55 protein-coding genes (2 of these 55 running past the window's edge) are annotated in these 57,671 nt (G+C 42.4%); 26 read left to right on the forward strand and 29 right to left on the reverse strand.

What is annotated here, in order from left to right; all coding sequences use genetic code 11:
• Positions 1–797 carry the 5' portion of a TRAP transporter substrate-binding protein DctP gene (dctP, locus tag GDK41_RS02385; RefSeq protein ID WP_172971534.1) on the reverse strand. Its footprint begins 265 nt before the window's first position, so only the first 797 of its 1,062 coding nucleotides appear in the window; the start codon lies at positions 795–797; its stop codon lies beyond the left edge, outside the window.
• 246 nt (positions 798–1,043) lie between these two features.
• Between dctP and GDK41_RS02390 the strand changes: the two genes are divergently transcribed.
• Positions 1,044–2,435 carry a sensor histidine kinase gene (locus GDK41_RS02390; protein ID WP_172971535.1) on the forward strand — a complete coding sequence of 464 codons (1,392 nt, stop codon included), beginning with the start codon at positions 1,044–1,046 and terminating at the stop codon, positions 2,433–2,435.
• A gap of 243 nt (positions 2,436–2,678) precedes the next feature.
• Here the strand turns inward: GDK41_RS02390 and GDK41_RS02395 are convergent, their stop codons facing one another.
• The 7 genes from GDK41_RS02395 to GDK41_RS02425 form a co-directional block, all read right to left on the reverse strand.
• Entirely contained in the window at positions 2,679–4,508 is a 1,830-nt protein-coding gene (locus GDK41_RS02395) for a DUF885 domain-containing protein (protein ID WP_152084913.1), read from the reverse strand.
• A 79-nt stretch (positions 4,509–4,587) separates the two neighbouring features.
• The gene (hemW, locus tag GDK41_RS02400) at positions 4,588–5,724 is read right to left on the reverse strand and encodes a radical SAM family heme chaperone HemW (protein WP_152084914.1); all 1,137 of its coding nucleotides are present in this window, start codon (positions 5,722–5,724) and stop codon (positions 4,588–4,590) included.
• Complete coding sequence (locus GDK41_RS02405) at positions 5,721–6,314, reverse strand: XTP/dITP diphosphatase (protein WP_152084915.1); 594 nt, start codon at positions 6,312–6,314, stop codon at positions 5,721–5,723. Before GDK41_RS02405 ends, hemW begins: the two co-directional genes overlap by 4 nt.
• Before the next feature lie 6 nt (positions 6,315–6,320).
• Positions 6,321–6,758, reverse strand: a complete 438-nt coding sequence (locus tag GDK41_RS02410; RefSeq protein ID WP_152084916.1) for a DUF4426 domain-containing protein — start codon at positions 6,756–6,758, stop codon at positions 6,321–6,323.
• An 11-nt stretch (positions 6,759–6,769) separates the two neighbouring features.
• On the reverse strand, positions 6,770–7,303 hold the full coding sequence (locus tag GDK41_RS02415; RefSeq protein WP_152084917.1) for a YggT family protein: 534 nt from the start codon (positions 7,301–7,303) through the stop codon (positions 6,770–6,772).
• A 10-nt stretch (positions 7,304–7,313) separates the two neighbouring features.
• Positions 7,314–8,135: a pyrroline-5-carboxylate reductase gene (proC, locus tag GDK41_RS02420; RefSeq protein ID WP_152084918.1), complete on the reverse strand. Its 822-nt coding sequence runs from the start codon at positions 8,133–8,135 to the stop codon at positions 7,314–7,316.
• A 14-nt stretch (positions 8,136–8,149) separates the two neighbouring features.
• On the reverse strand, positions 8,150–8,845 hold the full coding sequence (locus tag GDK41_RS02425) for a YggS family pyridoxal phosphate-dependent enzyme (RefSeq protein ID WP_152084919.1): 696 nt from the start codon (positions 8,843–8,845) through the stop codon (positions 8,150–8,152).
• Between the two features lie 30 nt (positions 8,846–8,875).
• Between GDK41_RS02425 and GDK41_RS02430 the strand changes: the two genes are divergently transcribed.
• From GDK41_RS02430 to GDK41_RS02440, 3 genes are all read left to right on the forward strand, one after another.
• Positions 8,876–9,919 carry a type IV pilus twitching motility protein PilT gene (locus GDK41_RS02430; RefSeq protein ID WP_152084920.1) on the forward strand — a complete coding sequence of 348 codons (1,044 nt, stop codon included), beginning with the start codon at positions 8,876–8,878 and terminating at the stop codon, positions 9,917–9,919.
• A gap of 12 nt (positions 9,920–9,931) precedes the next feature.
• Complete coding sequence (locus GDK41_RS02435; RefSeq protein WP_152084921.1) at positions 9,932–11,047, forward strand: PilT/PilU family type 4a pilus ATPase; 1,116 nt, start codon at positions 9,932–9,934, stop codon at positions 11,045–11,047.
• A gap of 73 nt (positions 11,048–11,120) precedes the next feature.
• Entirely contained in the window at positions 11,121–11,906 is a 786-nt protein-coding gene (locus GDK41_RS02440) for a hypothetical protein (RefSeq protein ID WP_152084922.1), read from the forward strand.
• Position 11,907: 1 nt separating this feature from the next.
• Here GDK41_RS02440 and ruvX read toward each other — a convergent pair whose 3' ends face one another.
• The 6 genes from ruvX to GDK41_RS02470 form a co-directional block, all read right to left on the reverse strand.
• Positions 11,908–12,354 (reverse strand): Holliday junction resolvase RuvX, encoded by a 447-nt coding sequence (gene ruvX, locus GDK41_RS02445; protein ID WP_152084923.1) that lies wholly within the window; start codon positions 12,352–12,354, stop codon positions 11,908–11,910.
• Positions 12,355–12,362: 8 nt separating this feature from the next.
• A complete protein-coding gene (locus GDK41_RS02450) occupies positions 12,363–12,920 on the reverse strand; it encodes a YqgE/AlgH family protein (RefSeq protein WP_152084924.1) in 558 nt (185 codons plus the stop codon).
• Between the two features lie 22 nt (positions 12,921–12,942).
• The gene (gshB, locus tag GDK41_RS02455; RefSeq protein WP_152084925.1) at positions 12,943–13,899 is read right to left on the reverse strand and encodes a glutathione synthase; all 957 of its coding nucleotides are present in this window, start codon (positions 13,897–13,899) and stop codon (positions 12,943–12,945) included.
• Between the two features lie 50 nt (positions 13,900–13,949).
• Positions 13,950–14,684 (reverse strand): 16S rRNA (uracil(1498)-N(3))-methyltransferase, encoded by a 735-nt coding sequence (gene rsmE, locus GDK41_RS02460; RefSeq protein WP_152087489.1) that lies wholly within the window; start codon positions 14,682–14,684, stop codon positions 13,950–13,952.
• Between the two features lie 105 nt (positions 14,685–14,789).
• Entirely contained in the window at positions 14,790–15,263 is a 474-nt protein-coding gene (locus GDK41_RS02465; protein WP_152084926.1) for a hypothetical protein, read from the reverse strand.
• A gap of 31 nt (positions 15,264–15,294) precedes the next feature.
• On the reverse strand, positions 15,295–16,188 hold the full coding sequence (locus GDK41_RS02470) for a DUF350 domain-containing protein (RefSeq protein WP_152084927.1): 894 nt from the start codon (positions 16,186–16,188) through the stop codon (positions 15,295–15,297).
• A gap of 81 nt (positions 16,189–16,269) precedes the next feature.
• On the opposite strand from GDK41_RS02470, the gene glnE reads away from it, so the two are divergent.
• Positions 16,270–19,071, forward strand: coding sequence for a bifunctional [glutamate--ammonia ligase]-adenylyl-L-tyrosine phosphorylase/[glutamate--ammonia-ligase] adenylyltransferase (gene glnE / locus GDK41_RS02475; RefSeq protein WP_152084928.1), 2,802 nt, complete (start codon positions 16,270–16,272; stop codon positions 19,069–19,071).
• 55 nt (positions 19,072–19,126) lie between these two features.
• Here glnE and GDK41_RS02480 read toward each other — a convergent pair whose 3' ends face one another.
• The 3 genes from GDK41_RS02480 to tolC form a co-directional block, all read right to left on the reverse strand.
• The gene (locus GDK41_RS02480; protein ID WP_152084929.1) at positions 19,127–19,786 is read right to left on the reverse strand and encodes a TcpQ domain-containing protein; all 660 of its coding nucleotides are present in this window, start codon (positions 19,784–19,786) and stop codon (positions 19,127–19,129) included.
• Between the two features lie 15 nt (positions 19,787–19,801).
• Positions 19,802–20,728, reverse strand: coding sequence for an LpxL/LpxP family Kdo(2)-lipid IV(A) lauroyl/palmitoleoyl acyltransferase (gene lpxL / locus GDK41_RS02485; protein WP_152084930.1), 927 nt, complete (start codon positions 20,726–20,728; stop codon positions 19,802–19,804).
• A 105-nt stretch (positions 20,729–20,833) separates the two neighbouring features.
• Positions 20,834–22,180 (reverse strand): outer membrane channel protein TolC, encoded by a 1,347-nt coding sequence (gene tolC / locus GDK41_RS02490; protein ID WP_152084931.1) that lies wholly within the window; start codon positions 22,178–22,180, stop codon positions 20,834–20,836.
• Between the two features lie 220 nt (positions 22,181–22,400).
• On the opposite strand from tolC, the gene GDK41_RS02495 reads away from it, so the two are divergent.
• The 7 genes from GDK41_RS02495 to parC are packed head-to-tail and all read left to right on the forward strand — an operon-like array spanning position 22,401 to position 30,155.
• Positions 22,401–23,021 (forward strand): NUDIX domain-containing protein, encoded by a 621-nt coding sequence (locus tag GDK41_RS02495; RefSeq protein WP_152084932.1) that lies wholly within the window; start codon positions 22,401–22,403, stop codon positions 23,019–23,021.
• Between the two features lie 19 nt (positions 23,022–23,040).
• Positions 23,041–23,496, forward strand: a complete 456-nt coding sequence (locus GDK41_RS02500) for a DUF1249 domain-containing protein (RefSeq protein ID WP_152084933.1) — start codon at positions 23,041–23,043, stop codon at positions 23,494–23,496.
• Entirely contained in the window at positions 23,483–24,256 is a 774-nt protein-coding gene (locus GDK41_RS02505; protein ID WP_152084934.1) for a metallophosphoesterase, read from the forward strand. The genes GDK41_RS02500 and GDK41_RS02505 overlap by 14 nt, the downstream gene beginning before the upstream one ends.
• Entirely contained in the window at positions 24,241–24,807 is a 567-nt protein-coding gene (locus tag GDK41_RS02510) for a YqiA/YcfP family alpha/beta fold hydrolase (protein ID WP_152084935.1), read from the forward strand. The genes GDK41_RS02505 and GDK41_RS02510 overlap by 16 nt, the downstream gene beginning before the upstream one ends.
• A 32-nt stretch (positions 24,808–24,839) precedes the next feature.
• On the forward strand, positions 24,840–26,735 hold the full coding sequence (parE, locus tag GDK41_RS02515) for a DNA topoisomerase IV subunit B (RefSeq protein WP_152084936.1): 1,896 nt from the start codon (positions 24,840–24,842) through the stop codon (positions 26,733–26,735).
• Positions 26,736–26,739: 4 nt separating this feature from the next.
• Entirely contained in the window at positions 26,740–27,843 is a 1,104-nt protein-coding gene (locus GDK41_RS02520) for a PQQ-dependent sugar dehydrogenase (protein WP_152084937.1), read from the forward strand.
• Positions 27,844–27,851: 8 nt separating this feature from the next.
• The gene (gene parC, locus GDK41_RS02525) at positions 27,852–30,155 is read left to right on the forward strand and encodes a DNA topoisomerase IV subunit A (RefSeq protein WP_152084938.1); all 2,304 of its coding nucleotides are present in this window, start codon (positions 27,852–27,854) and stop codon (positions 30,153–30,155) included.
• Positions 30,156–30,252: 97 nt separating this feature from the next.
• Here the strand turns inward: parC and GDK41_RS02530 are convergent, their stop codons facing one another.
• The 5 genes from GDK41_RS02530 to GDK41_RS02555 form a co-directional block, all read right to left on the reverse strand.
• The gene (locus GDK41_RS02530) at positions 30,253–30,513 is read right to left on the reverse strand and encodes a helix-turn-helix transcriptional regulator (RefSeq protein ID WP_152084939.1); all 261 of its coding nucleotides are present in this window, start codon (positions 30,511–30,513) and stop codon (positions 30,253–30,255) included.
• 425 nt (positions 30,514–30,938) lie between these two features.
• A complete protein-coding gene (locus tag GDK41_RS02535; protein ID WP_232056509.1) occupies positions 30,939–31,754 on the reverse strand; it encodes a helix-turn-helix domain-containing protein in 816 nt (271 codons plus the stop codon).
• A 74-nt stretch (positions 31,755–31,828) separates the two neighbouring features.
• Entirely contained in the window at positions 31,829–32,419 is a 591-nt protein-coding gene (locus GDK41_RS02545) for a hypothetical protein (protein ID WP_152084940.1), read from the reverse strand.
• A 3-nt stretch (positions 32,420–32,422) separates the two neighbouring features.
• On the reverse strand, positions 32,423–32,722 hold the full coding sequence (locus GDK41_RS02550; protein WP_152084941.1) for a hypothetical protein: 300 nt from the start codon (positions 32,720–32,722) through the stop codon (positions 32,423–32,425).
• A complete protein-coding gene (locus GDK41_RS02555) occupies positions 32,719–32,976 on the reverse strand; it encodes a helix-turn-helix domain-containing protein (protein WP_152084942.1) in 258 nt (85 codons plus the stop codon). The genes GDK41_RS02550 and GDK41_RS02555 overlap by 4 nt, the downstream gene beginning before the upstream one ends.
• Before the next feature lie 458 nt (positions 32,977–33,434).
• Here GDK41_RS02555 and GDK41_RS02560 point away from each other — a divergent pair, with 458 nt between their 5' ends.
• On the forward strand, positions 33,435–34,013 hold the full coding sequence (locus tag GDK41_RS02560) for a hypothetical protein (RefSeq protein ID WP_152084943.1): 579 nt from the start codon (positions 33,435–33,437) through the stop codon (positions 34,011–34,013).
• Positions 34,014–34,079: 66 nt separating this feature from the next.
• Here the strand turns inward: GDK41_RS02560 and dcm are convergent, their stop codons facing one another.
• Complete coding sequence (dcm, locus tag GDK41_RS02565) at positions 34,080–35,123, reverse strand: DNA (cytosine-5-)-methyltransferase (protein WP_152084944.1); 1,044 nt, start codon at positions 35,121–35,123, stop codon at positions 34,080–34,082.
• Positions 35,124–35,419: 296 nt separating this feature from the next.
• Positions 35,420–36,280 carry a YicC/YloC family endoribonuclease gene (locus GDK41_RS02570; protein WP_152084945.1) on the reverse strand — a complete coding sequence of 287 codons (861 nt, stop codon included), beginning with the start codon at positions 36,278–36,280 and terminating at the stop codon, positions 35,420–35,422.
• A gap of 183 nt (positions 36,281–36,463) precedes the next feature.
• On the opposite strand from GDK41_RS02570, the gene rph reads away from it, so the two are divergent.
• The 7 genes from rph (at position 36,464) to trmB (ending at position 42,458) form a co-directional block, all read left to right on the forward strand.
• Positions 36,464–37,177, forward strand: a complete 714-nt coding sequence (gene rph / locus GDK41_RS02575; protein WP_152084946.1) for a ribonuclease PH — start codon at positions 36,464–36,466, stop codon at positions 37,175–37,177.
• A 31-nt stretch (positions 37,178–37,208) separates the two neighbouring features.
• The gene (gene pyrE, locus GDK41_RS02580) at positions 37,209–37,853 is read left to right on the forward strand and encodes an orotate phosphoribosyltransferase (RefSeq protein WP_152084947.1); all 645 of its coding nucleotides are present in this window, start codon (positions 37,209–37,211) and stop codon (positions 37,851–37,853) included.
• Between the two features lie 222 nt (positions 37,854–38,075).
• Positions 38,076–39,446, forward strand: coding sequence for a UDP-N-acetylmuramate:L-alanyl-gamma-D-glutamyl-meso-diaminopimelate ligase (gene mpl, locus GDK41_RS02585; protein ID WP_152084948.1), 1,371 nt, complete (start codon positions 38,076–38,078; stop codon positions 39,444–39,446).
• Positions 39,447–39,474: 28 nt separating this feature from the next.
• Positions 39,475–40,098, forward strand: a complete 624-nt coding sequence (locus GDK41_RS02590; protein WP_152084949.1) for a flavin prenyltransferase UbiX — start codon at positions 39,475–39,477, stop codon at positions 40,096–40,098.
• Between the two features lies 1 nt (position 40,099).
• Positions 40,100–41,020 carry an ABC transporter ATP-binding protein gene (locus GDK41_RS02595; RefSeq protein ID WP_152084950.1) on the forward strand — a complete coding sequence of 307 codons (921 nt, stop codon included), beginning with the start codon at positions 40,100–40,102 and terminating at the stop codon, positions 41,018–41,020.
• Entirely contained in the window at positions 41,017–41,790 is a 774-nt protein-coding gene (locus GDK41_RS02600) for an ABC transporter permease (RefSeq protein WP_152084951.1), read from the forward strand. The genes GDK41_RS02595 and GDK41_RS02600 overlap by 4 nt, the downstream gene beginning before the upstream one ends.
• Positions 41,790–42,458 carry a tRNA (guanine(46)-N(7))-methyltransferase TrmB gene (gene trmB, locus GDK41_RS02605; protein WP_152084952.1) on the forward strand — a complete coding sequence of 223 codons (669 nt, stop codon included), beginning with the start codon at positions 41,790–41,792 and terminating at the stop codon, positions 42,456–42,458. Before GDK41_RS02600 ends, trmB begins: the two co-directional genes overlap by 1 nt.
• Here trmB and GDK41_RS02610 read toward each other — a convergent pair.
• Positions 42,426–44,282, reverse strand: a complete 1,857-nt coding sequence (locus tag GDK41_RS02610; protein ID WP_232056510.1) for a GGDEF domain-containing protein — start codon at positions 44,280–44,282, stop codon at positions 42,426–42,428. The genes trmB and GDK41_RS02610 overlap by 33 nt on opposite strands.
• Before the next feature lie 424 nt (positions 44,283–44,706).
• Here GDK41_RS02610 and panP point away from each other — a divergent pair, with 424 nt between their 5' ends.
• Positions 44,707–46,335, forward strand: coding sequence for a pyridoxal-dependent aspartate 1-decarboxylase PanP (gene panP / locus GDK41_RS02615; protein WP_152084954.1), 1,629 nt, complete (start codon positions 44,707–44,709; stop codon positions 46,333–46,335).
• 129 nt (positions 46,336–46,464) lie between these two features.
• Complete coding sequence (locus tag GDK41_RS02620; protein ID WP_152084955.1) at positions 46,465–47,505, forward strand: sensor domain-containing diguanylate cyclase; 1,041 nt, start codon at positions 46,465–46,467, stop codon at positions 47,503–47,505.
• 117 nt (positions 47,506–47,622) lie between these two features.
• Here the strand turns inward: GDK41_RS02620 and GDK41_RS02625 are convergent, their stop codons facing one another.
• Positions 47,623–48,423 carry an alpha/beta hydrolase gene (locus GDK41_RS02625; protein ID WP_232056511.1) on the reverse strand — a complete coding sequence of 267 codons (801 nt, stop codon included), beginning with the start codon at positions 48,421–48,423 and terminating at the stop codon, positions 47,623–47,625.
• Positions 48,424–48,667: 244 nt separating this feature from the next.
• Here GDK41_RS02625 and GDK41_RS02630 point away from each other — a divergent pair, with 244 nt between their 5' ends.
• Positions 48,668–49,543, forward strand: coding sequence for a discoidin domain-containing protein (locus GDK41_RS02630; protein ID WP_152084956.1), 876 nt, complete (start codon positions 48,668–48,670; stop codon positions 49,541–49,543).
• Positions 49,544–49,687: 144 nt separating this feature from the next.
• Here the strand turns inward: GDK41_RS02630 and GDK41_RS02635 are convergent, their stop codons facing one another.
• Together GDK41_RS02635 and GDK41_RS02640 are read right to left on the reverse strand one after the other, a co-directional pair.
• Positions 49,688–50,239: a hypothetical protein gene (locus GDK41_RS02635; protein WP_152084957.1), complete on the reverse strand. Its 552-nt coding sequence runs from the start codon at positions 50,237–50,239 to the stop codon at positions 49,688–49,690.
• 516 nt (positions 50,240–50,755) lie between these two features.
• Complete coding sequence (locus GDK41_RS02640) at positions 50,756–51,547, reverse strand: isocitrate lyase/PEP mutase family protein (RefSeq protein ID WP_152084958.1); 792 nt, start codon at positions 51,545–51,547, stop codon at positions 50,756–50,758.
• 250 nt (positions 51,548–51,797) lie between these two features.
• Between GDK41_RS02640 and GDK41_RS02645 the strand changes: the two genes are divergently transcribed.
• Positions 51,798–52,829, forward strand: a complete 1,032-nt coding sequence (locus GDK41_RS02645) for a LamG domain-containing protein (protein WP_152084959.1) — start codon at positions 51,798–51,800, stop codon at positions 52,827–52,829.
• 112 nt (positions 52,830–52,941) lie between these two features.
• On the opposite strand, the gene gorA is transcribed toward GDK41_RS02645, so the two are convergent.
• Positions 52,942–54,300: a glutathione-disulfide reductase gene (gene gorA / locus GDK41_RS02650; protein WP_152084960.1), complete on the reverse strand. Its 1,359-nt coding sequence runs from the start codon at positions 54,298–54,300 to the stop codon at positions 52,942–52,944.
• Between the two features lie 143 nt (positions 54,301–54,443).
• Between gorA and prlC the strand changes: the two genes are divergently transcribed.
• Together prlC and GDK41_RS02660 are read left to right on the forward strand one after the other, a co-directional pair.
• Entirely contained in the window at positions 54,444–56,489 is a 2,046-nt protein-coding gene (gene prlC, locus GDK41_RS02655) for an oligopeptidase A (RefSeq protein WP_152084961.1), read from the forward strand.
• 124 nt (positions 56,490–56,613) lie between these two features.
• On the forward strand, positions 56,614–57,671 hold the 5' portion of the coding sequence (locus tag GDK41_RS02660) for a response regulator (protein WP_152084962.1). 91 nt of this gene lie beyond the right edge of the window; 1,058 of the gene's 1,149 nt are visible here — the first part of the coding sequence; it begins with the start codon at positions 56,614–56,616; its stop codon lies off the right edge, out of view.

Genomic DNA, 57,671 nt, shown 5'->3' on the forward strand with positions numbered 1-57,671 from the left:
CCATTAAACCAAGATTGATTTACTACCAACAACCAACCGTCTTGAACGCTCTTAATTTGTGAAATAACGCCTAAATGTTCTTTTAAGTTACCCGGACCATTAAAAAGTCCGACAACAGAGGGGTCAAGTGCTTCAATGCGGCCTCCTTTAGCTAAAGTGGCAGCCTTTTTCCAAGGCACTCTGACCGCGGAGGTGCCGCACAAATCGTAGAACTGTTGCAGCACTTTACTCGCTGGTATCCTAAATACTACGTCATGCATATCATTAGGAGTTTTTATGGTTTTTCCATAGTGCTTGGTTGAAGTAGCGGTACGGGTGCCGGGTAAATAATGCATTAAAATTTGCAACTTCCCTTGCTGATGAATTTTGTCGATAATTTGCTCTTGCCAAATTTTAGAGGATAGTAGCTTTAGATAATTATGTCGCTCTGAGCACCAAAATGGAATATTTAGAATATCCAGTGCGCTAAGAATTGGTGTGAGGTTTGATACGGAGATAAGCGCACCATGGATAGATCCTCTAGCAACTAAAGCAGTCAACTCTGTACCGACTCCTAATGCACCCTTGTGAAAAATATCAAAATATATTTTTTCGTCACTGAATTGCTCTATATTTTTTTTAAGCTGTTGATGCATATGTGGGCATGAGCGCCATTGCTTTGTATCGTACGGTGATGCAAAGATCATCTTTGCAAAGGCCTTATTACACTTTTCAAGCTCTGAGCCGCTTTTTTTATTACAGTGCTCTTTCGCCATGATAGGCATAGGTAGAGCAAGCCCAGCACCTAGCAAGGCCATATTTTTTGTAAAGCTCCTACGCGTTTTGTTAATCCTGTTGCAATATTTATCTTTATCTAGGGTCATACTGCTTACGACACTTACTGAGTAGTTATATAAGCTTAGCAGAGAAGTTACCGACATTGGTGTTGAGTGGTTTATTTACTAAGCTTAAATGCATAACCCATTGTTGAGAGTGTATTTGTGCAAATTTCACAATCAAAGTTAATGTTTAAATTGGTACTTACGGTCGGAGGGGCGATATGTATGCTTATCATTTGGCTATTTGTATCTTCTACTCAGCAGTATCTAAATACTGAAAAAAGACTAAGTCACTTGCATCATCTTTTTCATCAAGTGCAACAAACCTATGCGGTTGCGGCGCAGCAACCGCAACGTATATCAGAGTATAAGGTCGCATTACAGTCCTTTTTAGGCACGTTAGTTGAAAATAAAAGCCTTTTGACTGGCAGCTTGGATGAGGCATCGTTGGCATGGCTAAACGATTTAAGAGTCGATGCTTCAATAAAGGATGAAGCGTTGCTGCAGCAGCATGAGAGGTTAGTGCAGGCATTTTTAGCATTGCCCAACTCTGCGAGCACTTCAGCTTGGCAAAACAATTTAAAATGGTGGTCGTTGTTAGTTATGGCAATGATCCTCTGGGGGGCGCTTTTATACTGCCTGTATCGAAAGCTGGCCTACAGCATTGTGCTAACACAGCAAGTGTTAATGGCAGCGAAAGGCGCACAGTCATATCAACTACCCGAAGCGCTATCAGGTCAACTAGCTGCAGAGCAAGAGTTAACTGAGTTGCTTAAATTTATTGATGTATTGGCGACTAGGCTAGACGAAGTTCACTCACGATTTATTGAAGAAGCGCAAGAAGCTACGCTCGGAAGTATGACACAAGGTTTTTCAAAATCTTTATTAAAAACAGTGGAGCACGCTGCAACACATCAAAAGCGCCTCACTACAATAATGAACAAGCTTGATAGTGGCCAGGTTAATGACGAGCAAATTACACAATTACATACCAAATCGCGTCAGATCTTGAATCAATTGGATGAAGAGTTGGCTAATGTTTACGAGCTTTTGGCAGATTTTGAGCAGATCTCTAATTACCATCAATTTGATATTGAAGTTGAGTTTAACCTCAAAACATTGGTAGAGGGGGTGTTTGCTCGACATCATCAAGAGCTCGCTGTTGAGCAGTTTCACGTCAGTTATGAGATCCCAGATAATTTGAAATTGAACAGTGCACCAGCGGTGTTTGAACAAATATACCATCACTGTATTAGCAACAGTGTTAAGCACGCAAAGAGCAATGATAGAGTTTTGCACATTGTTGTTTCTGCAATGGTTGTGAATGACTATGTGCATTTGTATTTTAAAGATGATGGGGTTGGGATAGATAGCGAGTTGTTACCCATTTTAGCTGAACCCACTTTGAACTCTAGGCAGCATTTCGGTAAGCATGGGCTGGGTTTAAGCGTGATCCATCACTTGGTAAGAGACAAACTTCATGGTGAGTTTAAGATCCAAAGTCCCGCTCATGGTGGAGCCTGTATTCACATTGTATTAGAGAAAACCCATTTTGAATTAGACGTTTCAGGTAGCAAGGGCAACCATCGTAAACAAAATGCTAAAAACCCACTTTAAGTAACTAATACCAATTGCATTAAATTGGTGATCAGATATTGCGACAGATAAATGGCTTAGTGACAAGGCAAATATTTCGCTATGTAGTTATTCTACATGAGAAATATTTAACGCAGTTAATGAGTTATTTAGCTCGCTAGAATGATCAATGTATTAATAAAATTGGTATAACTGTTATTTATAATGGCTGGGCATAAAAAAGGCTGCAATGAGCAGCCTTTTAAGAGTGATTAAATTACGTTATTAGGCTTTTTTGCTAGCAACCCATTGGTCAACAAAGCGCTCTAATACATTCAATGGAAGAGGACCATTTTTAAGTACCACATCATGGAATTGGCGGATATCAAACTTATCACCAAGCTCTTTCTTTGCCGCTTCTCTTAGCTCAAGGATTTTTAACATACCAATCTTATAAGCGGTAGCCTGAGACGGCATCACGATGTGACGTTCAACCATTTTTACACCATCAGACTTAGCGTTAGGTGTATTGTTTACGTAGTAATCAATACCTTCTTGGCGTGTCCACTTCATTGCGTGAATACCAGTGTCTACCACAAGACGACATGCACGCCATAGCTCCATAGCTAAGCGACCAAAGTCTGAATAAGGGTCTTTGTAAAGTCCCATTTCTTTAGGTACTAGTTCAGAGTACAAGCCCCAACCCTCTACATAAGCGGTTACGCGACCAAATTTTCTGAATTTAGGCACACCTTCAAGCTCTTGTGCAATTGCAATTTGCATGTGGTGCCCAGGAAGGCCTTCATGATAAGCAAGTGCTTCCATTTGGTAAGTTGGCATGGCTTCCATGTCATATAGGTTTGCGTAGTAAATGCCAGGGCGAGAACCATCTGGTGAAGGTTGCTGGTAGAAGGCTTTACCCGCGGCTTTTTCTCTAAATGCTTCAACACGCTTTACAATCATGTCCGCTTTTGGCTTTACAATGAATAGCTCATCTAGACGAGATTTCATGTTGTCGATCAATGCGGTCGCTTCTTTTAAATACTGTTCTTTACCTTCTTCGGTATTTGGTAAATAAAACTGCTTATCGGTCTTCATGAATTCCATGAACGCCTTTAAGTCACCTTTAAAGCCAACTTTGTCCTTAATTTCGCGCATCTCATCATGAATACGCGCTACTTCAGACAAACCAATTTTGTGAATTTCTTCAGCGGTTAAATCTGTGGTTGTAGTGCGAGCAAGTGCATTGTTGAAAAAGGCTTCGCCATCAGGGAACTTCCAAGCACCGTCACGAGTGTCAGCACGTTTTTCTAATTGCTCTAGGTAGCTGATTAACTTGCTATAAGCAGGCTTTACTGCCACTTTTAACGCCTCTGTTGCTTGTGCAACGAGTGCTGATTTTTCGTTTTCATCAATGCTTAGTTTGTTTATTTTACGCTTAAAGTCAGCCAATAGCGTAGAGTCTTTACCACTTTCAAATGGGGCACCAACAATGATGTTTTCACTTGATTCAATAACATAAGGAAACACAAACTTAGGCGCAATAATGCCTTTGTCAGCTCTGATTTTTAAATTATCAATCAGTTGGTCAAATACTTTAGGAACACCATTTAAACGTGAAATATATGCTTGTGCATCTTTTACATCTGTAATTTGGTGTTGGTTGATTAAAAATGCTGCCACCATTGAGTGTGTACCAAACATTTGGTTCACAGGGTAATTGTGGTAACGCCATTTAAAATCTGCAATTTCATTTTCTAAGTTTTGCTTCATCAAGTCATAGCTAACTTGTGTCGCTTCATCGAGCTTGCTGCGATCGATAGTTTTCAATGTGGCTAAATCTTTTTTAGTCAGCGCTAAATCTTCAAGATCGCGAGCTTCGCTTTCATCATCCCATTTATCATAGTCTTTTTTAATACCCATATAGGTTTGATAAATAGGACTGCGCATAACACCACGCATAAATACTTCTTCAAAAAAGGCATTGGCCTTTTCTACTTCACTTTGCTCGACTTGTTGAACTTGTTGTGTAGGAGCCGGTTTTTCAGCAGTTTGCTGGCAACCACCTAGTAACGCTACGCTGATAGCTGCAGCAATAACAGTGAGTTTACGCATTGTTTTACCTTTGTTGTTATTTAGGAGCCTAAGGCTCAGTCTTAAAATTGTACGACCGTTGGCGATTAAAACGCTTAATCTAAACAAATGATTGTAGCAGGTCGTTTAAATATCTGTGGCCCTTATTTGTAACTAACCATGAATCACCTTGATCCAGCAGTAGCCCGTTTTTTTGTGCTTGATTTAGCTGGCCTTCAATTTCTATAAGAGGAAGACCCGTAAAGTCAACAAAAGCTTGCTTTGAACATGGTTGTTGCAAACGAAAGCAATTCATAAAAAATTCAAATGATCTATCTTGTGGTGCTACTTGCCAGCTTTCGTATAAATAAGGTTTAGTTAAGTCCATATAACCTCTAGGGTGCTTAACTTTTACCGTACGCAAAATCGCGCCATCACTTGGTTGCGTAATTTTGCCATGAGCGCCACAGCCAATCCCAAGATAATCGCCAAACTGCCAATAATTTAAGTTGTGCTTACATTGATAGCCTGATTTTGCATAGCCTGATATTTCATACTGATGATAACCTGCTTGTGCTAGTAGAGCTTGACCTTGCTCTTGAATGTCCCACAGGATTTCGTCTTCTGGCAGTTTAGGTGGTTTAGAGGCAAATTGCGTATTTGGCTCAATGGTTAATTGGTACCAAGAAATATGTGGTGGTGCTAAATCAATAACGCGTTGCAGATCGCTTAAGGCATCGCTCAAGCTTTGGTTGGGTAGACCATGCATTAGGTCCATGTTAAAAGAGGCTAAGCCAGCTTGCTTGGCTTCGTAAGCTGCATTGATCGCTTCTTGCTCACCATGGATCCGTCCAAGCGCTGTTAATTTATCTTCTTGGAGACTTTGCACCCCAATCGAAATTCGATTGATCCCCGCAGCTACATAGTGTTTAAAACGGTCGGTCTCAACGGTGCCAGGGTTTGCTTCAAGGGTAATTTCAATACCTTGTTCAAACTCTATGAGCTTGTTTATCTCTTGCAGTAAGTAATCATACGCATCGGCTGATAGCAAACTCGGTGTGCCGCCACCAATAAAAATACTGTGTAACTTTCTTTGCTGCACGAGGTGCAAGTCTGCTTTTAAATCATTCAACAGATGTTGCACATATTCTTGTTCAGGAATATTGCCCTTTAGGCTGTGGCTATTAAAGTCACAGTAAGGACATTTTTGTACACACCAAGGAACGTGTATATATAAACTTAATGGTGGTAATTTCACGCATTTGCCTGCAATTGCTTAGCCAGTATTTTTAAGGCTTGGCCACGATGACTGATTGCATTTTTTTCATCCTTTGACAGCTCGGCGCTCGTACAGTTGAGCTGTGGTACAAAAAAGATGGGGTCGTAGCCAAAACCTTCTCGACCTTGTTGCTGAGTAGTGATTTCCCCATCCCAGCTAGCTTGGCAAATTAATGGCGTTGGGTCATCGGCGTGGCGCATATAAACGAGTACACACCAAAAGCGAGCTGTTCGCTGGGTTTGACCTTCAAGATCGTTAAGTAATTTGTCGATATTGCTTTGATCAGTGGCATCATCGCCTGCGTATCGTGCAGAGTAAACACCAGGAGCACCATCTAAGGCATCTACTTCCAGTCCAGAATCATCAGCAATGGCAGGCAAACCGCTAACTTTCGCCGCATGCCTTGCTTTGATAATGGCGTTTTCTACAAAGGTGGTGCCTGTTTCAGCCACATCAGGTACGTTAAACTGGCTCTGAGGTAACACTTCTATGTTGAGCTCGCTAAGCATACTGGCAAGCTCTTTTACTTTGCCCTGATTACCGGTTGCTAAGACAATTTGTTGGGTCATACTGCGTTAATCCACATAAAATTTTTGTTGAAACTTTAATACTTGCTGGTTATTGCCTTGTGCAATATTAATGGTGAAGCGGTAAGTTTCTTCGTTGTTATAAGCAATTTGTGCCAGGTAATAAATGGCATCGCCATCAACAACTTCTTTAAATTCCAACTCTTGCTTATTACCAATTAAATTGCGCGCCTCACCCGATAAGATGGCTTTTTGTGCGGTTTTTTCAGTATTGTTTTTGAGTACTGAAATATTCACAACCGCCTTGTAATTGCTGCGTTCCAAATCGTATGCTTGCGCAATAGTCGGTTGAATGAAGGTCGATGGAAAAGCGATATAATGTACTTGCCATGGGCCTAAGTTTTTAAATTGAGCACCTTGTTCAGAGTTCGCGTGTGCGAAGGCACACACGAAGAGTAGCAGCGCAAATGATACGAGTTTTTTCATAATTTATGCCTCTAGCTTAGTAAGTCCATCACCAGCAGTTGTAAAAATTGCATGCCGATGAGCAATACCAAAATAGATAAATCTAAACCACCTAACGGCGGGATGATTTTGCGAATTGGTTTTAGCATGGGCTCTGTCAGTTGATCGAATACGGCTGCGATGGGGTTATAGCCTTGTGCAACCCAGCTTAAAATTGCTCTGATGATTAGGATCCAAAACACTAACGAGAATGCTTCTTTTAGTACGGTTATCGCCCCTTGGATCAGCGCGCTTAAAGGGTGCCATCCGCCATAAAAAAGCACCATTAATAATGATACTTTAGCAAAGCCTACAATGAACGCCAGCAATAAGGAGGCAAGATCAAGACCACCTGCACCCGGAATAATTTTTCGCAGTGGGTTTACCGCAAAAGAAGTCACTTTCACGACAGTTTGGCTTAATGGGTTGTAAAAGTCTGCTCGAACAAGCTGTAGCCAAAACCTTAACAATACAACCATTAAAAATAGATCAAACACGATCCCTATTAAAAAATGCATGGCGTTCATATATTAACCTTTAAAGTTCTTTTTCCATTTCTTCAGCACGGGCAATACAAGCGTCCATTGCACCGGCTACCGTAGAGTGTAAATTTTGTGATTTTAGATGCTCCACCGCTGCATGGGTGGTGCCCCCTTTAGAAGTTACGTTTGCACGCAACTGAGCAATGCTAATATCGCTTTGCGATACGGCCATTTCGGCAGCCCCTAGAGCCGTTTGTTGAACTAGTTGGCGAGCTTGCTCATCACTAAAGCCAAGCGCTTTAGCCTTCTCTTCGATGGCTTCCATAAACAAAAAGAAATAAGCAGGAGACGAGCCGGTAACCGCAATTACATCATTAATTTGTGACTCTTGCTCAACCCATGTAGCGATACCAGTAGCAGAGAACACTTGCGAAACATATTCACGTTCTTCAGCGCTGATATCTTCGCCATATAAGCCACACACGCCTCTGCCTAACAAGCAAGGGGTGTTTGGCATACAGCGTACCATTTTTACTTTTTGAGCTAGCATTGCTCTGAGTCGTGCAACGGTAATACCCGCTGCTACTGAAATAAATAATTTGTCACTGAAATCTACACCTGAGTCGATGAAGCTTTGGCATAGCTCGGCCATCATTTGCGGCTTAACTGAGAGCACGATGACATCTGCATCACGCAGAGCTTGTGTGTTATCAGAAGTTGTTTGTACGTGGAAGTCGGCAGCCACTTTTGCAAGTTTGTCTTGGTTGCGGTTGGTAGCAATAATGCTTTGTGGTGCAAAGCCATTTTTAATCATGCCGCCGATGATTGCATAGCTCATGTTACCAGTGCCGATGAATGCAATTGTTTTATTAGACATAGCGCGTACTTACCTTATTTTCTTGAGCCAAAAATATCAGTGCCAATGCGTACCATGGTGGCGCCCGCTGTAATCGCAGGCTCTAAATCACCACTCATACCCATCGACAATGTATCTAGCTGAGGATATTGGTCCTTTAGTCTATCAAAGCAAGACTTCATTTGCTGGAAATATTGCAATTGTTTATTTGTATCATCAGTTTGCTCGGTGATAGTCATAAGCCCCCTAAGGTTAAGTTGACGGCTGTTGTGAATAAACTCAGCCAGCTCATCAAGCTCCTCTAACTGGCAGCCTGACTTATTCTCATCGGCACTGATATTAACTTGGATAAGTACGTTTAGCGGCATTAAATTGTTTGGTCGTTGTTCATTTAAGCGTCTTGCTATTTTCAGTCGCTCAACACTTTGTACCCAGTCAAAGTGCTCAGCTACTAGGCGTGATTTATTTGATTGAATAGGACCAATAAAATGCCACTCTATGTCCTTTTTTTCTTTTAAGTGTAAAATTTTATCAACCGCCTCTTGCACATATGATTCGCCAAACTGACGCTGTCCGTGTGCGTAAGCTTGTTCAATAAGTTCAACAGGTTTCGTCTTAGAAACTGCTAGAATAGTAACTGGTTGATCATTTGGGTGGTCATATTGGCGCTGTTGGGCGGCTTTTTTTACGCGGTCGTAGGCCAACTTAAGTCGTTCTGCTATTGTAACCATATTATTATTACGCTCGTAGTGGAGTCATACATGGATATTACTGAGTTATTGGCTTTTAGTGTGCAACACCAAGCCTCCGATTTACATTTATCGTCTGGCGTATCGCCAATGATACGCGTTGATGGCGATGTGCGCCGCGTTAATATTCCTGCGCTTGAAGCTAAGGATGTTAACAGTCTTGTATACGATATCATGAATGATAACCAGCGCAGAGACTATGAGCAAAATCTTGAAGTGGATTTTTCCTTTGAAGTCCCTAATTTGGCGCGATTTCGTGTTAATGCCTTTAATACTAACCGTGGCCCTGCTGCGGTGTTTCGAACTATCCCATCATCGGTATTGAGTTTGGACGACCTAGGCGCACCCGATATTTTTCGCAAAATAGCAGAGTATAGAAAAGGTTTAGTGTTGGTTACAGGCCCTACGGGCTCTGGTAAGTCGACTACTTTGGCCGCTTTGGTTGATCATATCAATGCAACACAACATTACCATATACTGACCATTGAAGATCCCATCGAGTTTGTCCACAAAAATCAGAAAAGTTTAATAAACCAAAGAGAAGTACATAGAGACACTCATAGCTTTAATGCAGCGCTTAGAAGTGCCTTACGTGAAGACCCCGATGTTATTTTGGTCGGGGAATTGCGAGATTTGGAAACCATCCGTCTAGCCATGACCGCTGCTGAAACGGGTCATTTGGTATTTGGCACGCTACACACCACATCGGCACCCAAAACGATAGACCGTATTATTGATGTTTTTCCTGGTGAAGAGAAAGACATGGTTCGTTCAATGCTTTCGGAGTCGTTACAAGCGGTTATCTCGCAAACATTAGTTAGAAAAGTCAGCGGTGGTCGGATTGCTGCGCATGAAATTATGCTAGGGACCCCAGCGATACGAAACCTGATCCGAGAGGATAAAATCCCGCAAATGTACTCAACAATTCAAACGGGTGCGATCCATGGTATGCAAACGATGGAGCAATGTTTAAGTAACCTTGTCAATAGAGGGGTTATATCTCAGCAGGATATTCCCGGTAAGGGACACGATGAACAAAACCAGAGGAACTTTTAAGGGGCATTATGGATGTTAGATAAATACTTGCAATTGATGGTCGATAAACACGCCTCTGATCTTTTTGTATCTGCAGGGCTGCCTATTAGTGTGAAAGTAGACGGTGAGCTACGCCCTATGGAAGATGGGCCGATAGATGCCGCTAAATCGCTCGAGTTAGTTGAGTCGATTATGACGGATAAGCAAAAGACACAATTTCACGAGCATAAAGAATGTAACTTTGCGATAGTAACAGCATTGGGGCGTTTTAGAGTTTCGGCTTTTTGGCAAAGAGATTGTGCGGGGATGGTGATCCGCCGCATCATAACTGAAATTCCAGATGTTAAAGACTTAGGCTTACCTTCGGTATTAACCGATGTGATAATGTCAAAAAGAGGTTTAGTGTTATTTGTTGGTGGCACAGGCACGGGTAAATCGACATCTTTGGCGGCTTTGCTTGGTTATCGCAATCGCAATCAACGCGGGCATATTCTGACGATTGAAGATCCGATTGAATTTGTTCATGAGCATAAGAAAAGCATTATTACTCAACGTGAGGTTGGCTTAGACACTGAAACATTTGAAGCAGCATTGAAAAGCTCTTTGCGCCAAGCGCCGGATGTTATTTTGATTGGAGAAATTCGTTCTCAAGAAACCATGGAATATGCGTTGAGTTTTGCTGAAACAGGACACTTATGCGTGGCAACCTTACATGCCAACAATGCAAACCAAGCTATTGACCGCATAATGCATTTAGTACCCAAAGAGAAGCACGACAAGTTAAAATATGATTTGGCGCTTAATTTGCGTGCCATTGTGGCCCAGCAGCTCATCCCGTCGTCAAAAGGCGAGGGGCGAGAAGCTGCTATTGAAATTTTACTCAATACCCCATTGGTTGCAGAGCTAATTAAAAAAGGGGATGTTGGCTCTATCAAAGAGGCGATGGCAAAATCAAAAGAAATGGGTATGCAAACGTTTGATCAGGCGCTGTTCGAACTGTACAAGCAACAACGTATTAATTATGCCGATGCGCTGCACCATGCTGACTCTCCAAATGACTTGAGGTTGATGATTAAGCTGCAAAATAATGAACAGCAAGGGGCAGGATTTTTGCAAGGGGTTACGGTTGATGGGCTCGATAAGCAGTAAGCTGTGTCGAGTACTTTTGCTTAGTGCGTGCTTTGGGTCATCAAGCAGTCTTGTAGCAAAAGACACTGTTCAAATGTATATACGAGATGATGTATTTGCAGACTATCAGCGTTTTGTAAATGGTCGGGCGGTACAAGATATTGATAATTTCAGCGGTGACTATATTCGCCGTGATGTCGTAGATATGATTTTGGTGCAAAAAGCATTGCTATTAGGGGGGTTTGATAAGCCTTTTGATTATCAAGTTGGTAACGTGAACTTTAGAAACACGAAACTACTTGAGCAAGGCAAGCTGCTTTTGAGTTTTGATAGTTATTGGTTAGCTGATGCCCGGCCACTAGAAGCGCATATTTTTATTAGTGATGCAGTTATTCGTCAGGGGGAATATTACGCCGGGCTATATTACTCACCCAATAACACAAAGGTTAGTTCCTTATCGAGTTATGAACAGTTACAAAAGCTAAGTGCCGTTAGTACACCTCGGTGGCGAACTGACTGGAATACACTTCAGCAACTGCCTCTTAAACGTCATGTTATAGAGCATGAGTGGATAGCTCAAGCACGTATGGTTAGTATGCGATGGGTTGACTTTATGCTGATGCCGCTCATGCCAGACAAGGGGAATGAGTACAAACTTGAAGGGATCCACCTCGTTGCTCACCCCAAATGGGTAGTGCTACTTGATGGAAGTCGTCACTTTGTTGTATCTAAGCATCATCCAGATGGGGAGCGAGCCTTTGCTGCTTTGCAAAAAGGCCTGGCCAAATTGAGGGAAAGTGGGCAAATCAAGCTAGCATATCAACAGGCTGGGTTTGTACCAGACTGGTCGAGTATGCAGTTGCTTGCGCCCACTCAGTAATTTATTGCCACAAATGCTCAAAGTAGCTTTCGAGAATGATCACCGCTGACATGCTGTCGACATTACCCTTACCAAGGTTGCGATAGCCCCCTTGTTCGAACAACCTCGCTTTTGCATCAGCTGTAGTTAAGCGTTCATCTTGAGTTTCAACCGGTAACCGATAATTGTTATGTAAGCGGTTTGCAAACTTTTTGGCGGCAAATGTCACATGCTGATTAGTGCCATCCATATTTAGAGGCAAACCAACAACGAGTAGATCGGGCTGCCATTGCTCAATATGAATGGCAATATCAGACCAATTTGGAATGCCATCTTTGGCTTTGATGGCCCCTAAGCTGGTGGCAGTTCCGGTCAGTTCCTGTCCTACTGCAATACCAATGCTTTTGGTGCCAAAGTCAAAGCCCATTACCGTTCGCTCGCCAAGGCGAGCTCGTTCTTTTTTTGTCATAACGTCTTTTATGCGTGTCCAGCCTGAGAGCTCAACTGAGCCGCGTCGATACCGAGCATCTGTACGGCTTTTTCCCAGCGTTGTTCAGGCGGCGTGTTAAATATAATTGCAGGGTCAGCTTCGATGACCAGCCAAGAGTTTTCTAACAATTCTTTTTCTAATTGACCACGCTCCCATCCTGCGTAGCCTAAAGTGATCAGAAAAGCATCAGGGCGAGCATTGGAAGTTAAGGATGCTAGTACATCTTTGGAAGTAGTGATCATAATATCAGAACTAAGTTCTTGGCTTGATGAATAACCTGGCTTTGGTGTATGTAAAACAAACCCTCTGTCAGTATGGACTGGGCCACCAGCAAAGACATGTTCGGCAGCTGCTGAAGTGCTTTTGTCGTTGTCGATCTCTATTTTATCTAAGAGCTCCCCAACCGTAACATCTATAGGGTGATTTACGACCAACCCCATAGCGCCATCTTCGTTGTGTTCACAGATGTAAGTCACGGTGTGCTTGAAAAATGGGTCTTGCAAGCTGGGCATAGCAACTAAAAAATGGTTTTCTAATGATTGCATAGTGATTGGCCCTGAATTTGTTTTACTTAGTATGGGCGAGTTTTACTTCTATCGCATCATAAAACATGTCCATAATTGAAATATCGTACGCGTTTTCTATTTCTTTAACACAAGTAGGAGCGGTGACATTTATTTCAGTGAGTTTGTTACCGATAATATCAAGTCCAACAAACAGTAAGCCTTTCTCTTTTAAAGTGGGGGCAACGGCCTGAGCGATCCGAAGGTCATCTTCGCTAATTGGGCGTGCTTCTCCACGACCTCCAGCAGCTAGATTACCTCGCGTTTCACCGCCTTGAGGTATGCGCGCTAGGCAGTATGGAACAACTTCACCATCTACGACTAAAACGCGTTTATCACCTTGTTTTATTTCAGGGATATATTGTTGTGCCATAGCAAAGCGTTGGCCATGCTCTGTCAGTGTTTCACAGATCACACCAATGTTTGGGTCATCTTGTTTGACCCTAAAAATAGATGCGCCACCCATACCATCAAGGGGTTTTAGGATGATGTCTTGATGTTTGGCTAAAAACTCTCGAATGTGTGTTTGTGAGCGAGTCACTAAGGTGTCTGGCGTATGTTCACTAAACCACGCGGTAAATAGCTTCTCATTGGCATCTCTTAGACTTTGCGGCTTGTTTACTACTAAGCTGCCAGCTTGTTCAGCGCGCTCTAATATATAGGTTGCGTAAATGTATTCAGTATCAAAGGGGGGATCTTTGCGCATTAAGATGACATCTAAATCAGATAAATCGATGGATTGCTTCTGTTCTAATTCATACCAATGGTTTGTGTCATCAAAAACTTTAGCTTTTGCTGCTGTTGCCTTGGCGTTACCTTGATATAAAAAGAGGTCGCCCATTTCCATGTAATATAATTCATAGCCGCGTTTTTGAGCGGCCATCATCATTGCAAACCCAGTGTCTTTTTTTATGTTGAACCCACTAATTGGATCGCTAATGATCCCTAATTTTATAGCCATGCATCACCTTTATACTGTTTTTATTTACTATGGGGGCCGCGCTTTAGAAATTAAAGAGCTAAATCGCCAAACTGTAGCTGTAAAGCACTCAATACAGTTAATGCGGCTGTTTCAGTCCTTAAAACACGAGGGCCTAAACGCACATCAATAAACCCTTGCTCGCTGGTGGCTTGTATTTCTTCGTCGGTAAACCCGCCTTCAGGCCCAACAATAAAGCGCACACCTTTACTGGGCGTTGGTAAAGTTTTAATACTGTGCTCTGCACGAGGGTGTAAGGTTAATTTCAACTCGTCTGAAGGCTGTGTAAGCCAAGCCGTTATGTCAACAGGTGGGTGTATGACGGTAATGGTATTGCGACCCGACTGCTCTGCCGCAGCAATGGCTATTTTCTGCCACTGGGCATGTTTTTTAGCGAGTCGCTCGCCTGACAGTTTTACACCACAACGAGTGGTGAATAATGGGGTGATCTCGCTGATACCAAGCTCGACAGATTTTTGAATGGTAAAGTCCATCTTATCACCTCGAGATATACCTTGCCCAAGATGGATCTTTAGAGGTGACTCACAGTCATTATCAACAAACTCAACCGGTTGAACGATCACTTTTTTTTTCGATACGTCTGTGAGTTCACATAAGTACTCGCCACCTTGACCATTGAACAATGAGACTTTATCACCTACTTGCATTCTTAATACGCGGGCAATATGGCCAGCTGCATTATCATCTAAGGAAATTTGACTATGTAAAGACAGCGCTGAAGGTTGATAAATATGGGGTATACGCATAATGGGCCTATTAGAGAGTAGCAATGTTGCAATAGTAAAGTTTTGCATACCAAGCGTCTAGTTTCTAATTGGTGATAAGCGCTCGTTGTCGCTGTTTTGTGCTTATTATGAATCTTGTTTGCAAAGTAGTGCTTCGATGTCTTCTCCGATTGCAGATAAATTACTGTTACAAGACAGGTGATTGTTATTAGCTTGGTCGGTTACTTTTTTGTACTCAAAGGCACCATCTTTTGTTTGTTCAAGCAAGTAGCGTACAGGGTGAAGAGAATTAAAAATGAATTGCTGTTCTTTACTAGCAAGAAAGTAATCAACGTTTGGAATGAGCACACCGCTGATTTGGTGATGCTCATTAAGGTAAGTAGCAAGCTCAGAAACGCTTATCTCGTTTGCAAAATCACAATAGCAGTAGTCTTTTATTAAATTATCAAACATCATCTTCAGTAGGTGACGCGTGTTATCTCCAGCCGCAATGATCTGGCTCTCGTTATTGGGAGAGTGCTTCAACAAATATTCAGCATACTCTCTACTGAACTCTTTGTTGCTGTCGACTAACAGAAAATTATCAAGCTTGAGAGACATGGCTTCACCTCGTGTAGCTCTTATCTGAGAGCTACACAGAAAATGTATTAATAAGTAAATAGCCCATGGATAAGAAAACCGCAAATTCTATACAGGCAATACCGATATTATCTTGGTGATCAACTTCTAGGCCTATGTCAACTTTGGGCAACGAAAAATACAACAGTATCGCGCTTCCTGTGTATAGCAACACCCACATTAAACCACAATGTAAAATGACCGAAAATAGGTTCTCTACTATCATTGCGCCGTGATAGTGAGCGCTGTGTAAACCTGCATAAATAGCCAAAGCAAGGCCAATGGTTTTGCCAGCGTATCGAATACCGATTGATGTGTTGTCTAAATTAAAGTTTTGCTGCAGTGATGCACCTTGATTAAACTTAGCAAAACGACTTTCTCTAAATTTACTATCTAGCGCAAACAGCCCCTGCAACAGGAAAAAGCTTAAACAAACAACGAGTAGATCACTCACGCCCTTGGGATGTACCCAATGATAAAGGCCTAACACGAGTATACCGTTAGCAATGAGCATTCCAGAATCGACTAACGCGGCACAGATGTTCTGTTTTAAGATGGCTTGCTCTTCATTGAATTGATACAAAATCCATTTGCGGTGAATATATTGTCCAATATAAACAAAGAGCAAAATTAGCGAGAGCGTGAATGCAGATCTCAATGGTGCTTCGATAACCGTGGCATATTTAATGTCGTAGAAAAAATACGCGACGCTAAACGCTATCACTGAAATTTGACACGCATAACTGATACCGAGCGCAAAGTTATCCCGTTTGGCTAACTCTTCTTGCAACGCTTGCTTTGCCCGATATTGCACTCGTAGGCGTAATAAGCTCACGACAAGACAAATAACGGCAAAGCTTGACAAAATAGCAAAAAAATTGATGTTAGCTAACGACAAATAGGTCATATTCGCTCTACTGGTTAATTTTAGATATTGCTACTATAACGACTCGCAACTCATTGAGCCATATAGCTATGGAGATTTTTTATGCATGATATCGCTTTACCCACCAACTTGGCTCATCAGGCACATGAACGTTGGCAAGTTTTGTATAATGAACAAACCCCTAACCCTGACTTGTTACGCTTGCTGGCGATGAGTGATTTTGCATTTCGAGTGCTGCAGCAATCGCCAGAGCTTGCAGATTGGTTACTTGATGAAACGCAAATGAAAAGTCGAGACATACCTAACCCTTTAACAGCAGACTTAAGCGTGTTAAGTGAGCGTGATTGTTTTGAGCTACTGCGTAAGTACAGACAACGTTATTGGCTAAAAGTTATGTGGCTTGATTTAGTTAAGGGTAATGATATTGCAGATAGTATTCGCTATATCTCACAGCTTTCAGAGCAACTCATTGATGCTGCTAATCGTTGGGCATTTGCACAAACTGTAAAGCAGTGTGGTACACCACTGGATGAGTCTGGCAAAGCCTTGTCGATGATGGTTATAGGAATGGGTAAACTGGGCGGGGGGGAGTTAAACTTCTCCTCAGATATCGATTTGATCTTCTGCTATCCCCAAAATGTGCCTACTCAAGGTGGGCGCAGAAGTGTTGAAGCACAAGTGTTTTATACTAAAGTGGCACAAAAACTGATAGCTGCACTCAATCAGGTTACCGTGGATGGGCAAGTATTTAGGGTAGATATGCGTTTACGCCCCTTTGGTGACAGCGGCCCGCTAGTAATGAGTCTATCTGCCATGGAAGACTATTACCAAGATCAAGGCCGAGAATGGGAGCGCTATGCCATGTTAAAAGCGCGCTTACTCGGCCAGCAAACACCTCATTGGCCAGCTTTTTATAGCATGCTCAGGCCTTTTGTATACCGTCGCTATATCGATTTTTCTGTCATTGAATCACTTCGAAAAATGAAACATATGATAGCCCAAGAAGTGAGGCGTAAGGGACTTGTGAATAATATAAAACTCGGCGCAGGGGGAATTAGAGAAGTCGAGTTTATCGTGCAGGCACTGCAGATGATACGAGGTGGCAGAGACACCAGTTTACAAACACCTTCAATACTCAATGCATTAAGTCAATTAAAAGCGCTAGAGGTGATCCCGTCAGGTATTGTCCACTCGTTGCAAGACAACTATCTGTATCTTAGAAAGATTGAACAATATTTACAGGCATTTGATGACCAGCAAACGCAAACCTTGCCTGATGACGCGGTATCGCAGGCTAGGTTGGTTAACTTAATGGGCGTCGAAAACTACGATGCATGTTTGGCGATGTTACAAACAAGAATGACAAAAATTCGAGAGGAATTTAGTCAGGTTATCGGAGATGAGCCGCTAGAGCATACTCAATCTGATGAAGCTTTCACATACGTATGGCTTGAGGAAGATACTGAGCAATTAGCGGGGAGAGTAGATACGACCCAAATACAGTTATGGCACAATGCGTTACAAGAGTTTAAAGCTGCACTTACCAAACGACAAGTTGGAGCTCGGGGTGCGGATATCCTCGATAAACTTATGCCTTGCTTATTGCATCAAGCAGCAGAGTTAAGCTTAGGTGGTGATGTATTAAGCCGTGTTTTAAAGATAGTGACAACGGTGGTATCAAGAACCGCTTATCTCGAGTTGCTCTATGAAAATCAGGGGGCGCTAAAACAGTTATTGTTTTTAACTTCTCACAGTCAGTGGATAGCCGAACATATTGCAAAATATCCAATTTTGCTTGATGAGCTATTAGACCCAGCTGCGCTGTATAAGCCCCTGCCTTTGAATGCTTACAAGCTTGAAATTAGGCAATATTTTCTTCGTATTGAACAACATGATTTAGAGCAACAAATGGAAGCGCTGCGTCAGTTTAAACAGGCGCATCAACTTCGAATTGCCGCTGCAGATGCAACCAATGTGTTAAGTATTATGCAAGTAAGCGATCACTTAACGGCTTTGGCTGAAGCAATCATAGAGCAGTCAGTGAACTTAGCTTGGCAACAAATGACGGAACGTTATGGCGCACCGCAAGGAAGTCATGAGGACGAAAAAGGCTTTGCTGTTATTGCATATGGTAAAACAGGGGGGTGGGAGCTTGGATATGACTCTGATTTAGACTTGGTTTTTGTACACAATCGCGATGGTGACAGTGATACACAGGGCGACAAGCCTATTTCTTCACGGCAGTTCTATCTTAAGCTTGCGCAGCGATTAATGCATTTATTTAATACCAGAACGGCTTCGGGTATTTTGTATGAACTGGATACGCGTCTGCGACCTGAAGGTAATTCTGGGTTGTTAGCCATCAATTTAGAAAGTTACTACCAATATCAGCTGCAACAAGCATGGACATGGGAGCATCAAGCGATTGTCAGAGCGAGGCTCGTATATGGGCAAGCAGATATGCGAGCGCGGTTTATGCAAATACGGGCTAGTGTTTTACAACAACCAAGAGCACATGAAAAACTTTTGAGTGATGTAACATCAATGCGTGAAAAAATGCGCGCTCATCTGAGCAAAGATACTGATGAGTTGTTTGATTTAAAGCAAGGGCTTGGCGGCATGACAGATATTGAGTTTATCGTGCAATACCTTGTTTTGAACAATGCTCAGCATTCCCCAGAGCTAATTGAATATACTGATAATATCCGTATTTTAGCGTGTGCGCGTAAATTGGGTATTTTACCTGAGCAAGCGCAATCAGTCCTGAGCGAAGCGTATTGTTTCTTCCGCGAGCTTTATCATAATCAAAGCTTAAACGGACAAGGAAAGTGTATAGCAAAAGACCCGCAGATACGCACACTGACTGACAAAGTCACTGAAATCTATGTGGCTACACTTACATAAGCACTGCGGTACGTCTAGAAAGGTGTTGTGACCTCAGTTGAGGTCACATGTATTTTTAGCCGCTTAACTTACGACAGTTATCACGCACGAAGCGGGTTGGCTTTTCGGTGATCACCGCAGCACGTTGGCGATGACAGAAAAAAGTAAATATTTCGTATTCAAAATCGTCGTTAATGGCACGACCGACTTGGTACAGTGCAGACAAAAAATTACTGTCGACACGGAAGTTATGTTTGACGACATAGTCTTTATCTAAATACCAAAACAATTCAATGTCTTCTTGGCGAGCATAAGTTGCAAGCACGCCTTTGAGGGTGTCGCCAGATTCAAAACGTCGAGCCTGATGCTCTCCAGTCCAGCGTTGGCTAGAGGCTTTTACAGCCCTTTCTCTGTCTTTGAGTGCCTCATCAAGGGCAAATGAGGGGTTGCCCAACTCGATGACAAATTTTGCACGCTCTGTATCTCTGCTGGTGGTCCTGTTACGAAAGCTTTCATAAAACTGAGAAAACCCTTGAGCTGCCACATTGGCAGTTGTGCTAACACTCATTTTTGGCATCGCGCCAAATAAAAAGTAGTACGCCGAAGCAATCAGTATAACTGCCAATGACAGGTGTTTAACCCAAAACCAGGCTGCCGATACCTTTCTTGCTGCCTTTTTACGGCGTACCGGAGTAGGAGCGGGTTGTTTTGGTCTTGTTTTTGGATTTTTTTTCATAACCATAAATAACGATTAGCCGTAATAAGATGGCGCATTTTCATCTGGCCTAGTTTTAAATCGTCTGTGTAACCACATGTATTGCTCAGGCGCTAACATGATGGATTGCTCCATTCGTTGATTTACACGTGTTACATCCTGCTTGGCGTTTTCGCTAGGAAAGTCAGTCATTGCAGGATAAATTTTTAAGTGATACTTACCCTTAGCGTCTCTTGTGCCACTTAAGCTTAGTGTTTCACATTTTTTGCTAGATGAAAATAATAACGTGCCGGTGGTTGTGGCGGCATCAGGAACACAAAAGAAAGGAGCAAATTCACAGCGATTGCGCCCGTAGTCTTGATCGGGTAAGTAATAGCACATTTTTTTCTTGTTAAGTGCCTGTAATAAGCCTTTAACATCGCGTTTGGTGATCAGAGATTCGTTTGAGCGTAACCGACCTTTGGTCATAAAGTATTCCATTAGCGGATTGTTATGTGGCCGATAAAAACCAATGCCTTGCTGCTCACTGCCCAATATTCTGCCTAGCATTTCAAGGTGTAGCATATGTGGTACTAACAGCAGCACGCCCTTACCTTGTTGTTGGACCTCTTCAACTAACTCTATTCCTTCAATAGAACCAATCACAGATTTGATACGCCATTGTGGCCACCACCAAGCCATGCCCGTTTCAAGCGTGGCGATACCAGTATTTTCCATATTCCTTAAAACCATTTCAGCTTGCTGCGCTTTGGTTAAATGGGGAAAACATAAAGCGACATTAACTTGTGCGATATGACGGCGTTTTTTAACAAAACGATGTACTAGGCGGCCGAGTAGTCTCCCAAAGAAAAACTGCACTCGCTGAGGTAGCCAAGATATAAGATACAAAAATAAGACACCTATCCAAGTTAACCAATAGCGAGGCGCTAGAAATGACCATTTAAAAGTAGGGGTTGTTACCACAAACAATATCTCTTACTGCATAATGGCGTTAGTTTATCGCAAGTGCTTAAAAAAACAAAAGCCGACACAGAGTCGGCTTTATAGAACTTGAAACTACAGTAGAGATTAGCTTTGCACTAAGCCTTTATTGATTGCTTCTAAATCGCTACGAGATAATGTACCTGTTGCTTGCTTTAAGCGCAGTGAAGAAAGCACATATTGATAACGCAAGTTTGCTAGGTTTCGTTTTGCGTTATATAGATTTTGCGTGCTGACAAGAACGTCAACGATAGTACGTGTACCTACCTCAAAACCGGCTTCAGTAGCTTGCAAGGCGCTTTCTGCAGACACCACGGCTTGTTCTAGTGCACGATACGTTGCTACGTTAGACATCACTTGGTTATAAGAGGTGATCACAGAACGCGTTACTTCACGCATACTTGCTTCTAAGTCTTGGCTTGCACCCACATACAATGCGCGTGCCTGCTCGGTTGCCGCCATAGTTTGACCACCAGAGTAGATTGGTACGTTCAAGGTTAATGCCACCGAGGTTTGATCTTCTCTAGGGACATTTAAACGGCCGTTACTGTCCGTTAATGAATCACCATAGCTTGCAGATAATCCTACTGTTGGATAATGTCCCGCTTTGGCAAGTTCTATTTGGTCTTCGGCGATATCTAAGCTTGCTTTTGCAAGTGCCAGAGATAAGTTTTTCTCTTTTGCCACGCCAACAAAGTCAGTCGCTTGCTTGCTTGGCGTCACGGTTGAGAAAGTATCAGTATTGAGTGAGTCTAATTTGTTATGATACTTACCCGTAATGGTGCGAAGTGCTTCACGAGCGGTTTCAACATCATTTTTAGCTACAATCTCATTGGCTACGGATTGGTCAAACTGTGCTTGTGCCTCGTGTACGTCGGTAATTGCAGTTAGGCCTACTTCGTAACGCTGCTTTGTTTGTTCGAGTTGGCGTTCAATGGCGCGCTTTTCGGCTTGCACAAATTCAAGGTTATCGAGAGCGCTTAATACATCAAAATAGCCCTGAGCAATACGTACCACTAGCTCTTGCTGAGTTAGCTCATATTGGGTCATCGCTTGCATTGCTTGCTTTTTAGCAATGTCTAAATTTTGCCACGAAGACATGTTGAAAATGGTTTGTTGCAATGCAATTGAGCGACTAAATGTGTCTTGAAAGCCACTACCCATCGTATAACCAGTTAGGTCATTTTGCTGTGGTGAAAAACCATCAGAGTCTACTTGACGATAACTTGATTCAAAACCCAATTGTGGAAGTAAAACGCTTAAGGCTTGCTCTTGCGCGTATTTTTGCGCATCGGCCTGTGCTTTTGCTTTTAGCACTGTAGGATCGTTTGCTGTTGCAATGTCGTATACTTGAAGTAAATCTTCGGCGTGCGACAGATTAGTAGTTAAAGCACATGATAGGCCAACTAACAGAGATAATAAGCTTTTTTTCATCGTTCGTTCAGTCCTTAGACAACTTTTTGTATTAAACGCATGTTACCTTGTTTTTTTCTAGAACGAAAAAGTTTAAACGTAAAACAATACCAACAAATGTAACAGAATATAATACAGGCCTTTATCTTGTGACAAAGACGTTTGAGAATAGTCAGAGCCACTATCATGGGGGTCGTTGATTACAATTTAAACCCCCCCTGTAAAAAATTAGGATGTAACTATGTCGTCAATTAGCAGCTTTAATAACAAAGATGTGACACTTGAGTCAGTAGAAACCATTTTTAATGGTTTTTTTAAAATACAGCTTTATCAATTTCGTCATGCATTATTTGCAGGCGGTATGTCGCAAACGATAAGTAGAGAAATACTGGAGCGAGGTCATGCAGTAGCCGTTCTGCCTTATGATCCTGTTACTGACTCAATATTACTCATCGAGCAAATACGCATAGGTGCGATGGCAAGCAAATCATCTCCTTGGTTATTAGAGTGTATTGCAGGTATGGCTGAAGGCAGCAAGCAATATGAAGAGGTAGCACGTAAAGAAGCGTTGGAAGAAGCGGGTTTAGAGTTAAAAGATTTGCACTATATGACATCGTATCTGTCGAGCCCCGGTGGCACAACTGAGCGTTTATACTTGTATTTGGCTAAAGCGGACTTATCAAACGCTGGCGGAATATATGGCTTAGAAAGCGAAGGTGAAGATATTAAAAGTCATGTGATACCCTATGCTAAAGCAATCGACTTGTTACAAAGCGGTGAAATTGATAACGCGGCAACGGTGATTAGTTTACAATGGTTGGCACTTAATAAAGATAAAGTGCTTGCTCAGTGGGTGAAGTAAAATAAGTTGAGGTGTAACTTTGAGTGATATGGCCCTAGCACGTGATTATGTTCAGTCCTTACCAAAGTATATTACTTTGTGTGAGCGTAACTACTTGCGCGCACTTAAATTGTTGCCCCCTGAAGAGCTAGGTGCACAAAGAGCCATCGAGCTTGCGAATATACATTATGTGATTGAAGTGCAGGGCTGTGCTAAATACACCACCGACATCGCCATTAAGCAAACCTCTAACGCTAGTGTTTTTTTCCCAAGTTTACACCTAGAGGTGCGTTTGTATCACGATGCGAGGGTTGCTGAGGTCGTGCATCATGATTATCACCAGCGTATTAAGCCCTCGTATCGATATCCAAACCCTAAAATGCATCAAAAAGACGAAAAATATCAAGTGAATGCTTTTTTAGCCGATTGGCTAATGGCTTGCCTTGAAAGTGGTAAGGTGCCGCTTAATTGGGATGTTAACAATGGCTTGGTTTGAGCAAAAATATGCGTTTGCACACTCAACAATTAGGCTTGCCCACATTACCGATAGTCACTTATTTGCTGATCCACAAGGCGTGTATTTTGAAGTAAATACGGCGCAGTATTTACGTCGGGTGTTGGCACAGTTGGCTACACAGTCGCTAGATGCGGTGATATTTGGTGGTGATTTAACGCAAGACCATACGCTCGCATCTTATACCTTATTTGCGCAATTAGTTGCAGAGTCGAGTTTACCCTGTCCAGTATTTTGGTTACCTGGTAACCACGATGAAGTTGAGCTGCTAAACCACATCAGTCATGGACAAATACATGGCGCAAAGCATCTTTATAATGAACAAATGGATATTCTGTTACTCAATTCAAAAGGGGTCACCCCTGCAGGATGGTGCGATGAGCATCATTTAGCTGAAATTGAGCAAGTCTTAAATAGCACAGCCAGTAAAACCTTGGTTTTTTGCCATCATCATCCAGTGCCTATTCAAGGTTATTTAGATAAGCACATGTTAGAAAATGGCCCGCAATTACTGAATACATTAGTAGATAGTAAGCAGGTACTGGCACTCGTACATGGCCATGTACACAATGAGTATCACCAACGCTTCAGAGAGCTTGATATTTTTGCCACACCAGCAACGTCTATCCAATTTACTAAAGGCACTGCGCATTGGCAGCAGCAAGACTTGGGACCAGCGTGGCGGCTTATTCAAATTGAAGGCGACACATTGGCAACAGAGGTGGTATGGTTAAACGGGTAATTTATATTCATGGTTTTAATAGTTCTGAGTTATCAGCTAAGGCGCAACAATTTGGCGCTTGGCTAGCACACCAGCCTTTGTCATGTGAATATATAACGCCTCGGCTACACTTTGACCCGCGCATTGCAATTTTGCAGTTGGAGTCGGTTATCAATGAGCAAACAGTATTGCTTGGCAGCTCTTTAGGGGGCTTTTACGCTACCTATTTATCGCAACGGCATAACTTACCTGCAGTGGTGATCAATCCAGCGGTACGCCCTTTTGAATTATTGGCGGATTATTTGGGAGCGCAGTATAATCCGTACCAGCAGATACATTATCATTTAAAGCACGAGCATGTGCTGGCGCTTAAACAGTTGTATGTAGCGCACTTAACAAAACCAGAATTATTGATGTTGTTGCAGCAAATGGGCGATGAAGTCTTACCTTATCAACAAGCGCTGCAATATTATCAAGCGTGCCAGCAACGTATAGACTTTGCTGGCGATCATAGTTTTATGGACTTTCAACGTTACTTTGACACGGTTGTCAATTTTCTTAAAATCACGTAAAACAAAACGAATTAAATAAAAAGAATCTACCTATGAGCGAGCAAAACTATAACGCCGAAGCCATTGAGGTTTTAAATGGTTTAGAGCCGGTAAAACGTCGTCCTGGCATGTACACTGACACCACGCGACCCAACCATTTGGGGCAAGAGGTTATTGATAACAGTGTGGATGAAGCGCTCGCCGGTCATGCAACTAAAATTGATGTGATTTTGCATGAAGATAACTCGTTGGAAGTTATTGATGATGGTCGCGGTATGCCTGTGGATATCCATCCTGAAGAGGGCTTACCTGGGGTTGAACTCATTTTGACCAAGCTTCATGCTGGGGGCAAGTTCTCCAATAAAAACTATCAGTTTTCTGGTGGTCTGCATGGGGTGGGGATCTCAGTAGTAAATGCTTTATCAAGTCGTGTCGAGATCACGGTGAAGCGTGACGGCCAAGTGTATGAAATGGCATTTGAGCACGGTGATAAAGTACAAGACCTTGACGTGACAGGCACTGTTGGCAAGCGCAACACCGGTACATCGGTGCATTTTTGGCCAGATGCCAGCTATTTTGACTCTGCCAACTTTTCTCTTGCAAAGCTCAATCATGTATTAAAAGCCAAAGCGGTATTATGCCCAGGCCTTAGAATTCGTTTTATCAACAAGCAAACCAAAGAAACACAAGAATGGCACTATGAAGCTGGGCTTGAAGATTATCTAAAAGACAGTGCACAAGGCTATGAGGTTTTACCAAAAGCGCCCTTTACGGGCAGCTTTAGTGGTTCAACAGAAGGGGTAGACTGGGCACTGCATTGGTTACCTGAGGGCGGTGAGTCAATCACCGAAAGCTATGTAAACCTTATCCCGACCGCACAAGGCGGTACGCATGTGAATGGTTTAAGACAAGGCTTGCTAGAAGCAATGCGAGAGTTTTGTGAGTTTCGCAACTTATTACCCCGAGGCGTAAAACTTACCCCAGAGGATATTTGGGATAAGTGCAGTTACGTATTGTCGGTTAAAATGCAAGACCCACAATTTGCTGGCCAAACCAAAGAAAAATTATCATCGCGCTCTTGCGCTACGTTTGTGTCTGGCATTGTAAAAGATGCATTTAGTTTATGGTTAAATGAACATACAGACACCGCAGAATTATTAGCAGAGCTGTGTATCAGCAATGCACAAAAGCGACTGCGTGCGGCTAAAAAAGTGGTGCGTAAAAAAGTAACCTCTGGCCCTGCATTACCGGGCAAGCTGACCGACTGTTCGGGTAGCGAAACAGAACGCTCAGAATTGTTTTTGGTAGAGGGTGATTCTGCAGGTGGTTCAGCGAAGCAGGCAAGAGATCGTGAGTTTCAAGCCATCATGCCGCTTAGGGGGAAAATCTTAAATACTTGGGAAGTGGAGTCGGGGCAAATTTTAGCCTCACAAGAAGTGCACGATATTTCTGTTGCGCTGGGTATTGACCCTGACTCAGAAGATTTATCTGGCCTGCGCTATGGCAAAATTTGTATTCTTGCCGATGCGGATTCGGATGGACTACACATTGCAACCTTATTGTGTGCGCTGTTTGTTCGTCATTTTCCAACTCTGGTAAAACAGGGGCATGTCTTTGTAGCCATGCCGCCATTATTTAGGATCGACGTAGGTAAAGAAGTGTATTACGCACTCGACGAAGACGAGAAAAAAGGCGTACTAGATAGAATTGAAGCTGAAAAGAAACGCGGTAAAGTGAATGTACAGCGCTTTAAAGGATTGGGTGAAATGAACCCATTGCAGCTTCGTGAAACCACCATGGACCCAAATACGCGTCGCTTAGTACAACTGACTTTAGATGAACAAGAACACACCATGGAAATGATGGATATGCTGCTTGCTAAAAAACGCTCTAGCGATCGAAAAGAATGGCTTGAAAACCACGGTGATAAAGCACAAGTAGAGGTGTAAGCGTATGCTTCGACACATACTGATCACCGCCAGTTTGATTGGCTCTACATTCAGTTATGGAGCTGATGAGCTATTAAGCCGATTAACCTTACCCAAGGGGTATGAAGTTAGTTACTTTGCTAAAAATGTAGATAATGCAAGGCAGTTGGCGGTCTCTAAATCGGGCGTGGTGTATGCCGGCTCACGCAAGGCTGGCAATCTTTACGCGTTGATTGATAATAACCAAGATGGTGTGGCAGATAGAAAAATCGTGCTCGCTCAAGGGCTGAATATGCCCTCGGGTATTGCGCTTCATAATGGCGACTTATATGTTGCTGAAGTCAATCGTATTATTCGCTTTAAAAACATTGATAAACAACTGCCAAAACCCAGTTTTGAAGTGGTGTTTGATAAGCTGCCCACAGAGCGCCACCACGGCTGGAAGTTTATTCGCTTTACTGATGACGGCGAATTACTAATACCAGTTGGTGTGCCGTGTAATGTGTGTGCTGAAGATGAGCGTTTTGGGCGTATTTTTTCACTCAATTTACAAACTAAAAAACTCACAACGATAGCCCAAGGCGTGCGTAATTCTGTGGGGTTTGATATCAACCCGCAAAGTGGCGCGTTGTGGTTCTCTGATAATGGCCGAGACATGATGGGCGATGATATCCCGCCTGATGAAATAAACCGCGTTAGCTTTGAAGGGGAGCACTTTGGTTTTCCGTATGTACATGGTGGCAGCGTGTTAGACCCTGAGTTTGGCAAAGGTAAAACGCTTGTTGATATGCAAAAGTACACCGCGCCTAAACTGGCTTTGCAAGCCCATGTAGCGCCATTGGGTATTCATTTTTATCGTGGCAAGCAGTTTGCAAAAGATATGCATAATAAACTGCTGGTGGCAGAGCATGGCTCTTGGAATCGTAGCAAAAAAGTGGGCTACAGAGTGATGATGGCCACCATCAAAGAAGGCGAGATAACCGCCTATGAGCCTTTTATTAGTGGCTTTTTAGATAAAGAACAAACCTTGGGTCGTCCGGTTGCATTGGCCGAGCTTGCTGATGGCAGCTTGTTAGTGTCGGACGATTTTGCCAATGCGATATATCGCGTTCGCTATAACAATAAATAGGGTGTTACATGACTGATCCTCAAACCTTGTCTTTACAGGGGATTGAACAACAAACGATGGGGCGCTTTACCGAAGACGCCTACTTAAACTACTCCATGTATGTGATCATGGACCGAGCATTGCCACACATTGGTGATGGCCTAAAGCCGGTACAGCGTCGTATCGTGTATGCCATGAGCGAGTTGGGCTTATCTGCCGCCGCAAAATATAAAAAATCAGCCCGTACCGTGGGTGACGTACTCGGTAAGTATCACCCTCACGGTGACAGCGCCTGTTACGAAGCCATGGTATTAATGGCGCAGCCGTTTTCATATCGTTACCCTTTGGTTGACGGCCAAGGTAACTGGGGTGCCGCTGACGACCCTAAATCATTTGCTGCGATGCGTTACACCGAAGCGCGCTTGTCGAAATTCTCTGAAGTATTACTCAAAGAGCTGGGCCAAGGCACTGTAGATTGGACACCAAACTTTGATGGCACCATGGATGAACCTAAGGTGCTGCCCTCACGTTTGCCACATATTTTACTCAATGGCGTAACGGGTATTGCGGTAGGTATGGCCACCGACATACCGCCCCACAATGTGAAAGAGTTGGCAACTGCGTGTTGCATGTTGCTTGACCAACCAAAAACCTCTCTTGAAGAATTACTTGAAGTGGTACAAGCACCTGATTATCCAACCGATGCAGAGATAATTACTGCTAAATCTGATATTCAAAAGATTTACACCACAGGCCGTGGTTCTATCAAAATGCGTGCGGTGTACACAGAAGAGCAGGGCGATATTGTGATCACCGCTTTACCGCATCAATGCTCGGGTGCCAAAGTGCTTGAGCAAATAGCTGCGCAAATGACTGCGAAAAAGCTGCCGATGGTGGCAGATTTACGCGATGAGTCGGATCACGAAAACCCAACGCGCATTGTGATTGTGCCGCGTTCAAACCGAGTGAAGCTTGAGCCATTGATGGCGCACTTATTTGCCACAACCGACTTAGAAAAAAGCTATCGCGTTAACCTTAATATGATTGGCTTAGATGGTCGCCCTAAGGTTAAAGACCTACTGCAGATTTTATCTGAATGGCTAGTGTTCCGCCGCGAAACGGTGCGCCGTCGTTTGCAATATCGCCTCGATAAAGTATTGGCGAGATTGCATATTTTAGAAGGTTTAATGACCGCGTTTTTAAATATCGACGAAGTCATTGAGATCATTCGCACCGAAGATAAGCCAAAAGAAGAGCTGATCGCACGCTTTGAGTTATCTGATAAGCAAGCCGAAGCCATTCTTGATTTAAAATTACGTCACTTAGCCAAGTTAGAAGAAGTGAAAATTCGTGGTGAGCAAGACGAGCTAAGTATTGAGCGCGATAAATTAGAACTTACGCTCGGCTCAGAGCGTCGTATGTCGACGCTGATGAAAAAAGAAATTCAAGAGGCGGCAGAGCTTTATGGTGATGAACGCCGCTCACCGGTGATTGAACGCTCAGAAGCCAAAGCGTTAAGCGAAAAAGATTTGATCCCTTCAGAGTCAGTAACGGTTGTGCTATCTGATAAAGGCTGGGCACGTGTTGCCAAGGGCCATGATATTGATGCAGAGGGCTTAAGCTATCGCTCAGGCGATAGCTACAAGGCCTCAGCAAAAGGGCGAAGTAATCAGCCCGCGGTATTTTTAGACAGCTCAGGGCGTGCGTTTGCCACCGAAGCCCATAGTTTACCGTCTGCCCGAAGCCAAGGTGAGCCTATGACTGGGCGCTTTAACATGAGTACCGGTAGTAACTTTGAGCATGTGGTGATGGGCGATGAGAAAACCCTTTACCTGATGGCGACCGATGGTGGTTATGGCTTTATCACTGAGTTTAACGACCTAGTGAGTAAAAACAAAAACGGTAAGGCGCTTGTGAGTGTACCTAAAGGGGCACAGCTGATGGCACCTATCACTGTGAACGATGTTGCCACCGATATGTGTATGGCCATCTCTAACGAAGGCCGTATGCTGTTGTTTCCACTGCGCGACCTGCCAAAACTTGGCAAAGGTAAGGGTAACAAGATTATCTCTATTCCAAGTGCCAAGGTACAAGCGCGTGAGGAGTTTGTAAAAGTACTGGCTTGTGTACCTGAGGGCAGCTCAGTGACCCTGCATGCTGGCAAGCGCAAACTGACGCTTAAGCCAAGTGATTTAGAGCACTACTATGGCGAGCGTGGCCGCAGAGGTAATAAACTACCACGTGGCTTACAACGTGTAGATGAGTATGAAATTGAGCGTAAAAATGTAGCACCTGAAGATGCTGAGGCGCCGCTTGAGCAAAGTGATGACTAACGCTTGAAGCGGCTTTTAATCATAAAAACGGCGCTTTTAAGCGCCGTTTTGTTTGCGGAACGTATTGGAATAAAACTAAAGAGATTAAAGAGTAAATTTAGTTTGGTTGAGCCGATATTGAGAGCCTTGGTACAGCTAAGTCTTTTCCAAAGATAAGCGCAATTTCATAGGCTTGAATGATGTTCATCACTGTTTTTCCGCTTTCAAAATTACTGATGGTGGCTTGATCTACGCCCAGAATAGCGCCGAACTGTTTTTGGGTTAATCCCCTTTCTCTGCGCAAGTTACGTATACCCACTTGCAGCTCATTCTTAAACTTATCTACTTGTGCTTTTCTGACTGCTAAATTGTTTTTCATGTTGCTCTCCTTAAGTAGAACCGCATTAATGGCCTGGACTACAAACCAAAGTGATACGGCCTCGCTAAACCGGTTTTAAGTCAGCTCTTTCACTTACACCATCAAAACACCGTGGTCCGTGTATGGTTTTACTTCGACTTTGTTACTTGGTGTTAACATTATTTGTTGTTTGGTGTGGAAAAATCTCCCCATCAGAAAAATAAACGCATAAAAATACGCTTGATGTTTTTAAGCTGGGGGAAATAGTCAGAAAACAGGTTTTTAGATACGGGTTGCAGGCGTTTAGCAAAAGCAAGGCCGTATAGTGGGTAAAACAAGCTGATTAAAACAGCCACCCAGCTTATTCTTACAGGCAAATTAAATAAGGCTCAAAAGTAAGCGGCTTTGGCTATACAGCCCTAGTTTAAAGCTTCTGTGTAAGCATTTTAAAGAGAGTTAACTTCACGTGTATTATCGCCTTTAGAAGAGCAAATCATCATGGTTAACAACGCACCACAGCACAATGCCCACGCGATATAGATCAGCCCTTCAAAGTTATCGTAGATTAGGGTCCAAGACTTTAACTCAAAGTAAGACCACGCGATGTTTTCGAGCAGGCCTAATAGATAAATAAGTGAGGTATACAAGTATAGCCAATGGAAAATACCATCAAAATGGGTCAATTTAATACTATTAGATTTAGAAAGTAACCGAGACAGCTGAACCCTAAAAATCAATATTAGGACAGTTGTGATACTAAATAATAGCTGAACACCATAAATAAGAGTGCCTTGTAGGAGCAGGTTCCCACTGGGTGTTACGTTGTTAATTAGGCCTGTCTCAAATATAATGTAATTAGAAGCTGTCATAACAAAGACAAACCCCGTTATATGAACGATGTTGATATTCTTGGTGAAAGTACCGTATAGGGTGCAAAGACCCAGTAGTAGTAAATACCAAGAAGTAACAATAGTGCTATCCCAGAATTGGCTTAATACAAAAGCAAGTGTGATGAAGTCTAAAAGCTTTGCTTTACCATTGCTTTGCGCAGTCTCACGTATCGCTTTTATCTCACCTAACAGAACACTAAAATCAAGCTTGCAACATTGCAGCCATCTAAATAACTTTTGCGCGGGAATATCACTGACATCCAATTCATAGTTAATAATGGTTTTTCTATCACAGTTGAGTTTGCGCGCCATATCTTGCTGTGTAATACCAGCGTTAATACGCATGGCTCTTAAATCTTCACCCTCTACCACGGCTTATCCTTAGTTATTAGAGCTCCTAAAATTGAGAAAGATTGTACATATTTTGCGCCTAAAATATCGGCTTTTTATTGAGCTAACTGCTCAGTTGGTTTTTTTGAGCAAATCATCATGGTTAACAGCGCGCCGCAACACAATGCCCATGCAATGTAGATTAGCCCTTCAAAATTATCATAAATTAAGGTCCAAGACTTTAATTCGAAGTAAGACCAAGCTATGTTCTCAAGAAGCGCTAACAGGTTAACCGCTGCCATATAGATAAAAATCCAATGAAAAACGCCATCAAAGTGAGTTAACTCAATGTTTTTTGACTTAGATAATGCTCTAGAAGTTTGCACTCTAAAAATGAGAACTATGGCTATTAGAAGGCTTATTAGCAATTGAGTCCCGTATATCAGAGTACCCTGTAACAACTTATTCTCTTCAGGTGTTGCTTCATTAATCAACCCAGTTTCAAAAATTATGTGGCTAATCCCAGTTAAAATGAATATGAATCCTGCGATATGGGCCATATTTATATTCTTCGTGTACACGCCGTATATAGTAGAAAAGCCTAATAAAAATAAATATAAAGGTGTAACAATGCGATCGTCCCATAACTGAATATAAAAAAATGCAATAGAAGCAATAGTAAATAAAATTAAGTTGGAGAGTTTCATTTTCTATCCTTGAGAATCATCTAAAATGGGGATTGGTAATAAAATAATTGCCTGTGTAACCCTAGGTGGTTTATTCGCTGTTCCACCTCCTACTACAAAAGCACAGCAATCTTTGGGTAGTTCACGAGCACTTTTGGTTGAATATGTTTTCCTTTCTGGCTTTGAAGAGCCTGCACTCTCATTAATTGACATACAAATGTTTTTTATAAGCTCACCATTATGGGCGCTTTTTTTTTGCTTATAATTAGGCGGCATGAAAAAATTCATACGTTTAAGAATACTAAGAGGGCTTAACTGTGTCATTGTTCGTCATCCTGTAAGTTTGGTTTTTGTTTGCTGTTAACCTGATCGCGGATCTGTTTTATTTCATTTAATAACGATCCAGAATCTATCTTACAATATACAAGCCACATGAAAAGTTGTTTGGACCGAATATCACTTACGCCTAACTCATAGTTAATGATGGTCTTTCTATCGCATTTGAGTTTCTTAGCCATGGCATCTTGAGAGATACCGGCATTAACTCTCATTGCTCTTAAATCATCACCATTTATCACGTCCTTGTCCTTTTAATCTAATGAGGAGAGTGCGCCACACCTAAAAAACATAATGTTAACAATTGAACAGCTGTATCAATATAAAAATAAAAATGTCAGCGTTGTCAGTAGCTAAAAATTCAGCATCTCAGCCTGACTGAATTACCAAATACAAGATATTTTAAAAGAAACAAAAGATCAACTTTTTGTTTACAATGTGAGGGTTTGAGAAATTGCTTAAAAGTTTCAAGAAGTGAATCTTTTGAAGTCAGCTGATGCGAGTCAAAGTCGTGAGCTTTGAAAGCGATAGATAAAATAAACAAATGCTCGTCGTACATTAGACTCATTTATAGAATAAGCTTTTATTGTGCCACTACATATATAAATATTGTCATGTTTTAGCTTACTAAGGTAAATTAATCATTACTGTTATGAAGTTAGCAGTTTGCTAATAAGATCGCGCATATAAGGAGTATTTAGTGCCCCATAGATTTAATTTAATAAAAGATACATCGAAGTCCGTATCTGTATTTTTAGATGTAGTACCTGATTTTCGTTTAGACAAGGATCTTGATCCATCTGTGTATATGCAAAAACACTGGTCAGCTTTTTACAAAGTACATCCGGAAAGTAGTAACTCTATAAACGGAACATTCTTTGAACTGCTATTTTCTACGGTGTTGATAAATAAAGGAATACTGCCATTTTATTATCAAGCAAAGGCCGCATTTGTTCCAAATGTGGAGTACGATATTTTGATTAATACAGAAGAAGTGGGCCCTATTTGTATTTCACTTAAAACCACTCTAAGAGAAAGGTATAAACAAGCTGATTTAGAAGCGCTCGTCCTCAAAAATGTTCATAGGAGAAGTCTTGCATATTTAGTAACTTCAGATGACATTAAAAATATAAATAAAAAGATTGAGAATGGAGAAATCGTCTCTATAGATAAGGCATATAACATTGATAATATTGACGAGCTCGTTAGCGATTTAAAAAATTACAAAATTGTAGAACCTGAAATGGTACGAACGATCTCAGGGAAGGAAATAACATAGCACAGCACAGATTGCTCTGGACAAAATCATGTACAGAGCCTTTTTACGTTGCTACGAAGTTTATACTTAAGCCATTTTATTGTTTGTCTTTAATCTAGAAGTTAGTTCTTTCATCAACACTAAATCAATTTGTTTAGCTATTTCCCCAACTACCTTGATGCAGACCGAATTACCCATTTGTCTATACATTTGCGTACGTGATACGGGTATCACAAAATCTGGAGGGAAGCCCATAATCGCTTTGCACTCATTAGCTGTTAATAGTCTGATACCTGTTTCACCATCTTTAACAAAAGTCCCTGTAAGTCTTTGTATTTTATGGTATGTAGATACAAGAGTCTTCACGTGCCCTTTGCTATGTTGGTCAACTAAAATAGGCCTACCATCATCTTTTTTGAAAAGATAAGATTTTTGCAAATGTTCTGAAATCGAATACCCAGAAATATTTTTCTCTATGTAGTCTCCTATATTTACAACTTCCATTGGTGGAGTTGGAAATTCGAAAGAGCAAGGAAATGAAAAAGCAACTAAGTAAAACCTATTTCTGTTTTGTGGAACACCAAAATCCTTAGCGTTTAATAGAGTATGGTGGCATTGATAGTTTCGTTTTTCTAGCTCAGAAATTATAGTAGATAGGGTATTTCCGTTATCGTGGTTTACAATCCCTGGTACATTTTCTAGGAATACAACTTTAGGGTGCTTCTCATCGATAACTTTCAATACTTCATCAAACATAGTACCTTGAGTTGGATGAGCAAAACCTTCTCTTTTTCCGATCGAGCTAAACGGTTGGCATGGAAATCCTCCACACAGAATATCATGATCAGGTATGCTGCTTTTTTCAATTTTAGTTATATCGCCAAAAGGAACAACGCCATAGTTTGCATAGTATGTGTGTTGTGCATAAAGGTCTATTTCAGAGGAAAAAACACATCCTCCATCTATTGATTCAAACGCCCTACGGATTCCACCAATACCTGCAAATAGGTCTATAAAAGTGAACTTCTTGTTTTTATTTTTTTCCTGTTCAACTTTATGAGTCATAATCGCGAGATTTTCATGGTCTTTCTTGATATCTTTTGCTGTTAAATCAGAGAAAATTTGTTTCATTGAAAGTCTCACTTGTTACGGTTACTTGATAGTAAATTTATATAAAGGTTAGTCTGTACAGCCGTGAAGCTATTGTGATGGACAACTCGTAATAATAACATTAAGGGGTTGTCTATACCATGAAATGAAGTATAGAATTGCACTGTACATATGTACAGTTTTTGCGGTTCTTTTTTTGACTTTGAATCAGGCGAAGCATTTATCACTTGTGCCTTTACAGTTCAACTCTAACGAAGAGTGGTGAATAATAAAAAAGCCCTTATTTACAGGGCTTTATAGCTGAGTTTATATGGGCTTTATTCTATATTCTGGATCTGCTCTCTCATTTGCTCAATTAACACCTTTAACTCAACCGCTGCGGTGGTGATCTCGGTGTTGATTGATTTAGAGGCGAGGGTGTTCGACTCGCGGTTGAACTCTTGCATCATAAAGTCTAAACGACGGCCGCAGGCGCCGCCTTTTTTCAAGATTTTGTGGGTTTCTTTTACGTGCGACTTTAAGCGGTCTAGCTCTTCGGCTACGTCTTGTTTTTGCGCAAGGTAGATAAGCTCTTGTTCTAGGCGGTTTTCGTCAATTTCTGCTTTTAGTTCTTCAAGCTTGGTGGTGAGCTTTTCACGCTGCCATTTGCTCACTTCTGGCATATGGCCTTCAACAATGGCGACTTGTTCTAAAATTGAATCAAGACGAGTGGTGATCATGGTTTCGAGGTTTTCACCTTCGCTGGCGCGCGCGGCTTTAAAGTCTTCAACGAGTTCGTCAAAGCCAGCAAGTAGCTCACCATTTACGGTATCTAAATCTATTTCTTGTGCTTCCATTACGCCAGGCCAGCGTAAAATATCTACAGGGTTGATATCGCCTTGGCTGTGTTGTTGCACCCACTGGGCACTTTTAATTAATTGCTCTGCCAGTGTTTCGTTAATAGACAGCTCACCCACATGCGCTGGGTTGGCGGTAAACTTTAAATACACTTCAACCTTGCCACGCTGTAAGTGCTTGCGTAGGCGCTCACGTACAACAGGCTCCATGGCACGGAATTGCTCAGGTGCGCGGATAAAGGTTTCTAGGTAACGCTGATTAACCGAGCGAATTTCCCAAACCCCAGTGCCCCAATCACCTTTTACTTCTCGGCGTGCGTAGGCGGTCATACTATGGATCATGTAAAGTTCCTAATCTATTAACAGAATTTGCTGCGCCATTATAGCTTAGAAAGCACACAAGACGACAGAGGAAATAATTACCAAAATAATCAGTCATTACTACAACTATTTATTGGCTTACGCATGGCATCGTATCGGTTGAGCCTTTATAATAGGCAAAACTTTTACTTTAGGGGAACGTGGATGCGTCCAAGCGAAAGAACAGCAAACCAAATTAGACCTGTAACATTTACTCGTAACTACACAATGCACGCCGAAGGCTCGGTATTAGTGGAGTTTGGTAACACCAAAGTACTGTGTACTGCCACTGTTGAAGCGGGCGTACCGCGTTTTATGAAAGGTCAAGGTAAGGGCTGGATCACCGCTGAATATGGCATGTTACCGCGTTCTACCCACACTCGTAACAACCGCGAAGCTGCAAAAGGTAAGCAAGGCGGCCGTACTATGGAAATTCAACGTTTAATAGCGCGCGCACTGCGTGCTGCAGTTGATTTAAAAGCGCTTGGCGAAAACACTGTAACCATCGACTGTGATGTACTACAAGCCGATGGTGGTACACGTACTGCCTCAATTAGTGGTGCTTGTGTGGCGTTGGTTGATGCACTTACGCATATGCGTGCAAAGGGTATGATCAACACCAACCCACTTAAGTTTATGATTGCGGCAATTTCAGTGGGTGTATACAACGGTGAAGCAATCACAGATTTAGAGTACTTAGAAGATTCAGAAGCCGAAACCGACATGAACGTGATCATGACTGAGACGGGTAAGTTGATTGAAGTGCAAGGCACTGCTGAGGGTGAACCGTTCTCGTTTGAAGAGTTAGACGAACTGTTAGAGCTTGCTAAGCACTCAATTCGCGAAATCATCGATTTACAAAAAAAAGCACTTGCATAAGTTTGGTCAGTAAAAGTTTAGTAGGTAAGACATGAAAGCATATCAAAAAGAGTTTATTGAATTTGCCCTTGAAAAGCAGGTGCTTAAGTTTGGTGAGTTTACGTTAAAGTCGGGCCGAACTAGCCCTTACTTTTTCAATGCGGGCTTGTTTAATACTGGCCGTGATTTAGCGCGTTTAGGTCGCTTTTATGCTGCGGCTTTAGAAGATGCCGCTATTGAGTACGATGTTTTGTTTGGCCCAGCTTACAAAGGTATTCCTATTGCAACAACAACCGCGGTTGCACTTGCGGATCACTACAACAAAGACGTGCCTTATTGCTTTAACCGTAAAGAGAAAAAGCAACATGGCGAAGGTGGCTCGTTAGTGGGCTCTGCGCTTGAAGGGCGCATTATGTTGGTTGACGATGTAATAACAGCGGGTACTGCAATTCGTGAGTCAATGGAGATCATTGCCGCAGCGGGTGCTGACTTGTCAGGTGTGTTAATTGCCCTTGACCGTCAAGAAAAGGGTAAAGCTGAGCTTTCTGCGATTCAAGAAGTGGAACGCGACTTTAATACCAAAGTGGTTTCAATCGTAAAACTTGCCGACTTAATTACCTACCTAGAAGAACAAGGTAGCATGGGCGAACACCTAGCAGCGGTAAAAGCGTACCGTGACCAATACGGTGTTGCTTAAGCAGCAAGTTATAAAGTTATAAAAGATGCCAGTCAGCGACTGGCATTTTTTTTAACCAAGGGGTGTGCAAAATTACTCATAACAAGTTCATTGAACACAGTGTATTGTTGCCAATTAAGCATGGCTGTTTTGCAGAGCCAAAATTGGTTAATTGACCTTAAATTTGGCATAGTAGAGCGCTAAGCCTCGGCGGTACTGATTTTTACAAGGCACATTATTTTCATGGTTAGTCAGCAAAAACAACAAAAGCATATTCATATTCTAGGCGTTTGCGGCACCTTTATGGGGGGTATAGCCGCCATTGCACAAGCGCTGGGTTACAAAGTGACGGGCTCAGATCAAAATGTGTATCCGCCAATGAGCACACAGTTAGAGTCATTAGGTATTGAACTTACCTCTGGATATGACCCAAAACAGTTAGAACCTGCGCCAGATATGGTGATCATCGGCAATGCCATGAGTCGTGGTAACTCTTGTGTTGAGTATGTACTTGAAAAGGGCTTGCCTTACACCTCTGGACCTGAGTGGCTGAAGCACAACTTGTTGCAAGATGCTTGGGTGCTGGCAGTGGCGGGTACGCATGGTAAAACAACCACTGCAAGCATGCTTGCGTGGGTATTAGAGTATGCAGGTTTGAGACCGGGCTTTTTAATTGGCGGCATAGTACAAAACTTTGGGGTGTCTGCTCGTGTTAGTGACACGCCTTTTTTTGTTATTGAAGCAGACGAGTACGATACCGCATTTTTTGATAAACGCAGTAAGTTTGTACATTACTTGCCGCGCACGCTGATTATGAACAATTTAGAGTTTGATCATGCGGATATTTTCAAAGACTTGGATGCCATTCAAACGCAGTTTAATCATTTGTTACGTACTTTACCGAGCCAAGGCAAAGCGATTTACCCCGCTGACGACGAAGCATTAGTTGATGTAATAAAACGTGGCTTTTGGAGCCAACAAGAAACCTTAAACGGTGATTGGACGTATAAGTTACTTGAGCGCGATGGCTCACAATTTGAAGTGTATTTATCGGGTAAGCTCGAAGGTGTTGTAAGTTGGGATGCCATAGGTGAGCACAATGTTAAAAATGCCATCATGACCATCGCCGCAGCTCGTCATGTGGGTATTCCTGTGGCAGTGAGTATTGATGCTTTGCGCGAGTTTAAATCGCCCAAACGTAGAATGGAATTACTCGGCGAAGCAAATGGGGTGCATGTGTATGACGATTTTGCCCATCACCCAACCGCCATTAAAACCACCCTTGCGGGCTTAAAAGCCAAAGTAGGTGAAGAGCCTGTGATTGCTATTTTGGAGCCTCGCTCGAATACCATGAAAATGGGCGTGCATCAGCATACGTTGCTGGCATCACTGGCTCAGGCCGACGAAGCCTATTTATTCGAACCACAAGGCCTTGGTTGGTCGTTAAAAGACGAAGCTCATAAAGCGGGCCGACACTGCTTTGATAGCACTGATGAGATCATTGCAAAAGTGTGCGAAAAGGCGCAACCAGGGCAACACATACTCATTATGAGCAACGGCGGTTTTGAAGGATTACACCAAAAATTGTTGAGTGCACTTAAAGCTAACGCATAAAAATTGAACTTAATTCAAAGGCGAACGTGTGAATAATTTTAAACCAGCAATAACTTTGGCATTCAGTGGTGCATCGGGTGCGCCATATGGATTGCGTCTATTAGAAGTATTGGTAGCAATGAACTACCAAGTATTTGTGTTGATCTCAAGCGCCGCAAGGGTGGTGCTTGATACCGAGTCAAACATTAAGCTCTCAGGTAATGAACAAAAAGCTACCCAGCAGCTCAGTGAGCTGTTTAATGCGCAACCTGAGCAAATTCAAGTATTTGGCAAAGATAATTGGTTTAGCCCTGTAGCATCGGGCTCAGCTGCGCCCAAAAAAATGGTGGTATGCCCATGTAGTGCTGGGAGTGTATCAGCCATCGCCACAGGTGCCTCAGATAACCTGCTTGAGCGTGCGGCAGATGTGGTGATAAAAGAGCGCGGGCAACTTATTTTGGTGCCCAGAGAAACTCCGTTTAGCTCTATCCACCTTGAGAATATGCTTAAACTGAGTCAGCTCGGTGTTACCATTATGCCAGCGGCTCCTGGGTTTTATCACCAACCTCAATCAATTAGTGATTTGGTCGACTTTATGGTGGCCAGAATTTTAGATCATTTAAATATCGAACATACCCTAACCAAACGTTGGGGTTATGGAGAACAACACTAACATGACAATTGCATTGAATATTCAAGGCTTAAGAAAAGTCTATAAAAACGGTGTTGAAGCCGTAAAAGGGATTGACCTGCAAGTAGAGCAGGGAGATTTTTTTGCATTACTTGGCCCAAACGGCGCGGGTAAATCAACCACCATTGGCGTTATTGCGTCTTTGGTTAATAAGACTGAAGGTCAGGTCGAAGTATTTGGTCACAGCATTGATACCGCACTAGAAGATGCTAAATCAGAGCTAGGCCTCGTGCCACAAGAGTTTAACTTTGGTCAGTTTGAAACCTTAAATCAGATTTTAGTCAATCAAGCTGGCTACTATGGTGTGCCCAGAGCCTTAGCCCACGAACGCGCTGAAAAATACCTTAAGCAGTTGGGCTTGTTTGATAAAAAAGACAAACAAGCGCGCACCCTATCGGGTGGTATGAAACGCCGGTTGATGATTGCTCGTGCGCTAATGCATGAGCCTAAACTGCTTATTCTTGATGAACCGACGGCTGGGGTCGACATTGAACTGCGCCGTTCAATGTGGGATTTTTTACGCGAAATTAACCAACAAGGTGTAACCATTATTTTAACCACGCACTACCTTGAAGAAGCCGAATTGTTGTGTAAAAACATCGCCATTATCGATAAGGGCATGATTGTCGAAAATACCACCATTAAGGCATTGCTCGCCAAGCTAGACAAAGAAACCTTTGTAATGGACCTTAAATCGCCAATTCAACCCGTTAGTCTTGATGGCTATGCGTTCAAGATGGTTGATGACCATACCATTGAGGTGGAAGTAGCGAAATCGCAAGGTTTAAACGAGGTGTTTACGCAGTTAACGACACAGGGCAATACAGTGCTCAGTATGCGTAATAAAGCCAACCGTTTAGAAGAGCTATTTGTGGGGTTATTAGAGCAGGGGCGTGCATCATGAGTTTAGGTCGTTATAGCGTTGCGCTAAAAAGTATTTGGATCAAAGAGTGTATTCGTTTTTTGCGTATTTGGGTGCAAACCTTAGTACCACCGGCGATCACCATGACGCTGTACTTTGTGATTTTTGGCAGCTTAATTGGCTCTCGCATTGGTGATATGGGCGGTTTTAGCTACATGGAGTTTATTGTACCGGGTCTTATTATGATGTCGGTGATCACCAATTCGTACTCTAATGTAGCATCGAGCTTTTACTCAACCAAGTTTCAAAAGAGTATTGAAGAGCTACTAGTGGCACCTGTACCAAACTACATTATTGTGTTGGGTTACATGGGGGGCGGTATGGCTCGGGGCATATTAGTAGGCTTTATCGTAACCTTAGTCTCTTTGTTTTTTGTTGATATTCAAATTCATAATCTTGGGGTGATCATCGCTACCGTGATTTTAACCTCAGCCGTTTTTGCACTGGGTGGCCTAATTAACGCGGTATTTGCCAATAGCTTTGATGATATCAGTATTATCCCTACGTTTGTGTTGACTCCTTTGACTTACTTAGGTGGCGTGTTTTATTCAATCACCTTATTGCCAGAGTTTTGGCAAGGGGTATCGCAAGTTAACCCGATTATTTACATGGTTAATGCGTTTAGATTTGGCTTTTTAGGCGTGTCAGATGTCAACATTTATGTGGCATTTACGGTATTATTAGCCTTTATTTCTGGGTTATTTATTTTGGCGTTAAGTTTAATACGTCGAGGAGTAGGGTTACGCCACTGATGAGCGACGCAAATTCAAGAAGCATAGTATCAAATCAACCGAGCTTGCACGACAAGCTCGATGAAATTGTCAATAAGCACCTTTCGGCTGAGTTTAAAAAGCCGATTGCACAACATACGCAGCGCGCATTTGATGAAGTTAATGAGCGTGTGCAAGCGTTCGAAGGGCCAATTATTTTAGACTCATGTTGCGGAGTGGGTGAAAGCACCGCTAACTTAGCAAAGCAACATCCAGATGCCTTAGTAATTGGTATTGATAAGTCGTCTCATCGATTAGAAAAACATGATGTCGAATATAAGCAAACCGAGTCAGGACAATATGTGTTAGTGCAAGCTGACCTTAATGACTTTTGGCGCTTAGCGGTGGAGGCAAACTGGCGTCCTACACATCATTATCTGTTTTATCCAAACCCTTGGCCAAAAGCAAAGCATGTTCAACGTCGTTGGCACGGTGCGGCTGTTTTTCCTTATATTGTTAAATTAGGCGGGCGACTTGAAGTGCGCAGTAATTGGGATATATACGTAAAAGAGTTTGCACGAGCATTGCAACTGGCAGGTTATCCTACACCTGTTGAGCCGTATCATAGTGATACGGCTATCACACCATTTGAGCGAAAATATTGGGCCAGTGGTCAATCAAGCACGCGCTTGGTTGCTCAATTGCCTTAGTTTGGCACATAAATGTGGGGCCGCGGATGCAATATAGCGGCCCTCAACTAAATCAACCCCAGCTTTAGAAAGCTTGTTATATTGCTGTTCAGACTCAACGCCGGCCACAAGTAACATAATGTTTTTATCGTGACATAACTTTGATATATGTTTGATAAAGTCAAACACTTGGTTGTCATCGGCAATGTGTGCGGTGTTACTTTCATCAAGTAAAATCATATCAATATTGAGTTTCATCACGCGGCTCACCGTTAATAGCCCACTACTTACAGCGTTGATCAACACCTTAACGCCCTTACTTTTTAGCACGTTTATACATACAGCCATGGCATTGAAATGTGCTAATACGTCTTTTTCATCTAACTCAAAAGTGATTAACTGAGGTTGTGGGTAGCGTCTGAGTTCTTGGTCGAGGAAGTCTAACAATTGAGGATCCGTTGCATCGTGGTAACTGAGCTTTATGCTCCAAGACGTGCCTGATTTTCTAAAGCGCTCTATGCATTGTGTAAAGATATTTCGTGTTAACTGGCTTTGTAAACGAGACTGGCGCACAACTTCGCTAAAGCTTTCTGTTTTTAAAATGGCTCCCTGCTCAGTAACGATTCTAGCGCTGCAGTGATACTGCACAATTTGCTGTGTTTTGGGATCAACTCGAGGTGTGAAATACGTGGCAATACGATTATCGCTAAAAGCGCCTTGCAAAATATTGGCGATGGCCAAGTGGTTTTTCTGTTTTAATCGTGCATCTTGGCTATCAATACTGAACATGCAGATTGGTTGCTGATTCTGTTTAGCTTGGCGACACGCTATTAGAGCATTTTCTAATAGCAAAGACTTATTGCCTGAGGCAATGCCTGCGTGCAACTGGATATATAGGTGCGGTTTGGTGAGTATCGGAGTTGACTTTGGAAAGTCTGCAATCACTTGGCTTAAATGTGCTTCACCTTCTTTAATGTTGCTCATAATGACGAGCTTGGAAGTTGCCAACCTATAAACGCGATGAGGTGAGGTAATGGGTTTAAAATACTCCATTACCTTTTGTATTACGCTATCTCCCACATGAGTGCCGTAAAAGCTAATAATATCCTCTAGTTCATCTACCGAGATGATTGCTAAGCTCAGATGTTGATCTTGCTTTTTGCCTAAGTCTTGTTCGAGCGCGACTCGGTTTGCAAAGCCTGTGCGTGCATCGGTACTCATTGATTTACGATATAGCGCGATATAAAAGGTTGCGACCAATACCGCAATAAAAAAGAAAAAGGTAGCTGTGAGTGTTGCTTTAGCCACGCTTTCTTGTAGCAATGCATCTACTTGGCTTATGGTCATATCGGCACCAGTTATATAAGCGGTGCCATTGCTTGATATGTAGGGCACAAAAATAGTCTTAAAGTGACCCCATTTATCTTTTGAGACTTCAAAAACCGGCTCTGTAGATTGAAACGCAGCTTTGTTGATCACAGTTGCTTCTTTGTACTGGTCAAAAAACTGAGTCAACTTATTGTTTTTAATGTCTGAAGTTGTAAAGCTGGATGCAGTAAAATGAACATGCGGAGGACGATAAACCATGGTGTAGACGTATTCTACCCCTATCGCTTTTGCCAACGCGGTAAGTTGTGCGCTTTTATGTTGATATTCTTCAGTGCTAATGGCGTTTAAGCGGTCATGATAATCATCGCCTACGAGCAGCTGAGTGCTTTTTGCGGCGCGTAAAAGTTGCTCATCAATATCTGTCATAATGGCGGTGCGAGTCGACTGATATGTATAGGCTACATATCCCGCTAAGCTGGAGACAAACAGTGAAAATCCTATGAGTGACCAAGTCATTGCCGAAGTCCTTCGGTACATAACCATCCTTTTAATCAATCTGTTCCTAAATGTTAAACTTTGCGCAGAGTGATTGCAAAGCATTCAAATTGAATTTGCGTATCTAGTCTAGTTAGCTTTTTATCATTTTAATAGACCTTTATTGGCTTTGTGAAAACAAAGTTATTGCAGATTTCCAGTATGTCATAGTGACGGAAAGCGAAAAATAAATCTGTTGGTTAAACTTTTATGGGCTGCTGCACCCTCAAAATTTAAGATAACTGTCTTGGGTTAAACATTAAAATGTCACAACTAACTTGGCCATATCGTGATTTTTCGGCTAACAATAGGAGACATTGCGGCTTACTTGCAGTAAAGTTAGCCATTTAAAAATAACATGTTTATGGGTGGCAAGGTGACTGCCCATAATTAACTGGGTAATGTAATGGGTCCAAAGCGTTGTGCTGTCGCTTCTGAAGAAAGTTTGATGCGTATTTTTACGGTGCCAGAAGCGCCTGACTCAACTCTAAGTAAAATAGAGTTAGAGATCTCAAGTAACTTAGCAGGTTTTTTAAACGAAAACATTGCAGCGATAGAAAAGCCCTTACACGAGATTGAGAAGGACTTTCAGTCTGCGGTGATCCCAGAAGAACCAATGTTTGTGTCTGATTATGCACAAGATATTATGGAGCAATTGGTTGCACACTCAGTGCATACGGCTGCCCCGAGCTTTATTGGTCACATGACATCAGCACTACCCCATTTTGTGTTGCCACTGTCTAAGTTGATGGTTGGTTTAAATCAAAATCTTGTAAAAATAGAAACATCAAAAGCATTCACGCCTCTAGAGCGTCAAGTACTCGGTATGATGCACCATCTCGCATATGGCGCCTCTGATAAGTTTTATGATAAGTGGATGCACAGTGCCAGTACCTCTTTGGGCGCATTTTGCTCAGGAGGAACGGTTGCCAATATTACTGCGCTGTGGATTGCACGTAATCGTTTATTAAAAGCCGACGGTGAGTTTAAAGGGATCGCTGCGCAAGGCATGGTGGCTGCTATGCTGCATTACGGTTACAAAGGGTTAGCGGTGTTAGTATCTGAACGTGGTCACTACTCACTTGGTAAAGCGGCAGATGTGCTTGGCCTTGGGCGAGATAACTTTATTGCCATTGAAACCGACGCGAATAATAAAGTGAATGTGCAAAAAATGCGTGAAAAAGCACAGCAACTTGAAGCACAAGGTATCAAGGTGATGGCCTTAGTGGGGGTTGCTGGAACAACCGAAACAGGCAATATCGATCCGTTGCAGCAAATGGCAGATTTGAGCGAAGAGTTGGGCTGTCACTTTCATGTTGATGCCGCATGGGGCGGTGCCACTTTGTTGTCGGGTAGTAACCGTTATTTACTCGATGGTATTGAACGTGCAGACTCAATCACCATTGATGCGCACAAGCAAATGTATGTGCCAATGGGGGCGGGCTTGGTACTGTTTAAAGACCCTGCAGCTTCGGATGCCATTGAACATCATGCTGAATACATTTTACGTAAAGGCTCTAAAGATTTAGGTAGCCATACGCTTGAAGGTAGTCGTCCTGGCATGGCGATGTTGGTGCACGCATGCTTGCGTGTCATAGGCCGTAAAGGCTACGAAATGCTTATTGATAAAGGCATTGAAAAAGCCAAGTATTTTGCCAGTTTAATTGAACAAGACCCAGATTTTGAGCTGATTTCGCAGCCTGAGCTTTGCTTGCTAACGTACCGTTACGTACCGCAAGAAATACGTAAAGCCATCGAAAATGCCAATGAGCAAGAGCGTATTGATATTTATGCGGCCTTGAATCGCTTTACCGCCAGTATGCAAAAACGCCAGCGTGAAGCGGGTATTTCATTTGTATCACGTACGCGTTTAACACCGGTGCAGTATGATAATCAACCAACCGTGGTATTTCGAGTTGTACTAGCCAACCCATTGACCTCGCATGATATATTGCAAGGTATTTTAGATGAGCAAAAAGCACTGGCAAAAACAGATCCTGTATTTAAAAAGTATCTGTCTAAATACATGAAGTAATAATAAATACACTATTTTTAAAATATTTGTATATATATTATTACTTGTTTGTTCCTTAATTTCGATATCATTATTATAATAAGACCATTTAACAAGCATTCGTGTTTTATCTCAAAATAGTGGTTTACTATGTTTATTGACCTCAGTGCAGTAACTCAGCGCTTAAGAAGAATGAGTTCTGAAGAGTTAGATGTATCTGGCAGTTACCAAAATTTTTTGCTGGATCTGATCTTGGAAGGCAAACAAACCTTAGGGGTTGAGCACGTCTCTGTGTGGCTATTTGATGATATTAGCGCGCCTAAAAAGCTTATCAATGTGGCCAGTACAAACTGGCAGCAAGACCTCAGTGAAGATGAATACCCTGAGCTGCTTTGTGAACACTTTCCCAGCTATTTCAAAGCAATTACTACCGGCATCTCCATTGATGCCAATGATGCCACTATCGACCCCCGCACTTGTGAATTTAAAGAAAGTTATCTCGATGTGTATAACATTACCACGATGTTAGATACGGTGATTTTCAAAAATGGCATTCCTCACGGCGTGGTATGTTTTGAGGGAACAGGTGAAACGCGTTGTTGGCAAGGCGCAGAAATCGCTTATGCTGAAATGATGGCTGACTGTTGTAGCCGTCGTTTACTTGTTAATGACTTATGGTGCCTACAACAGCAGTTGACGGAATTGGCTTTTCAAGACGCGTTAACAGGCCTTAAAAACCGCCGTTACTTGATGGACTATGCCCATAGAGAGATCAGTCGACATATTCGTTCTGGCCAGCAGCTGAGTGTGGTTATGCTAGATATTGATCATTTTAAGTTGATTAATGACAGCTACGGTCATGAAGTGGGTGATGTGGTTTTAAAAGCATTTGCGCAGCGATGCCAGCAAGCATTGCGCACTGAGGATTGTTTATGTCGTTTGGGTGGTGAAGAGTTTATAGCGCTTTTACCTAATACGCCCACTGAAGGGGCAATGGAAGTCGCCGAGCGGTTACGTCGAGATGTTGAAATGCATATTATTGAAAGTGGCACGCATTACATTCAAGTGACGGTAAGCTGTGGCGTAGGCGAAGTTAGTTTAGCTAAGCCTTTTAGTCAGTCTCTAAAAGAAGCCGATCGCGCAGTATATAGCGCAAAAGCAAAAGGTAGAAACTGCGTGGTGATGTATTAACCATGTTGTGGCAGTTGCTGCCTTTATGAATTAAGCTCAAGTAAGTACATGATTGTTTTGGTTAATAGTGATAACTTAGCTGAGGTTCACCCTTCAGCTAAGCGTATGACGAGTATTTTAGAGTTTGTTATCTTGCTGATACTGGTGCAGCGCTCTTAGCGCATGATATAAACCCACAGCCATAGTAAAGTCGTGGTCTTCATCATTGAAAGTATCTAACTGCACAACTAAATCGGTAGAGCGGTTTCTTAAAATTGTTTGCGATAGATCATCGTATACTTGGCGCATCTCGCCGCCTTCGCTGCCAATATTCATATACAAAAAGCTCCCCACCTTTTTATCAGAAAGTACATATTGTTTGGTCGCTTGAGCAGTTTCTCTTGCCCCCCACCAAACTGCAGGGCTAAATGCCATGTGAGCTTGAAAAAGACTAGGACGCGCATGAAAGCTGTGCATCACCAATAAGCCCGCAATAGAGTGGCCTGCAATCACATTGTGTGGCTTAGTTCGGTAGTTTTTATTGATATTAGGCATTAGCTCAGACTGTATAAAATCGAGCAGCTTATCAGCCCCGCCTCCAGCGCCAACTGGTCCTCTAGGGTCTTTGTTGACGGTAGGCGCAAAGTCGTTGAGCCTGTCATGGCTTTCGATACCCACGATAATATGCTCGTTAGCGCCGTTTGAGCTATGTAGCCTTTGCAGCATGCCAAACACTGACTCGTCATTGAGCTTGGCATCTAACAGGTATAAAACTGGGTAATGCTTTGACTTATCTTGTTTGTAAGAAGCGGGCAGGGCGATTGTTACTTGTGGTGATGCGCTCATAAATTGTGAACTTGGCAAGTCTACTTTTGAGAAGTTTGCACCATGGCTAGCAAAGGCAATTAATGCAAACAGCATTACAAACAGCGTTTTCAAAATGGGTATTCCTTTTTGTTATTTTACAGTTAAAGTGAGAAAAGGTAGCTTTTTCAAGGTAATACTAATAGTGTTTTTAACGCATACTGATCGCATTAGCAATTGTATTTATTATAAATTTTGCAAATCTAGCTTTTGCTAATTTCGTCCGCTTGTGTTGCAATAATCGAGAATCTATTTTGGAAACAAGTATATAGTTTCATTTTATAAGAAATAATTTCGAAGCTTCATAAAGGAATTTAAAGTGAACAAAATCGTTAAACTTACAACTCTATTTTCAAGTGTTTTTTTGGCTGCAAATGCATTTTCTGCGGATGAAATCTGGTCGATAACGTCTGATTCGCAACTTAACGGTGAAGTTATAGGTAACTCAGAAGTGTTTGATGTTCGTATTCATCAGGGGCGTTTCATTCTCAGTAATCAAGCTGCACCATCCAATGCTACTATGAGCGGCAATATTTTGTCTGGCACCGTTGACGGCGTAGCATACTCAACTCCTATCATCACCTTCACCCAGTTCACAAGCGATGCTACATATGCCTATAGAGGTCAGTATATTGGTGACGGTATTTACCAGGGTACCTGGTTTAACAATAATGGCGGCTCTGGTGACTTTTCGTTGAATATGGGGCAGCCGCCTATCTCAGAAGGTCCAGGTACGATAGCTGTTGGTGTAAATATCAGCAGCGCTGTTGCTAGTTCAATATATGACTCAGGCCATCCTGCCAGTGCAGCCTTTGATGGAAAAACTGGTACAAATGAGGTTTCTTGGTACTCTAAACATACTGAAGCCAACCCTTGGTTACGCTTTAGCACTGAACAGCCTACAGTTTTAAAAAGTTATCGAATGTCACGCGCATATTGTAAAACAGCAGCTTATACTCCCGGCACCTGGACTTTGTCTGGCAGTAACGATGGTACTAACTGGCAGGTGATTGATATAGTGGATACCGATCAATTGGAAAACTTCAACACGGTGGCATGTGGTCAAATGGCTATAGACTACATCATTGATGTTAACAAGAGAGGTAGCTACATTGATTATAAATTTGATTTTGTCACATCAAGTGCCAGCTCAGTAGCTGGTGTCGGTATCGGTGAAATAGAGTTATTTAAATAACAAGCGCTTTTACTCTTCTGTATTCAGTTCTCACTCTGTTTGAGTTTGAACTGAATATTCAGGATGTCAGCTGAGTGTTTATAGTTGCACATTTAGTGATGCACATGATGTTTTGTCAGTTTTATGGGATTGGAGCACTTTTCATTATTGACTTTTACTTAACCAACCACTGATAAATTGTGTGGTGTCTGCAATTGACGTTACGTCTTTAACAACTAAATCAGCGTTTTGTCGTACTTGATTGACCACAGATATATAAATTTCTCTGTAATGGCTGTCGTATTGAGCAAGGTACTTATTAATAGACGTTGCGGCGTTGGCGTGGTTATGGGCGATATGCCTTTTAATCACCCGAGATAAGCATACCTCTGCGGGTGTATCTAGTAAAATCACAGTATCGATGAGCGTACGTGTTGCTGCTCGCTCTTTACCAAATGGCTCTTCAATAAACACAAACGGGCGGCTACTGCTCGTAACTAAATGGTGTAGCGCATTAACAAAACCAGGTGAGCGAATCAAAGATACGTTGGCACCTTCACGTAACCACTGCGCCATATCACTTGGGTAAGTACACTCGTTTGAATAATCATCAAACAATAAATATGGGCAATCAAATAGGTGAGCTAATAGTTTTACTTGAGTCGTTTTACCCGAACCCGACATCCCACTGATTGCGATCACTTTGGTGTTATTCACGCGTTACTTCTTTTTCGCTTTCACGGCATTGGCTTTTAAGTAAAGTACCCATGGCTTATGTGTGCTAGCTCTAATTAATCATTTATTTTTAGAAACTTACAATAGGTTTGTTAGTTTTACAATGCTGTGCGTGCCTAATTATCAAACAAAGGAGCAAAAGCGCCAGAAACGATGATGCAGGTTAAGGTTACTTTAAGTGTGGTAGGTCGGCATAAGCGAAGCGCCATCCGACGCTTTAACCGTTTTACGTAGTGGAGCATATTTGTATGTAAGACGCGACTATGTCGGAATGTAATTGCTTTCAATGGTGTTTATAAATGTCGGATGGCGTGGCTTCGCCACTTATCCAACCTACCTGCTCAAGATTAACTTAGTGTGGTAGGTCGGCATAAGCGAAGCGCCATCCGACGCTTTAACCGTTTTACACAAAGGACGAAATAGCGCCACAAGTAGCCTTTTTCCTCGTGATATTTTTAACGCATGATTATGCCTGAATGTCATTGCTCGTTATGGTATTTATAAATGCCCGATGGCGTGGTTTCGCCAATTATCAAACAACGGAGTAAAAGCACCAGAAGCAGTGATGGCGCTTAAGGCTGCTTTAAGCGAGCTCAGCATCGCTTGGTGAACAAAGTTACCCATACTGATACGCTTTACGCCAAGATTTTTTAACGTATTAAAGTCAACCAGCTCAGGTACACACATAACATTAATTGGCAGCGCTGTTACGCTGGTGATTGCTTGTATATCGGTTGCTAAATGCAGACAAGGAAAAAACAACCCATCGGCCCCAGCTTCATGATAAAGCGCCGCCCTTTGTAAACTAGCTTCAAGTGGTGTCTCAACACCAAGCAAATAAGTATCGCTGCGCACATTAATAAACATATCCACGTGCGCTTGTGTTAGCTGCGCCTTAATTGCGCTGAGCTTATGTGCAAATTTTTCTGCATCAACCAGCGTTCGTTGGCCGTTTTCTACGATGCTGTCTTCAATATTAATACCCACTACACCCAGCTTAGCCAACATAATGATGTTATTAGCAATGTCCTCGGGCAGCTCAGCATAACCCGCCTCAATATCAACGCTCAGTGGTAAACTTGAGTGTTTAGCAATGGCGGCTACTATGTTAAGTAGCTCAGTAAAGTACACCTCTTCACCATCTTGTTTACCCAACACGTTTGCAATTGCCGCACTGGATGTGCCAATCGCTGCAAACCCCAACTCTTGCGCAATCTGCACACTGGGCACATCCCACACATTACAAAGCAGCAACGGTTGTACTTGGGTATGTAACTCTTTAAAAGTCATTGTATTTCCTATTATTTATCAAAACCTGTTTGTTGAGGTGAATAATAGAGGCTGGCAACCACGGTTACACGCCGCTTTTGGAACTGAACGTGGCGGAAGAAAGTACTCGCCAAAAAAGAGAGTCAAACTTGGTTTGAATAAAGTTATTTATTTGTAAATTATTTGGTTTGGTAAGTGCGCTTTTAATGGTTTAATAGTGAAGCTTTATATTTGATAAGGCACATATTTAAATTATGTATAAGGAGATTTTATGTATAAGTTTTTTATTACTTTTTTCGCTATTTTATGTACTTTTAAATTAGTGGCCGCAGAAATAGCCAACTACCCTATGAATGGAAACCTAGTCGATATTGGTCCAAATAGTTTTAACGGTAAGGTTGTGTATGGTTCGGTATCATCTGCAAGGGATCGACATGGTAAAATTGGAGGAGCTTTAAGCTTTGGTGGTGATGTTGTTGAAATTGCACAACTAAGAAATTATGACTTTGGTAGCGAATTAACGATTTCATTCTGGATGAACCGCAGAAGCAGCCAAAATTATATGGGGATTATTAACAACGGATATACTACAGAAAGCTTTGATATTCGAATGGGTCGGGAAAACAATGGTACTTTTATTTTTGCTCAATCGAACTGGACGAATGGAAGAACATCAGTGGGCAGCCGTAACGTTATCCAAATCGGTCGATGGCATCATGTTGCTATAGTGCTCAATAATGGCAGCTCAAAAATGTTCATTGACGGAAATTTGATTCAAGAGCAGGTAACTAACTCAGGCTCATTAGCAATTATCAATCGTCCTGTGATTATTGGTGCTAACGCAAATGGCAGAAACCATGAGAACTTTGTAGGCTATCTCGACGATATTATTTTGTTTGACGAAGCATTAAGTGATGAAGCGGTTTTATCCATTGCCAATGATTCATACTCATCAGCTTATAATATTCAACTTGCACCAACATCTCCAAGCCCTTCAGTGCCGTTAATTGGTGGCAGTATTAATTATGACTTAGCGTTTAATAACGACAGCACGAATACGACTTCGGATTTTAATATTTGGGCAGTAATTACACTCGAAGATGGTCAAGATATTGTAGTTCAGCCAAGCACTCCTATTAGTGTTGCTCCAGGAAGTACTTACCTGCTTAGCGCTCAGCCAATTACGATAGACGGATGGTTACCAGCAGGTCAACATACTTTTAGATGGTATGTATCTGACCCTTCAAAAACTGGCGGGAATATTCTATCTGCGAAGTTTACATTTGTTAAACTCGCCAATTGATAGTGAGGCATAAGCAAAGCGCCATCCGACGCTTTAACCGTTTTACATAAAAAACGCGAGATTATAGAGTAACCTCGCGTTATAGGTTTAATTGTTTTTAATAATCAATAGTTTATTTCATAGTAACAAACTCTTCTGAGCCAGTCGGGTGTATGGCGACTACTGAGTCAAAGTCTGCTTTGGTGGCGCCCATTTTCATGGCAACGCCAAAGCCTTGGATCATTTCATCGACGGCAAAGCCAATGCCGTGTAGGCCCACTACTTTTTCGTCTGGTCCTGCGCACACTAGCTTCATTTTGCATGGCTGACGGTGCTGGGTAACGGCGGTGTACATGGCGGCAAATGTGGAGGTGTATACTTTAATATTGTCTTCGCCATATTGTTCAATCGCTTGTGGCTCGGTTAAGCCAATGGTGCCGATTGGTGGATGGCTAAACACCACGGTAGGTACTAGGTTGTAGTCCATTTTTGCATCTGGCAGCTCTGGGTTAAATAAGCGCTCTGCCAACATGCGGCCTGCTTTTACTGCAACAGGAGTTAGCTCAATGCCGCCTTCCATAATATCGCCAAGGGCATAAATGCCTTTTACTGAGGTATTTTGGTACTCATCCACTTTAATAAAGCCACGTTCATTGGTTTGTACATCGGTGGCTTCTAAGTTGATGAGATCGGTCACAGGCTCACGGCCAATGGCCCAAATTACTTGGTCTACGCTATGCGATTGGCCATTTTCTAAGTGTAGCGTTACCGAGCCATCGGCTTCTTTGGTTAGCTCTTTTGGCACTGCGTGGGTGTGTAGTGTTGGGCCTTCTTTTTCCATTACTTCTACTAGGGTTTCAACCACCATAGGGTCAAAGCTGCGCAGTGGGGCATGTTTGCGCACAAACAGATGGGTCTCTGTACCAAGGCTATTTAATACACCAGCCAGCTCTACGGCAATGTAACCTGCGCCAATAACGGCAACACGGCGAGGTTGTTCATTCAGTGCAAAAAAGTCATTGGAGTCTATGCCGTACTCAGCACCTGGAATGTTAGGAATGCTCGGGCGACCACCAACGGCAATACTGATATGGTCCGCGGTGTAGTGCTCACCGTTCACTTCCACGGTGTGGTTATCTACAAATTTGGCAAAGCCGTTGATCACGGTTACGCCATTTTTAGCCAGATATCCGTCATAGCCTTTGTGAATACGGCCAATGTAGGCTTCGCGGCTTTCAACCAGTTTTGCCCAGTCAAAGTTTTTTAGCTCAACATCAAAACCATAATCAGGGGCGTAGAGCTTAATGGCTTCTGCCACTTGAGCGCCGTGCCACATGACCTTTTTAGGCACACAGCCTACATTTACACAGGTACCACCCATGTGCTTTGCTTCAATTAAAGCGACTTTAGCACCGCGCATTGCCGCACGGTTTGCTGATGCAATGCCACCACTACCGCCGCCAATGGCAATATAATCAAAATGTTGAGCCATAACTTCCTCTTAAATTCTTGAAAAATACACTACGCTTTGGAATGTAGACCTCGATACGTAGGAAAAAATAACAGTCTAACTTGTAATTGCGGCGTTTGCCCCAATTTCAACTCAATATGCCTAAATAACGATAGAGAAAAATTATGAGTAACCCATTGATTGGGCTAGAAGGCCTACCACCATTTTCTAAAATTCAGCCAGATCATATAGTTCCGGCACTTAAAAAAGCCATCGCTCATTGTCGCGACACTATCGATGAAGTTTTAAAAAACGACGCCTTTACTTGGCAAAACTTGGTACTTCCACTAGAAGAAGCCGACGATAAGTTATCACGTATGTGGTCACCGGTTTCTCATATGCATTCGGTTGTAAATAGCGACGCACTGCGTAAAGCCTATGATGAGTGTTTGCCTTTGATCTCTGAGTATTCAACGTTTGCTGGGCAACATCAGGGTTTATACGAGGCTTATAAATCGCTCAAAGAGTCTGATGCATTTGCACAGTTGAGTATGGCACAACAAACAACCATTGATAACGCGTTAAGAGACTTTACCTTATCAGGTATTGCTTTAAGTGAAGAAAAGCAAAAGCGTTTTGGTGAAATAAGTGCTCGTTTATCAGAGCTAGCCGCTAAGTTTGGCAACAATGTAATGGATGCCACGCAAGCTTGGCAAAAACACATTACCGACGAGTCGCAGCTGTCTGGGTTACCTGAGTCAGCCTTAGCACTTGCTAAACACACCGCAGAGGCAAAAGGCCTTGAAGGGTGGGTGTTTACGCTAGATTTTCCATCATACCTACCAGTAATGACCTATGCCGATAATCGTGAACTGCGCGAAGAAGCTTACCGTGCGTTTGTTACTCGCGCGTCAGATCAAGGTCCAAATGCCAACGAGTTTGATAACTCAAGCATCATGAATGAAGAGTTGGCGCTACGTCATGAGGCTGCTCAGTTACTAGGTTTTGACAGTTATGCACATAAATCTCTGGCAACCAAAATGGCCGAGTCGCCAGCGCAAGTGTTTACATTTTTAAATGACCTTGCTGAAAAGTCTAAACCTCAAGCGCAAGCTGAAGTCGACGAATTGGTAAAGTTTGCTAGCAATGAACATGGTATCGATAAACTCGAAGCCTGGGATTATGGCTACTATGGTGAAAAGCTAAAACAAGCCAAGTATGCAATTTCTGACGAGCAGCTACGCCCTTACTTCCCGGCTGATACTGTTCTTAACGGTTTATTTACCACAGTTCAGCGTTTATTTGGTATTAAGGTAACTGAGATCAAAGAGTTTGACTCATACCACCCTGATGTACGCTTTTTTGCAATTCATGATAAAAATGATGAACTGCGTGGCCACTTTTACCTAGACTTGTACGCGCGTGAGCACAAACGTGGCGGCGCTTGGATGGATGACTGCATGGGTCGTAAAGAGCGTGCTAACGGCCAGCTGCAAACGCCTGTGGCGTATTTGGTATGCAACTTTAACAAAGCCGTAGGCGATAAACCTGCATTGTTTACCCACAACGAAGTGACAACTCTATTCCACGAGTTTGGTCATGGTATTCACCATATGTTGACACAAGTAGATGCTGCACCTGTTGCGGGCATTAATGGCGTTGCATGGGACGCGGTTGAGTTACCAAGTCAGTTTTTAGAGAACTGGTGCTACGAAGAAGAGGCCTTGAACTTTATTTCCGGGCATTATGAAACAGGCGAGCCGTTGCCTAAAGAGTTATTAGATAAATTGCTAGCAGCAAAAAACTATCAGTCTGCCATGCAAATGTTGCGTCAAATTGAGTTTAGTCTGTTTGATTTTCATATTCATGCTGACTATCAAGGCGATGACAAAGACTATATTCAGGCCAAGCTTAATGCCGTACGTGAAAAAACAGCGGTAATTAAAGCACCTGAATTTAACCGTTTTCAACATAGCTTTAGCCATATTTTTGCTGGTGGCTACAGTGCGGGTTATTACTCATATAAATGGGCTGAAGTGCTCTCTGCTGATGCATATTCAAAGTTTGAGGAAGATGGCATCTTTAATGAGCAAACTGGCCGCGAATTTATGGAGCATATTCTTGAAAAAGGTGGCTCTGAGGCTCCTATGGTATTGTTTACGCGCTTTAGAGGCCGAGAGCCCAAAGTTGATGCATTACTACGTCACAGTGGTATTAATAGCGCCGCTTAACAAGCTCTGCGCTACATAAAAACGATAAAGGCACCAAATTTGGTGTCTTTATTGTTTTTGGCGTTCGCAAATTTGTTTTCTAGGTCTATGCTTTTTAAAGAATAGAGCGGATCAGGGTAGCCTTATGAGCAAATTGGTGTTGGCCATTGACGACGATAAGTTAGCGCATTGCATTATTGAAGAAGCGTTGTCTTCTTCGTGTCGATTACTCCACGCAAAAAGTGGTGAAGAAGGAATACGTTTAGCGCAAAAATACCAACCAGATATCATTTTGCTTGATGTAGAAATGCCCGGTATGAATGGCTTTGAGGTGTGCGAGCAAATGAAAACCATGGAGCAGCTTGCTGACACGCCTGTAATGTTTTTGTCATCAAAAGGTAGTTTGTCTGAGCGCATGAAAGGTTATAACTCAGGTGCTGCCGATTACATTGTTAAGCCTTTTGAAAGCTTAGAGCTGTTAGCGCGTATTGAGGTGCTTGATACTTATCGAAAGCAGTCTTTGCAGCTTAAACAAGATATGGAGCGTGCTCAAGTTACCGCTGAAATTGCCATGACTGATTCGGGTGATATGGGGCGTATCATGCGCTATGTCGGTCAGTCATATCATGCACATGACTTGACCTCGCTGAGTGACTACTTTTTTGAATTTTTTGTGCCGCTTAAATTAAATGTGGCGGTGGTGTTTTGGTATCACGATAGTGAAGTGTTTTTTTCGCACAACGGTACTATTCAGCCAATTGAGCAAGAGTTATTAGAGAAACACCGCGATGGTAATCGGTTTGTTGATTTTGGGCAACGTACCATTATTAATTATCCTAAAGTGTCGCTATTAGTTAAAAATATGCCAATTGACGACTCAGCACTGTATGGCAGATACAAAGACTTATTACCCCATATTTTAGAAGCAACAAATGCGAAGCTTAAAGACATGGAAATAAGTGAAGAAGCGATCAGCAAAGTAGAGCAAATAGGGTTTTCATTTGAAGAGTTAAGTGAGCAGTTACACAGCGTAGACGAGCAACATGCACGCAAAGTAGCTGAATTTACCGAGTTAACTTATCAAATGAGAAACACCTTACCCAATGAGCAAGCCGTTCAGCTTGAAAAGCTTCATGAGCACTTCGACTTTTTAAATGAAGAGTTAAACATCATTAAGTCAAAGCTTAATGAGATCACCCGAGT

The organism is Pseudoalteromonas sp. A25, from assembly GCF_009176705.1.
Lineage (GTDB): Bacteria > Pseudomonadota > Gammaproteobacteria > Enterobacterales > Alteromonadaceae > Pseudoalteromonas.

What these genes read in the sequence shown, in the direction of transcription:
- ruvX (WP_152084923.1), bottom strand. Translation starts at nt 12,354, where the DNA reads ATGACAAAAAAAGAACGAGCTCGCCTTGGCGAGCGAACGGTAATGGGC.
- GDK41_RS02520 (WP_152084937.1), top strand. Translation starts at nt 26,740, where the DNA reads ATGCTTCGACACATACTGATCACCGCCAGTTTGATTGGCTCTACATTC.
- GDK41_RS02645 (WP_152084959.1), top strand. Translation starts at nt 51,798, where the DNA reads ATGTATAAGTTTTTTATTACTTTTTTCGCTATTTTATGTACTTTTAAA.
- GDK41_RS02610 (WP_232056510.1), bottom strand. Translation starts at nt 44,282, where the DNA reads ATGACTTGGTCACTCATAGGATTTTCACTGTTTGTCTCCAGCTTAGCG.
- GDK41_RS02550 (WP_152084941.1), bottom strand. Translation starts at nt 32,722, where the DNA reads ATGACACAGTTAAGCCCTCTTAGTATTCTTAAACGTATGAATTTTTTC.
- panP (WP_152084954.1), top strand. Translation starts at nt 44,707, where the DNA reads ATGGGTCCAAAGCGTTGTGCTGTCGCTTCTGAAGAAAGTTTGATGCGT.
- prlC (WP_152084961.1), top strand. Translation starts at nt 54,444, where the DNA reads ATGAGTAACCCATTGATTGGGCTAGAAGGCCTACCACCATTTTCTAAA.
- GDK41_RS02480 (WP_152084929.1), bottom strand. Translation starts at nt 19,786, where the DNA reads ATGAAAAAAAATCCAAAAACAAGACCAAAACAACCCGCTCCTACTCCG.
- glnE (WP_152084928.1), top strand. Translation starts at nt 16,270, where the DNA reads ATGCATGATATCGCTTTACCCACCAACTTGGCTCATCAGGCACATGAA.
- GDK41_RS02450 (WP_152084924.1), bottom strand. Translation starts at nt 12,920, where the DNA reads ATGCAATCATTAGAAAACCATTTTTTAGTTGCTATGCCCAGCTTGCAA.
- GDK41_RS02530 (WP_152084939.1), bottom strand. Translation starts at nt 30,513, where the DNA reads ATGAAAAACAATTTAGCAGTCAGAAAAGCACAAGTAGATAAGTTTAAG.
- GDK41_RS02600 (WP_152084951.1), top strand. Translation starts at nt 41,017, where the DNA reads ATGAGTTTAGGTCGTTATAGCGTTGCGCTAAAAAGTATTTGGATCAAA.
- parE (WP_152084936.1), top strand. Translation starts at nt 24,840, where the DNA reads ATGAGCGAGCAAAACTATAACGCCGAAGCCATTGAGGTTTTAAATGGT.
- tolC (WP_152084931.1), bottom strand. Translation starts at nt 22,180, where the DNA reads ATGAAAAAAAGCTTATTATCTCTGTTAGTTGGCCTATCATGTGCTTTA.
- GDK41_RS02405 (WP_152084915.1), bottom strand. Translation starts at nt 6,314, where the DNA reads ATGACCCAACAAATTGTCTTAGCAACCGGTAATCAGGGCAAAGTAAAA.
- GDK41_RS02570 (WP_152084945.1), bottom strand. Translation starts at nt 36,280, where the DNA reads ATGATCCATAGTATGACCGCCTACGCACGCCGAGAAGTAAAAGGTGAT.
- GDK41_RS02465 (WP_152084926.1), bottom strand. Translation starts at nt 15,263, where the DNA reads ATGTCTCTCAAGCTTGATAATTTTCTGTTAGTCGACAGCAACAAAGAG.
- parC (WP_152084938.1), top strand. Translation starts at nt 27,852, where the DNA reads ATGACTGATCCTCAAACCTTGTCTTTACAGGGGATTGAACAACAAACG.
- GDK41_RS02620 (WP_152084955.1), top strand. Translation starts at nt 46,465, where the DNA reads ATGTTTATTGACCTCAGTGCAGTAACTCAGCGCTTAAGAAGAATGAGT.
- gorA (WP_152084960.1), bottom strand. Translation starts at nt 54,300, where the DNA reads ATGGCTCAACATTTTGATTATATTGCCATTGGCGGCGGTAGTGGTGGC.
- GDK41_RS02505 (WP_152084934.1), top strand. Translation starts at nt 23,483, where the DNA reads ATGGCTTGGTTTGAGCAAAAATATGCGTTTGCACACTCAACAATTAGG.
- GDK41_RS02640 (WP_152084958.1), bottom strand. Translation starts at nt 51,547, where the DNA reads ATGACTTTTAAAGAGTTACATACCCAAGTACAACCGTTGCTGCTTTGT.
- gshB (WP_152084925.1), bottom strand. Translation starts at nt 13,899, where the DNA reads ATGGCTATAAAATTAGGGATCATTAGCGATCCAATTAGTGGGTTCAAC.
- GDK41_RS02435 (WP_152084921.1), top strand. Translation starts at nt 9,932, where the DNA reads ATGTTAGATAAATACTTGCAATTGATGGTCGATAAACACGCCTCTGAT.
- GDK41_RS02390 (WP_172971535.1), top strand. Translation starts at nt 1,044, where the DNA reads ATGCTTATCATTTGGCTATTTGTATCTTCTACTCAGCAGTATCTAAAT.
- rph (WP_152084946.1), top strand. Translation starts at nt 36,464, where the DNA reads ATGCGTCCAAGCGAAAGAACAGCAAACCAAATTAGACCTGTAACATTT.
- GDK41_RS02395 (WP_152084913.1), bottom strand. Translation starts at nt 4,508, where the DNA reads ATGCGTAAACTCACTGTTATTGCTGCAGCTATCAGCGTAGCGTTACTA.
- GDK41_RS02495 (WP_152084932.1), top strand. Translation starts at nt 22,401, where the DNA reads ATGTCGTCAATTAGCAGCTTTAATAACAAAGATGTGACACTTGAGTCA.
- GDK41_RS02410 (WP_152084916.1), bottom strand. Translation starts at nt 6,758, where the DNA reads ATGAAAAAACTCGTATCATTTGCGCTGCTACTCTTCGTGTGTGCCTTC.
- proC (WP_152084918.1), bottom strand. Translation starts at nt 8,135, where the DNA reads ATGTCTAATAAAACAATTGCATTCATCGGCACTGGTAACATGAGCTAT.
- GDK41_RS02430 (WP_152084920.1), top strand. Translation starts at nt 8,876, where the DNA reads ATGGATATTACTGAGTTATTGGCTTTTAGTGTGCAACACCAAGCCTCC.
- GDK41_RS02440 (WP_152084922.1), top strand. Translation starts at nt 11,121, where the DNA reads ATGTATATACGAGATGATGTATTTGCAGACTATCAGCGTTTTGTAAAT.
- dcm (WP_152084944.1), bottom strand. Translation starts at nt 35,123, where the DNA reads ATGAAACAAATTTTCTCTGATTTAACAGCAAAAGATATCAAGAAAGAC.
- GDK41_RS02545 (WP_152084940.1), bottom strand. Translation starts at nt 32,419, where the DNA reads ATGAAACTCTCCAACTTAATTTTATTTACTATTGCTTCTATTGCATTT.
- pyrE (WP_152084947.1), top strand. Translation starts at nt 37,209, where the DNA reads ATGAAAGCATATCAAAAAGAGTTTATTGAATTTGCCCTTGAAAAGCAG.
- GDK41_RS02415 (WP_152084917.1), bottom strand. Translation starts at nt 7,303, where the DNA reads ATGAACGCCATGCATTTTTTAATAGGGATCGTGTTTGATCTATTTTTA.
- GDK41_RS02425 (WP_152084919.1), bottom strand. Translation starts at nt 8,845, where the DNA reads ATGGTTACAATAGCAGAACGACTTAAGTTGGCCTACGACCGCGTAAAA.
- GDK41_RS02510 (WP_152084935.1), top strand. Translation starts at nt 24,241, where the DNA reads ATGGTTAAACGGGTAATTTATATTCATGGTTTTAATAGTTCTGAGTTA.
- rsmE (WP_152087489.1), bottom strand. Translation starts at nt 14,684, where the DNA reads ATGCGTATACCCCATATTTATCAACCTTCAGCGCTGTCTTTACATAGT.
- trmB (WP_152084952.1), top strand. Translation starts at nt 41,790, where the DNA reads ATGAGCGACGCAAATTCAAGAAGCATAGTATCAAATCAACCGAGCTTG.
- GDK41_RS02470 (WP_152084927.1), bottom strand. Translation starts at nt 16,188, where the DNA reads ATGACCTATTTGTCGTTAGCTAACATCAATTTTTTTGCTATTTTGTCA.
- GDK41_RS02595 (WP_152084950.1), top strand. Translation starts at nt 40,100, where the DNA reads ATGACAATTGCATTGAATATTCAAGGCTTAAGAAAAGTCTATAAAAAC.
- mpl (WP_152084948.1), top strand. Translation starts at nt 38,076, where the DNA reads ATGGTTAGTCAGCAAAAACAACAAAAGCATATTCATATTCTAGGCGTT.